The organism is Rhodococcus sp. 05-2254-6, assembly GCF_002258565.1.
In the GTDB taxonomy this organism is placed as follows: Bacteria; Actinomycetota; Actinomycetes; order Mycobacteriales; family Mycobacteriaceae; genus Rhodococcoides.
On record NZ_NOZF01000110.1, the window covers coordinates 1 to 57,671 of the forward strand.

Annotated in this window: 55 protein-coding genes and 1 riboswitch (1 of these 56 running past the window's edge); of the genes, 25 read left to right on the top strand and 30 right to left on the bottom strand. The window is 65.7% G+C overall.

Annotated features, from left to right (window positions below):
• The 5 genes from CH256_RS13585 to sucB form a co-directional block, all read right to left on the bottom strand.
• On the bottom strand, positions 1 to 420 hold a 420-nt coding region (locus CH256_RS13585; RefSeq protein WP_143536577.1), incomplete at its 3' end, for a DUF4191 family protein.
• Between the two features lie 61 nt (positions 421 to 481).
• On the bottom strand, positions 482 to 1,495 hold the full coding sequence (lipA, locus tag CH256_RS13590; RefSeq protein ID WP_179272102.1) for a lipoyl synthase: 1,014 nt from the start codon (positions 1,493 to 1,495) through the stop codon (positions 482 to 484).
• 10 nt (positions 1,496 to 1,505) lie between these two features.
• Positions 1,506 to 2,285, bottom strand: coding sequence for a lipoyl(octanoyl) transferase LipB (gene lipB, locus CH256_RS13595; RefSeq protein WP_094669847.1), 780 nt, complete (start codon positions 2,283 to 2,285; stop codon positions 1,506 to 1,508).
• 21 nt (positions 2,286 to 2,306) lie between these two features.
• Complete coding sequence (locus tag CH256_RS13600; protein WP_068052143.1) at positions 2,307 to 3,197, bottom strand: TIGR01777 family oxidoreductase; 891 nt, start codon at positions 3,195 to 3,197, stop codon at positions 2,307 to 2,309.
• A gap of 149 nt (positions 3,198 to 3,346) precedes the next feature.
• A complete protein-coding gene (sucB, locus tag CH256_RS13605) occupies positions 3,347 to 5,134 on the bottom strand; it encodes a 2-oxoglutarate dehydrogenase, E2 component, dihydrolipoamide succinyltransferase (protein WP_094669848.1) in 1,788 nt (595 codons plus the stop codon).
• A 378-nt stretch (positions 5,135 to 5,512) separates the two neighbouring features.
• Here sucB and CH256_RS13610 point away from each other — a divergent pair, with 378 nt between their 5' ends.
• Positions 5,513 to 5,854 carry an oxidoreductase gene (locus tag CH256_RS13610; protein ID WP_094640404.1) on the top strand — a complete coding sequence of 114 codons (342 nt, stop codon included), beginning with the start codon at positions 5,513 to 5,515 and terminating at the stop codon, positions 5,852 to 5,854.
• Between the two features lie 48 nt (positions 5,855 to 5,902).
• Here CH256_RS13610 and CH256_RS13615 read toward each other — a convergent pair whose 3' ends face one another.
• The gene (locus tag CH256_RS13615; protein WP_094669849.1) at positions 5,903 to 7,426 is read right to left on the bottom strand and encodes a leucyl aminopeptidase; all 1,524 of its coding nucleotides are present in this window, start codon (positions 7,424 to 7,426) and stop codon (positions 5,903 to 5,905) included.
• A gap of 117 nt (positions 7,427 to 7,543) precedes the next feature.
• On the opposite strand from CH256_RS13615, the gene gcvT reads away from it, so the two are divergent.
• The gene (gene gcvT / locus CH256_RS13620; protein WP_094640403.1) at positions 7,544 to 8,644 is read left to right on the top strand and encodes a glycine cleavage system aminomethyltransferase GcvT; all 1,101 of its coding nucleotides are present in this window, start codon (positions 7,544 to 7,546) and stop codon (positions 8,642 to 8,644) included.
• 41 nt (positions 8,645 to 8,685) lie between these two features.
• Positions 8,686 to 9,789, top strand: a complete 1,104-nt coding sequence (locus CH256_RS13625; RefSeq protein WP_094669889.1) for a branched-chain amino acid aminotransferase — start codon at positions 8,686 to 8,688, stop codon at positions 9,787 to 9,789.
• Here the strand turns inward: CH256_RS13625 and CH256_RS13630 are convergent.
• The 4 genes from CH256_RS13630 to CH256_RS13645 are packed head-to-tail and all read right to left on the bottom strand — an operon-like array spanning position 9,786 to position 12,896.
• Positions 9,786 to 10,547 (bottom strand): adenosylcobinamide-GDP ribazoletransferase, encoded by a 762-nt coding sequence (locus CH256_RS13630; protein ID WP_094669850.1) that lies wholly within the window; start codon positions 10,545 to 10,547, stop codon positions 9,786 to 9,788. The genes CH256_RS13625 and CH256_RS13630 overlap by 4 nt on opposite strands.
• Before the next feature lie 2 nt (positions 10,548 to 10,549).
• Positions 10,550 to 11,665, bottom strand: a complete 1,116-nt coding sequence (cobT, locus tag CH256_RS13635; RefSeq protein ID WP_094669851.1) for a nicotinate-nucleotide--dimethylbenzimidazole phosphoribosyltransferase — start codon at positions 11,663 to 11,665, stop codon at positions 10,550 to 10,552.
• Positions 11,662 to 12,231 (bottom strand): bifunctional adenosylcobinamide kinase/adenosylcobinamide-phosphate guanylyltransferase, encoded by a 570-nt coding sequence (gene cobU / locus CH256_RS13640; RefSeq protein ID WP_068052121.1) that lies wholly within the window; start codon positions 12,229 to 12,231, stop codon positions 11,662 to 11,664. Before cobU ends, cobT begins: the two co-directional genes overlap by 4 nt.
• Positions 12,232 to 12,236: 5 nt before the next feature.
• Positions 12,237 to 12,896 (bottom strand): DUF3043 domain-containing protein, encoded by a 660-nt coding sequence (locus CH256_RS13645; RefSeq protein WP_068052118.1) that lies wholly within the window; start codon positions 12,894 to 12,896, stop codon positions 12,237 to 12,239.
• A 100-nt stretch (positions 12,897 to 12,996) separates the two neighbouring features.
• Here CH256_RS13645 and CH256_RS13650 point away from each other — a divergent pair, with 100 nt between their 5' ends.
• From CH256_RS13650 to CH256_RS13660, 3 genes are all read left to right on the top strand, one after another.
• Positions 12,997 to 14,070: a glycerate kinase family protein gene (locus CH256_RS13650; protein WP_094669852.1), complete on the top strand. Its 1,074-nt coding sequence runs from the start codon at positions 12,997 to 12,999 to the stop codon at positions 14,068 to 14,070.
• Between the two features lie 64 nt (positions 14,071 to 14,134).
• Entirely contained in the window at positions 14,135 to 14,500 is a 366-nt protein-coding gene (locus tag CH256_RS13655) for a HesB/IscA family protein (protein ID WP_068052114.1), read from the top strand.
• Positions 14,501 to 14,604: 104 nt separating this feature from the next.
• Complete coding sequence (locus tag CH256_RS13660; RefSeq protein WP_094669853.1) at positions 14,605 to 15,579, top strand: carbohydrate kinase family protein; 975 nt, start codon at positions 14,605 to 14,607, stop codon at positions 15,577 to 15,579.
• Positions 15,580 to 15,673: 94 nt separating this feature from the next.
• On the opposite strand, the gene asnB is transcribed toward CH256_RS13660, so the two are convergent.
• Positions 15,674 to 17,602 carry an asparagine synthase (glutamine-hydrolyzing) gene (gene asnB / locus CH256_RS13665; protein ID WP_094669854.1) on the bottom strand — a complete coding sequence of 643 codons (1,929 nt, stop codon included), beginning with the start codon at positions 17,600 to 17,602 and terminating at the stop codon, positions 15,674 to 15,676.
• 222 nt (positions 17,603 to 17,824) lie between these two features.
• Here asnB and ctaC point away from each other — a divergent pair, with 222 nt between their 5' ends.
• Both ctaC and CH256_RS13675 read left to right on the top strand, forming a co-directional pair.
• Positions 17,825 to 18,904, top strand: a complete 1,080-nt coding sequence (gene ctaC, locus CH256_RS13670; protein ID WP_068052110.1) for an aa3-type cytochrome oxidase subunit II — start codon at positions 17,825 to 17,827, stop codon at positions 18,902 to 18,904.
• Positions 18,905 to 18,922: 18 nt separating this feature from the next.
• Positions 18,923 to 19,339 (top strand): cytochrome c oxidase subunit 4, encoded by a 417-nt coding sequence (locus CH256_RS13675; protein WP_068052104.1) that lies wholly within the window; start codon positions 18,923 to 18,925, stop codon positions 19,337 to 19,339.
• 173 nt (positions 19,340 to 19,512) lie between these two features.
• Here the strand turns inward: CH256_RS13675 and CH256_RS13680 are convergent, their stop codons facing one another.
• The 5 genes from CH256_RS13680 to ctaE form a co-directional block, all read right to left on the bottom strand.
• Positions 19,513 to 19,788 (bottom strand): helix-turn-helix domain-containing protein, encoded by a 276-nt coding sequence (locus tag CH256_RS13680; protein WP_068052101.1) that lies wholly within the window; start codon positions 19,786 to 19,788, stop codon positions 19,513 to 19,515.
• A gap of 240 nt (positions 19,789 to 20,028) precedes the next feature.
• Positions 20,029 to 21,807: a cytochrome bc1 complex cytochrome b subunit gene (gene qcrB / locus CH256_RS13685; RefSeq protein WP_094640138.1), complete on the bottom strand. Its 1,779-nt coding sequence runs from the start codon at positions 21,805 to 21,807 to the stop codon at positions 20,029 to 20,031.
• Positions 21,804 to 23,015: a cytochrome bc1 complex Rieske iron-sulfur subunit gene (gene qcrA / locus CH256_RS13690; RefSeq protein WP_256980917.1), complete on the bottom strand. Its 1,212-nt coding sequence runs from the start codon at positions 23,013 to 23,015 to the stop codon at positions 21,804 to 21,806. Before qcrA ends, qcrB begins: the two co-directional genes overlap by 4 nt.
• The gene (gene qcrC, locus CH256_RS13695; protein ID WP_094640137.1) at positions 23,012 to 23,860 is read right to left on the bottom strand and encodes a cytochrome bc1 complex diheme cytochrome c subunit; all 849 of its coding nucleotides are present in this window, start codon (positions 23,858 to 23,860) and stop codon (positions 23,012 to 23,014) included. Before qcrC ends, qcrA begins: the two co-directional genes overlap by 4 nt.
• 83 nt (positions 23,861 to 23,943) lie before the next feature.
• Entirely contained in the window at positions 23,944 to 24,555 is a 612-nt protein-coding gene (gene ctaE / locus CH256_RS13700) for an aa3-type cytochrome oxidase subunit III (RefSeq protein WP_037192869.1), read from the bottom strand.
• A gap of 151 nt (positions 24,556 to 24,706) precedes the next feature.
• Here ctaE and CH256_RS13705 point away from each other — a divergent pair, with 151 nt between their 5' ends.
• Together CH256_RS13705 and trpD are read left to right on the top strand one after the other, a co-directional pair.
• The gene (locus CH256_RS13705; protein WP_094669855.1) at positions 24,707 to 25,183 is read left to right on the top strand and encodes a hypothetical protein; all 477 of its coding nucleotides are present in this window, start codon (positions 24,707 to 24,709) and stop codon (positions 25,181 to 25,183) included.
• Between the two features lie 51 nt (positions 25,184 to 25,234).
• The gene (trpD, locus tag CH256_RS13710) at positions 25,235 to 26,296 is read left to right on the top strand and encodes an anthranilate phosphoribosyltransferase (RefSeq protein WP_094640136.1); all 1,062 of its coding nucleotides are present in this window, start codon (positions 25,235 to 25,237) and stop codon (positions 26,294 to 26,296) included.
• 12 nt (positions 26,297 to 26,308) lie between these two features.
• Here the strand turns inward: trpD and CH256_RS13715 are convergent, their stop codons facing one another.
• Entirely contained in the window at positions 26,309 to 26,584 is a 276-nt protein-coding gene (locus CH256_RS13715; RefSeq protein WP_068052089.1) for an Lrp/AsnC family transcriptional regulator, read from the bottom strand.
• 54 nt (positions 26,585 to 26,638) lie between these two features.
• Positions 26,639 to 28,438 carry a DEDD exonuclease domain-containing protein gene (locus CH256_RS13720; protein ID WP_094669890.1) on the bottom strand — a complete coding sequence of 600 codons (1,800 nt, stop codon included), beginning with the start codon at positions 28,436 to 28,438 and terminating at the stop codon, positions 26,639 to 26,641.
• A 147-nt stretch (positions 28,439 to 28,585) separates the two neighbouring features.
• Between CH256_RS13720 and CH256_RS13725 the strand changes: the two genes are divergently transcribed.
• From CH256_RS13725 to CH256_RS13745, 5 genes are all read left to right on the top strand, one after another.
• Complete coding sequence (locus tag CH256_RS13725) at positions 28,586 to 28,867, top strand: hypothetical protein (protein WP_068052086.1); 282 nt, start codon at positions 28,586 to 28,588, stop codon at positions 28,865 to 28,867.
• Between the two features lie 115 nt (positions 28,868 to 28,982).
• Positions 28,983 to 29,146, top strand: a riboswitch (cyclic di-AMP (ydaO/yuaA leader).
• A gap of 16 nt (positions 29,147 to 29,162) precedes the next feature.
• On the top strand, positions 29,163 to 29,717 hold the full coding sequence (locus tag CH256_RS13730; protein ID WP_179272103.1) for a C40 family peptidase: 555 nt from the start codon (positions 29,163 to 29,165) through the stop codon (positions 29,715 to 29,717).
• 308 nt (positions 29,718 to 30,025) lie between these two features.
• Positions 30,026 to 31,087 carry a C40 family peptidase gene (locus CH256_RS13735; RefSeq protein WP_373454822.1) on the top strand — a complete coding sequence of 354 codons (1,062 nt, stop codon included), beginning with the start codon at positions 30,026 to 30,028 and terminating at the stop codon, positions 31,085 to 31,087.
• 31 nt (positions 31,088 to 31,118) lie between these two features.
• Positions 31,119 to 32,471 carry a hypothetical protein gene (locus tag CH256_RS13740; protein WP_094669858.1) on the top strand — a complete coding sequence of 451 codons (1,353 nt, stop codon included), beginning with the start codon at positions 31,119 to 31,121 and terminating at the stop codon, positions 32,469 to 32,471.
• 23 nt (positions 32,472 to 32,494) lie between these two features.
• A complete protein-coding gene (locus tag CH256_RS13745; protein ID WP_068052069.1) occupies positions 32,495 to 33,619 on the top strand; it encodes a glycosyltransferase family 4 protein in 1,125 nt (374 codons plus the stop codon).
• Between the two features lie 10 nt (positions 33,620 to 33,629).
• Here CH256_RS13745 and CH256_RS13750 read toward each other — a convergent pair whose 3' ends face one another.
• A complete protein-coding gene (locus CH256_RS13750; RefSeq protein ID WP_094669859.1) occupies positions 33,630 to 35,435 on the bottom strand; it encodes an AMP-dependent synthetase/ligase in 1,806 nt (601 codons plus the stop codon).
• Positions 35,436 to 35,571: 136 nt separating this feature from the next.
• On the opposite strand from CH256_RS13750, the gene CH256_RS13755 reads away from it, so the two are divergent.
• The 6 genes from CH256_RS13755 (at position 35,572) to CH256_RS13780 (ending at position 40,231) form a co-directional block, all read left to right on the top strand.
• Positions 35,572 to 35,964 carry a polyketide cyclase / dehydrase and lipid transport gene (locus CH256_RS13755; RefSeq protein ID WP_082898941.1) on the top strand — a complete coding sequence of 131 codons (393 nt, stop codon included), beginning with the start codon at positions 35,572 to 35,574 and terminating at the stop codon, positions 35,962 to 35,964.
• 133 nt (positions 35,965 to 36,097) lie between these two features.
• Entirely contained in the window at positions 36,098 to 36,532 is a 435-nt protein-coding gene (locus CH256_RS13760; protein ID WP_068052039.1) for an SRPBCC family protein, read from the top strand.
• A gap of 29 nt (positions 36,533 to 36,561) precedes the next feature.
• Positions 36,562 to 37,788, top strand: coding sequence for an ArsA family ATPase (locus CH256_RS13765; RefSeq protein WP_094669860.1), 1,227 nt, complete (start codon positions 36,562 to 36,564; stop codon positions 37,786 to 37,788).
• Positions 37,789 to 37,819: 31 nt separating this feature from the next.
• A complete protein-coding gene (locus CH256_RS13770) occupies positions 37,820 to 38,293 on the top strand; it encodes a hypothetical protein (protein ID WP_094669861.1) in 474 nt (157 codons plus the stop codon).
• 55 nt (positions 38,294 to 38,348) lie between these two features.
• Positions 38,349 to 39,323, top strand: coding sequence for an ROK family protein (locus CH256_RS13775; protein WP_037192841.1), 975 nt, complete (start codon positions 38,349 to 38,351; stop codon positions 39,321 to 39,323).
• A 179-nt stretch (positions 39,324 to 39,502) separates the two neighbouring features.
• Positions 39,503 to 40,231: a lysophospholipid acyltransferase family protein gene (locus CH256_RS13780; protein WP_068052034.1), complete on the top strand. Its 729-nt coding sequence runs from the start codon at positions 39,503 to 39,505 to the stop codon at positions 40,229 to 40,231.
• 22 nt (positions 40,232 to 40,253) lie between these two features.
• On the opposite strand, the gene CH256_RS13785 is transcribed toward CH256_RS13780, so the two are convergent.
• The gene (locus CH256_RS13785; RefSeq protein ID WP_068052031.1) at positions 40,254 to 41,546 is read right to left on the bottom strand and encodes a glycosyltransferase 87 family protein; all 1,293 of its coding nucleotides are present in this window, start codon (positions 41,544 to 41,546) and stop codon (positions 40,254 to 40,256) included.
• Positions 41,547 to 41,627: 81 nt separating this feature from the next.
• Here CH256_RS13785 and CH256_RS13790 point away from each other — a divergent pair, with 81 nt between their 5' ends.
• Both CH256_RS13790 and CH256_RS13795 read left to right on the top strand, forming a co-directional pair.
• Entirely contained in the window at positions 41,628 to 42,119 is a 492-nt protein-coding gene (locus CH256_RS13790; RefSeq protein WP_027497365.1) for a polyadenylate-specific 3'-exoribonuclease AS, read from the top strand.
• 45 nt (positions 42,120 to 42,164) lie between these two features.
• Positions 42,165 to 43,550 (top strand): class II 3-deoxy-7-phosphoheptulonate synthase, encoded by a 1,386-nt coding sequence (locus tag CH256_RS13795; RefSeq protein WP_032394396.1) that lies wholly within the window; start codon positions 42,165 to 42,167, stop codon positions 43,548 to 43,550.
• Here CH256_RS13795 and pknB read toward each other — a convergent pair whose 3' ends face one another.
• Positions 43,551 to 45,533: a Stk1 family PASTA domain-containing Ser/Thr kinase gene (gene pknB / locus CH256_RS13800; RefSeq protein ID WP_094669891.1), complete on the bottom strand. Its 1,983-nt coding sequence runs from the start codon at positions 45,531 to 45,533 to the stop codon at positions 43,551 to 43,553.
• A gap of 185 nt (positions 45,534 to 45,718) precedes the next feature.
• Here pknB and CH256_RS13805 point away from each other — a divergent pair, with 185 nt between their 5' ends.
• Positions 45,719 to 46,090, top strand: a complete 372-nt coding sequence (locus CH256_RS13805) for an Rv2175c family DNA-binding protein (protein WP_068052028.1) — start codon at positions 45,719 to 45,721, stop codon at positions 46,088 to 46,090.
• Here CH256_RS13805 and CH256_RS13810 read toward each other — a convergent pair.
• The 4 genes from CH256_RS13810 to CH256_RS13825 all read right to left on the bottom strand — a co-directional run bounded on the left by CH256_RS13810 (position 46,087) and on the right by CH256_RS13825 (position 51,518).
• On the bottom strand, positions 46,087 to 47,052 hold the full coding sequence (locus CH256_RS13810) for a phytoene/squalene synthase family protein (RefSeq protein WP_068052046.1): 966 nt from the start codon (positions 47,050 to 47,052) through the stop codon (positions 46,087 to 46,089). The genes CH256_RS13805 and CH256_RS13810 overlap by 4 nt on opposite strands.
• Positions 47,053 to 47,063: 11 nt before the next feature.
• A complete protein-coding gene (locus CH256_RS13815; RefSeq protein WP_094640129.1) occupies positions 47,064 to 48,707 on the bottom strand; it encodes an alpha-(1->6)-mannopyranosyltransferase A in 1,644 nt (547 codons plus the stop codon).
• Positions 48,708 to 48,864: 157 nt separating this feature from the next.
• Positions 48,865 to 50,448, bottom strand: coding sequence for a phytoene desaturase family protein (gene crtI, locus CH256_RS13820; protein WP_179272104.1), 1,584 nt, complete (start codon positions 50,446 to 50,448; stop codon positions 48,865 to 48,867).
• An 11-nt stretch (positions 50,449 to 50,459) separates the two neighbouring features.
• Positions 50,460 to 51,518: a polyprenyl synthetase family protein gene (locus tag CH256_RS13825; protein WP_068052016.1), complete on the bottom strand. Its 1,059-nt coding sequence runs from the start codon at positions 51,516 to 51,518 to the stop codon at positions 50,460 to 50,462.
• Between the two features lie 248 nt (positions 51,519 to 51,766).
• Here CH256_RS13825 and metF point away from each other — a divergent pair, with 248 nt between their 5' ends.
• Positions 51,767 to 52,693 carry a methylenetetrahydrofolate reductase [NAD(P)H] gene (gene metF / locus CH256_RS13830; RefSeq protein ID WP_068052013.1) on the top strand — a complete coding sequence of 309 codons (927 nt, stop codon included), beginning with the start codon at positions 51,767 to 51,769 and terminating at the stop codon, positions 52,691 to 52,693.
• A 6-nt stretch (positions 52,694 to 52,699) separates the two neighbouring features.
• Here the strand turns inward: metF and CH256_RS13835 are convergent, their stop codons facing one another.
• The 5 genes in view from CH256_RS13835 to CH256_RS13855 are tightly spaced (at most 27 nt apart) and all read right to left on the bottom strand, a layout consistent with a single transcriptional unit that may run on beyond the window.
• Complete coding sequence (locus tag CH256_RS13835; protein ID WP_231893931.1) at positions 52,700 to 53,869, bottom strand: glycosyltransferase; 1,170 nt, start codon at positions 53,867 to 53,869, stop codon at positions 52,700 to 52,702.
• Entirely contained in the window at positions 53,866 to 54,621 is a 756-nt protein-coding gene (locus tag CH256_RS13840) for an LppM family (lipo)protein (RefSeq protein WP_179272105.1), read from the bottom strand. The genes CH256_RS13835 and CH256_RS13840 overlap by 4 nt, the downstream gene beginning before the upstream one ends.
• A 27-nt stretch (positions 54,622 to 54,648) precedes the next feature.
• A complete protein-coding gene (locus CH256_RS13845) occupies positions 54,649 to 55,491 on the bottom strand; it encodes a carotenoid biosynthesis protein (protein ID WP_094640127.1) in 843 nt (280 codons plus the stop codon).
• Positions 55,488 to 57,095: a phytoene desaturase family protein gene (locus tag CH256_RS13850; protein ID WP_094669863.1), complete on the bottom strand. Its 1,608-nt coding sequence runs from the start codon at positions 57,093 to 57,095 to the stop codon at positions 55,488 to 55,490. Before CH256_RS13850 ends, CH256_RS13845 begins: the two co-directional genes overlap by 4 nt.
• A gap of 4 nt (positions 57,096 to 57,099) precedes the next feature.
• Positions 57,100 to 57,671 carry the 3' portion of a GNAT family N-acetyltransferase gene (locus CH256_RS13855; protein ID WP_094669894.1) on the bottom strand. The gene runs 46 nt beyond the window's last position, so only the last 572 of its 618 coding nucleotides appear in the window; its start codon lies beyond the right edge, outside the window — the gene reads right to left on this strand; the stop codon is at positions 57,100 to 57,102.

Sequence of the window (57,671 nt, forward strand, 5' to 3'; positions counted from 1 at the left end):
ATGCACGGCGTCGAGGTGGGTGGTTCCGGCGATCGCGTTGGTCACCCGCCACGACCCCTGCAGATTGTCCAGGGCCCACGCGGCCGCTCCGGCCTGGCCGTCGGCCTTCTTGTACACCGACTTCTGCACGCGGCGACCGAAGATGATGAACGCAACCAGGACTCCCAGGAGCAGTCCGATGGGGAGAAGGAACCACTGGAAACCGAAGGCCAGGCCGATGAGGAATCCGAGGAGCCCCAGCCCGACCACCGACCCGATCATCAGCGGCAGGAGAACCTTGTCGTCCTTGCGCTGCATCTGAAACGCCTGCCAGAGCTGCTTGCGCCGTTCCCTCGATGCCTGCTTGCGCGCCGCCTTGGCAGCCGCTTTTGCTTCTTTGCTGGGCTTTGCTGCTTTGCCAGCCTTACTGCCGTTCGCCATGCCTCACAGGATACGTCCTGTGCCGACGCTCACTCGCACCGCTCCGGATTGGGAACGACGATCAGCGAGCGGCCAGACGAGCCATCAGCGAGCTGGCCTCCTGAGAGGCCTCGCCACCATCGGTCAGGTGGCTCATGCTCTCGGGCAATTCACGGCCGTGATGCGCCATGGCCTGTGCGTAGAGGCGTCCGGCGCGGTACGAGGAGCGGACCAACGGACCGGCCAGCACACCGGCGAACCCGATCTCGGTGGCGTAATCGGAGTGCTCGACGAACTCTTCCGGCTTGACCCAACGCTCGACCGGGTGGTGGCGCGGCGACGGGCGCAGGTACTGGGTGATGGTCAGGATGTCGCAACCGGCCTCGTGCAGGTCACGAATGGCTTCCTGCACCTCTTCCGGGGTCTCACCCATGCCGAGGATCAGATTCGACTTGGTGACCAGACCGTCGGCGCGGGCCGCGGTGATGACGTCCATCGACCGCTGGTACCGGAAGGCGGGGCGGATGCGCTTGAAGATGCGCGGCACCGTCTCGACGTTGTGCGCCAACACCTCGGGACGGGAGGAGAACACCTCGGCCAGCTGATCCGGCTTGGCGTTGAAATCCGGGATCAACAGCTCGACGCCGGTGTTGGGGTTCAGCTTCTTGATGTACCGCACCGTCTCGGCGTACAGCCACGCGCCGCCGTCCTCGAGATCGTCCCGAGCGACGCCGGTGATCGTGGAGTAGCGCAGACCCATGGCCTGCACGCTCTCCGCCACCCGGCGCGGCTCGTCTCGATCGAGGTCCTCCGGCTTGCCGGTGTCGATCTGACAGAAATCGCAACGGCGGGTGCATTGCTCACCGCCGATGAGGAAGGTCGCTTCGCGATCTTCCCAGCATTCGTAGATATTGGGGCAGCCGGCTTCCTCGCACACCGTGTGCAGACCTTCACGCTTCACAAGACCCTTGAGCTCGGTGTATTCCGGGCCCATCTTCGCTTTGGTCTTGATCCAGTTGGGTTTGCGTTCGATGGGGGTCTCCGCGTTTCGGATCTCGAGGCGGAGCAGCTTGCGTCCTTCTGGGGCCACAGTCACAGAGTCGATGCTACGCGCCGAAGCGGACCGTGGTGAACTGCGGGTTGATCGACGCACTCGTGACGGCCGGATGTTCGATCTCGTGATCCTGCACGGGCATCGACCCGTCCAGCGCGGCCCGAACGGCCTCGGTGACAGCAGCGGTGACCTCGCCGACGGTGACGTCTCGGCCCAGCTCCAGCGACAGCGACGTCACACCCGCATCGGCGATGCCACACGGGACGATCGCATCGAAGCCGGTCATGGCGGCGTTGCAGTTCAGTGAGAATCCGTGCAGCGTCACCCCACGCTGAACGCGTACTCCGATGGCAGCGATCTTGCGTTCGGGAAGCCACGCGCCGTCGCGCATCTCGGCCGCCAACCACACTCCCGATCGACCGTCGACGCGTCCGCAGGCGATGCCGTACCCGGACACGACGAAGATCAGAGCTTCTTCGATCCGGCGCACGTACTTGACGACGTCGATCGGCTGTTCGAGCTTCACGATGGGATAACCCACCAGTTGGCCCGGACCGTGCCAGGTGATCTTGCCGCCACGATCGACCTCGACGACGGGGGTGCCGTCCCGCGGCATGTCTTCCTCGGCAGTGCGCCGCCCTGCCGTGTAGACGGATGGATGCTCGAGCAGCAGCAGCGTGTCGGATCCGACACCGTCCGCCCGGGCACCGGCCAGCTCGCGCTGCAGTGCCCAGGCCTCGGTGTACTCGACGGTGCCCAACTCACGCACCACCATCGGTTCGGAGCTCGCGCGCGCCGACACCACGGCCGACGAAGAGTTCGCATCACTCATGAATCGGAACGGTACGCCGCGTCAGGAGCCGACGGCCACCCGCAGTGCCTCTCCCACGGTGTTGTGCTCGAAGGTGTAGCCCGCGTCCTCCAGAGCCTTCGGAATTGCCCGTGGCCCGGTGAGAATGGCCTCCTCGGCGAATTCTCCGATCACCGCCTTCAGCGCGAAGCCGGGGACGACCCAGGGGGCCGGACGGTGCACCGCGCGCGACATCGCACTGTTGAACTGCGCGTTGGTCACCGGAGTGGGACCGACCATGTTGACCGGGCCACGCAGGGAGTCGTTCTCGATGCCGTGGACGATGGCACCGATCTCGTCCTCGAGAGAAATCCACGGGAAGTACTGGCGGCCACTGCCGAGCCGCCCGCCGAGGGCGAACAGATACAGCGGCCGAAGCTTGCCCAACATGCCGCCGCGCTGCGACAGCACGACACCGCTCCGCAGCATGATAGTGCGAACACCCGCGTCCGACGCCGCAGACGTGGCGTTCTCCCAATCACGACAGACCTCGGCCAGGAACCCCTCACCGACCGGGGCCGTCTCGTCGACCACCCGATCGCCCGTGTCGCCGTAGAAGTTGACGCCACTCGCGTTGATCAGAGTGGGCACACCCGCGTCGGCGGCAGCCCCGGCGAGTACTTCGGTGGGAGCGATGCGGCTGTCCCGCACCAACTGCTTGTACGCACCGGACCATCTCTTGTCACCGATTCCGACACCACAGAGGTTGACGATCGCGTCGGCTCCGTCGAGCGCGGCCGCATCGACGCTTCCGCGCGATGGATCCCACTGTGACTCGTCGGGTCCGGCCGGTGATCTCCTAACCAGGCGGGTGACGTCGTGGCTGCGGCCCCGCAGCGCTGCGACCAGGGCCGTGCCGATCAAACCTGATGAACCTGCAATGACTACGCGCATGTGAACGAAAGCCTCCTTGACGCAAACGGGGCATCATTCGCGAACGAATGATGCCCCGGATGCACGGTTCGTGCCCCTCTTTTCGAGACTCCGATGCGAATGTTTCGCGCTCTCACCAGAATACGTGAGAGTCGCGATTCGTCGGTTGCCTACAGGCCGAGATCGGCCTCGAACGACGCCACTTCGAGACGCTGCTTGATCGTCGTGAGGAAGCGTCCCGCATCGGCTCCGTCCACCAGGCGGTGGTCGTAGGTCAGCGGCAGGTAGCACATCGAGCGAACACCGATCGACTCGTTGCCCGAGTCGTCCTTGACGACGACCGGACGCTTGACGATTGCGCCCGTGCCCAGCATGGCGGCCTGCGGCGGAACCAGGATCGGGGTGTCGAACAATGCACCCTGGCTGCCGATGTTGGTGATCGTGAACGTGCCACCGGACAGCTCGTCGGGCTTGAGCCCACCCGAGCGTGCACGGGTGGCGATGTCGTTGATCGCCCGAGCCAGCCCGGCGAGCGACAGGTCGCCCGCATTGTGGATGACGGGGGAGAGCAGACCCTGCTCGGTGTCCACGGCGATACCGAGGTGGACATCGGCGTGGTACGTGATCTCCTTGGCTTCCTCGTTGATGCTCGCGTTGACGTTGGGGTGCGCCTTCAGAGCTTCGACGACGGCCTTCGCGAAGAACGGCAGGTACGTCAGGTTGACGCCCTCGTTCTCGGCGAACTTCGCCTTCGCCTTCGTCCGCAGACCGGCGATCTTGGTGACGTCCACCTCGAAGGTCTGGGTGAGCTGTGCAGAGGTCTGCAGCGACTCACGCGTCTTCTTCGCGGTGATCTGCCGGATCCGGTTGATCTTCTGCGTGGTGCCACGAAGATGCGCGAGCTCGGGACGAACACCGGCCGTGGCCGGCGCAGCGGGCTTGGCGGCCGCGGCGGGCGCAGCCTCGGCGGCCGGAGCAGCCGGAGCCTTCTTGGCCTCGGCAGCAGCGAGCACATCCTGCTTGCGGATGCGTCCACCGACACCGGTGCCCTTGACCGTCGAGAGGTCGACATCGTTGTCCGACGCCAGCTTCCGAACCAACGGCGTGACGTACGGGCTGGAATCACCCGACGGTGCCGACTCCTTGGCGGGAGCAGCCTTCGGAGTCTCCTGCTTGGGCTCGGCCTTGGGTTCGGGCTTCGGTTCGGCCTTCGGGGCTTCCTGCTTGGGAGCCTCCTTCTTGGGCTCTTCCTTCTTCGGCTCTTCGGCCTTGGGGGCTTCGGGCTCCGGGGTGGCCTCGGGCTCGGGGGCCTTCTCGGCCGGCGATCCCGATCCGATGACGGCGAGCTGGCCACCGACGGCGACCGTGTCGTCTTCCTCGGCGGAGATCTCGAGCAGAGTTCCGGCGACCGGAGACGGGATCTCGGTGTCGACCTTGTCGGTGGAGACCTCGAGCAGTGGTTCGTCGACAGCAACCTCGTCGCCGACGGCCTTGAGCCAACGGGTCACGGTGCCCTCGGTGACGGACTCGCCCAACTCGGGCATCGTCACCGGGGTGCCTGATCCGGACGAGTCGGACGATGCACTCGCTGCGGGTGCCTCCTCCTCGGCCTGTGGCTCGGGCTCGGCTGCGGGAGTGGGCTCCTCGGCAGCCTCCTCGGGTGCCGACTCCTCGGCGGGCGCAGCTTCCTCGGCCGGCGCGTCGGACGAGGGAGCCTCGCCTGCGTCACCGATCTGGGCGAGCTCGCCACCGATCTCGACGGTGTCGTCTTCCTGAGCGACGATCTTGGTCAGAACACCGGCTGCAGGCGACGGGATCTCGGTATCGACCTTGTCCGTGGAGACTTCGAGCAATGGCTCGTCGACTTCGACGGTGTCGCCTTCTTGTTTGAGCCACCTCGTGACAGTTCCCTCGGTGACGCTCTCACCAAGAGCTGGCATCTGGACGGAGAAGGCCATGTCTGTTGACTCCTCGACAGTTGTGTGCGGGTGATGTGGTTCGACGACTCGTGGTCGCAGACCATTGTGCTGGCGGAACAGGGTTCATGGACGAGAGTTGCGTGATTCGGTTCGACGGAGGCGCCGGTGCACAGAACACCGATCGAGCGTGTTCGGCTCGACACAGCGCCCACGTAGACACTCCCTCTCGGCAATTCACTTACTCACTTCACGAGCCTTGGTTCACTATCAAGAGAGCTGAACCCTCTAATGTCATCCTTCCATTGTTATCGCCTCGCCGTTCCCCTAGGGCGCGGAAACACGCCTGGCAAACTGGCGGGTAACAACATTCCGGCACCCGAACCGGTGATTCATCGGCCGTACGAAAAGGATGTTCTCGTGGGATTGTTCGATCGACTCAAACGAAGCGGCGGGTCCGCGAAACGTGGCCCCGAGGGGTCGGTTGCCCAGTACCTGGCCGATTGGACGGCCGCTCGAATCGGTGTCGAGGCCTACGTCGAGCCGAAGACGACGGTGACCCCGCTGACGGTGGTGCTCATCGCGAACGACGGCGAGTGGACCCGTCGGCCGCTGGATGAAAAATATGCACGAAAGATCGGACGCGACCTGAAGATGCCGGTCTACGACGTGCGCAAGACCGGCTACCCCCAGCGCATGCGCGATCACGACGCTCGCCAGAAGATCATCAAGAAGCGCGAACAGCAGCAGCGCGATCTCTGACCGAAATCCGTGCGTGCAGATTTCGATCCGCACGCACGGACTGTGCCATCAGCCGTTCTCGACGATGTCCTCGAGGACCGCGAACATCGTCCGTACGGGAACGCCGGTGCCGCCCTTGCCGGTGTACCCGAAGGGCCCGCCGGTGTTGTACGCCGGTCCCGCGACGTCGATGTGAGCCCATTCGACGCCCTCGGGGACGAACTCCTTCAAGAACAGCGCAGCGGCCAGCATTCCACCGGCGCGGCCGTTGGTGACGTTCGCCAGATCGGCCACCTTGGAATCGAGTTCACGTCGGATCTCTTTCGGCAACGGCATCGGCCACGCGTTCTCGCCGATGGCCTGAGAGATTTCGGCGACGCGGTCGCGGAAGTCCTCGGTGCCCATGACTCCTGGCGTCCGATTGCCGAGCGCGACCACCTGGGCCCCGGTCAGTGTCGCGGTGTCGATGAGGTAATCCGGATCGTCCTCGCAGGCACGCACGATCGCGTCGGCCAACACCAAGCGGCCTTCGGCGTCGGTGTTGATGACCTCCACGGTGATGCCGCCGTACTGGGTCAGTACGTCGCCCGGACGCTGCGCTGTGCCCGACGGCATGTTCTCGGCCATCGGCACCGTCGCGACGACGTCGAGCGGCAGATCGACCTTCGCGGCCAGGATCACCGTCGCGATGACCGCAGCCGCACCGCCCATGTCCGAGGTCATGTTCTCCATGCCCGCAGCGGGTTTGATGGAGATGCCGCCGGTGTCGAAAGTGATGCCCTTGCCCACCAGGGCGACCTTCTTCGCGCCCCGCTTGCCGCCCGAGTGAGTCAGGCGAACCAGTCGGGGCAGGCGTGAAGAACCCTTGCCGACGCCGTAGATGCCGCCGTAGCCGTCCTTCTCCAGTGTCTTGTCGTCGAGGATCTCGACCTTCAGGCCTGCAGCCGTACCCAGCGCCTTCGCCTGCGCCGCGAACTCCTCAGGGTAGAGGTGACTCGGCGGAGTATTGACGAAATCACGTGCTACAGCAACGGATTCGGCGATGGCGATCGAGCGTGCCAGCTCGTTCTTCGCTTCCTTCGAGCGCGTGTCGGGCACGAGCAACTCGACGCGGGCGAGGGGAAGACCGTCCGCCTTCGGGGCCGAGAGCGAGGACTTGAACGCGGTGAACTGATACGCGCCGAGGAAGAACCCCTCCGCGGTCGCACCGAGATCGAGTGCCGACAACGTGGTCGCCACCGTATCGACGCCCTTCAGTGCACGAGCCGCGGTTCCGGCGGACTGCCGGATGCGCTCGCTGTCGATGTCGGCTGCGCTACCGAGGCCGACCGCCAGGACGCTGTCCACGGACAGGCCGGCCGGTGCCGGAATGCGCACCAGTTCATCGGCCTTGCCGGTGGCACCGACGGACTCGAAGGAATCGAGCAGCGCAGCAGCGACGGCGTCGTCGGAGATGTCGTCGGTGATGGCGAGCTCGAGGCCGTCGTCGCTGGTACTCAGCGCGACGACGAGAACGTCGACTTTCTTACCGAGCTTGCCCGCGAGGACCAGGTCGGGTCCGAGAGTGCGGGAAGGCGTCGAGGGTGAAGGCACGTGGCTGCTCCTGTAGGGGTTGACGTGTACGTACCTCGATCCTAATGACGACTCGTCGAGGGACGCAGTCGGTCTGCCGGGCCCGCGACGGCCGCGATGTGAGCTAGCGTGACCGCCATGACCGACACCGAGCTGATCGAGGGACCACTTCACGCCGTGCACACCGAATTGGGTGCGACATTCGCACCTTTCGGCGGCTGGACCATGCCGGTGTCGTACGCCGGGGTCGTCGTCGAACACACGGCAGTGCGAGAGGCCGTGGGTCTGTTCGATGTCGGGCATCTCGGCAAGGCGTCGGTGACCGGACCCGGAGCCGCTGCGTTCGTGAACTCCGTTCTCACCAACGATCTGAACCGAATAGAACCGGGCAAGGCGCAGTACACGCTGTGCTGCACCGAATCCGGCGGCGTCGTCGACGACCTGATCGCATACTACGTCTCGGACGAGGATGTCTTTCTGGTGCCGAACGCGGCGAACACGGCGGCCGTCGTCGCGGCGATGGCCGAGCAGGCACCCGACGGGATTTCGGTGGTGAACCAGCACCGTGAGTTCGGAGTCCTGGCCGTGCAGGGACCGAAATCGACCGAGGTTCTTCAGGAACTGGGCCTGCCGACCGACATGGACTACATGGCGTTCGAGGACGCCACCTGGAATTCGGTTGCGGTGCGAGTCTGCCGAACCGGATACACCGGCGAGCACGGCTACGAACTGGTTCCACCCGCGGGCGACGTGGAACCGCTCTTCCGGGCGCTGATGGCAGCAGTGCGGTCTCGTGGGGGACAGGTGTGCGGGCTCGGAGCGCGCGACACACTGCGCACCGAGATGGGTTACCCGTTGCACGGACACGAACTGGCACTGGACATCTCGCCTCTCGAGGCGCGCTGCGGCTGGGCTATCGGGTGGAAGAAGGATGCGTTCTGGGGCAAGGAAGCCTTGTCCTCGGAGAAGGAGAGCGGACCGGCGCGTGTGCTGCGTGGACTGAGGGCTCTCGATCGCGGTGTCCTGCGCCCGGGCCTTGCCGTCAAGGCATCGGGACAGCAGATCGGAACGACGACGTCCGGCACGTTCTCGCCGTCGCTGAAGATCGGAATCGCCCTCGCCCTGCTCGACGCGGAGGCCGCTCCTGCGGTGGGCTCGGAGGTCGAAGTCGACGTTCGTGGGCGAGCGTTGCGCTGCGAAGTGGTCGCGCCGCCCTTCGTCGCAGTGAAGACCAGGTGACCGCGCGAGAGCTCGGTGGCCGTGACGATAGGATCTCGGGCATGACAGGTGTCTCCGAATTCACGTACGTGCAGCATCCCTCGCCCGCTACGCCCGCCGTGCGCGACGCGGTGCTCGCTGCACCCGGTTTCGGAAAACATTTCACCGATCACATGGTGTACATCGACTACACCCGTGACGGCGGATGGCACGATGCCACGATCGCGCCGTACGGTCCGATCGAGCTCGACCCCGCCGCGATGGTCCTGCACTACGGCCAGGCCATCTTCGAGGGACTCAAGATCTACCGTCAGCCGAACGGCGACCTCTCGACCTTCCGGGTGCACTCCAACGCCGAGCGCTTCCGCTCCTCGGCTCGCCGTCTGGCGATGCCGGAGTTGCCTGACGAGCTGTTCATCGGATCGATCGAGAAGCTGCTCGAACTCGACCACGACTGGGTCCCCGCGGCAGGCGGCGAGGACGCGCTCTACGTCCGGCCGTACATGTTCTCCACCGAAGCCGGACTCGGTGTCCGCCCGGCCGATTCGTACCGCTACATGTTGATCGCCTCTCCCGCAGGTGCGTACTTTCCCAGAGGCGTCAAGCCGGTGAGCGTCTGGCTGTCGACCGAATACGTCCGGGCGGCACCGGGCGGCACCGGAGACGCGAAGTTCGCGGGCAACTACGCCGCATCTCTGCTGGCGCAGGCACAGGCCAGCGACGAAGGATGCGATCAGGTGGTCTGGCTCGATGCCATCGAGCGCCGGTACGTCGAGGAGATGGGCGGGATGAACCTGTTCTTCGTCTTCGGCTCGGGCTCCGACGCACGACTGGTGACGCCGTCGCTGTCCGGGTCACTGCTCCCCGGCATCACTCGTGACTCGCTGCTGGCCCTGGCGACCGACGCAGGCATCCCCGTCGAAGAGCGTCGGATCTCCACCGAGGAGTGGCGAAAGGGGGCCGACTCCGGCGAGATCACCGAGGTGTTCGCTTGCGGCACAGCAGCGGTCATCACACCGGTGGGTAGCGTCAAGTCCACCGAGGGGGCGTTCGAGATCGCAGGCGGCGAGCCCGGCGAGATCACGCTCGCACTGCGCGACACGCTCACCGGCATTCAGCGCGGCACCTTCGCCGATACGCACGGCTGGATGACCAAGCTCCGCTAGCTTCCCAGAAGCAGGCCGACCGCGGCCAGCGCGGTGGTGGTCTCGATTCCGGCTCCGAGCACGTCGCCGGAGAGCCCGCCGAAGCGTCGCACGCAGTGGCGAGTGAGAACCATCGCGAGGGCGAGTACGGCGATGACCACCAGGGGGCCCTGCCACGGGCGGTCGGGATGTGCGAACACCGAGATCGCCACTGCGACAACCACCCACAGCGCTGGTGCCATGTTCGACTGCGTGCCCGCGACGAGAGCGCCGAAACCGTTCGGCGACGACGCGTCCGTACCCCGGCGGCAGGCCAGGACCACCGACACCCGGCTGATCACCGGCAGAACTGCAATGGCCCACCACAGCTGTTGGTGCGCGAGCTGGCCCAGGCTCGCGGCCTGTACTGCCAGAACGAGTGCGATGGTCGCAACTCCGAACGGCCCCGCACTGCCGGACTTCATGACTTCTCGCGCGCGCTCGGGAGGTCCGTAGCAGCCCAGTCCGTCCGCGGTGTCGGCCAAGCCGTCCAGATGCATGCCGCGAGTGAGCAATGCCGAGGCCGCGACGGCGAGCAGTCCGCCGAGGAGAGGCGTCAGGCCCGCCGTGATCGACACCCACAGAACGATCGCGCTGATGCTGCCGAGGGCGATACCGACGACTGGAGCGAGCGCTATCGCGCGCCCGGCGGAGTCCCTGTCGACCTCGTCGGGGCCGCGCACGGGAAGCACCGTCAGCCAGGAGAACGCGAGCACCAGTGAATCGGCTGGGCTGCGCACAGTCAGTGGTCTTCGGCGGTGCTGCGGTCTTCGGCAGTGCTGCGGGCTTCGCTGTCGCCGGTACTGACACCGGAGTCGGCGAAGGTTGCCATCGAATTGAGGGTGCCGACACCCGCACGAACCAGAGGCAACGCCGCCAGCGCTCCCGAACCTTCGCCCAGTCGCATCCCGAGCTCCACGATCGGTTCGAGACGCAAGTGCCGCAACGCAAGTGAATGGGCAGGCTCGGCCGAGCGATGCCCGGCAACCCACCAGTTGCGTGCCCCGGCCGCCGCGTCCTCGGCCACCAATGCGGCCGCGGTCACCACCAGGCCGTCCAGAATCACCGGGGTTCGCCGATGCGCTGCCTGTGCCAGAAAGCCGGCGAGGGCCGCGATGTCGGCACCGCCCGCGACACGCAGCAGATCGGTGGGGTTCTTCGCGACCGGCCGGGCTCGACGCATCGCGTCCCGGATCGCTGCGGTCTTCCTGATCCACCCCGCGTCGTCGATTCCGGTGCCGCGACCGACGGCGGCAACCGGCTCGGTGTCGGTGAGGGTGGCGATCAATACCGTTGCCGGAGTGGTGTTTCCGATACCCATATCGCCTGCGATGAGAAGATCCGCGCCGCCGTCGACCTCTTCGTCGGCGATGGCGGCTCCGGCAGCGATCGCGGCCCGAACCTCGTCCTCGGTGAGTGCATCCTCGCGGTCGATCGATCCACTGGACCGTCGAATCTTGAACGCGGACACCGAAGAATCCGTATCGGTGTCGACCGCGATGTCGACAACCCGAACCGCGGCACCGGCGATGGCCGCGAGTACGTTGACCGCTGCGCCGCCGGCGCGGATGTTCGCGACCATCTGAGCCGTCACCTCGGGAGGGTAGGCAGAGACCCCGTGTGCGGCCACGCCGTGATCGCCGGCGAAGACGACGACACGCACTCGTTCGAGAGACCGCGGCGGGCAGGCGTCCTGGCAGGCGGCGATCCACTCACCGAGCGCCTCGAGGCGACCGAGGCTTCCGGCAGGCTTGGTCAATTCCTGTTGCCGGTCGGCGGCGGCCGATCGAGCCGAGTCCGACGGAGCTGTCACCGGACGAAACGGCGACGCCGAAGCCTCTTCCGAAAGAATTGTCACACTGTGCCTTTCGCGGTGATGAAGTCCGCCGGAGGGTCCTTGAGGGTCAGCGCGAGTCCTGCGACGACCAGCAGAACCCTGTCACATACTGCCGCGAGCCGAGAATTGAGCAATCCCAGCTCGTCTCGGAAGAGGCGACCGGAACGGGATTCGGGCACCACGGACAAGCCGACTTCGGGGCTGACGAGCAGAAGGTGGGACGGGCAGTCCGCGACTGCCCGAACCAGATCGTCGACAGCCGGTGCGATCGTGCCGCGGGGGAGCTCCCAGGCCTGTGCATCGTCGAGCATTCCCGTCAGCCACGTTCCCAGATCGTCGACGACGGTGGTGCCGTCCCACGGCTGCGTCACGACACCGGACAGAGACGTGACGGTTTCGACGGTGGACCAGTGTCTCGGTCTCGACGCACGGTGACGCTCGATACGAAGCTGCCAGTCCTCGTCGGTGGCGTCCCGCCGACCGGTCGCGAGATAGCGAACCGGCTCGAGAACGGCAAGCGATTCCGCGTGCCCGGACTTGCCGGATCTGGCTCCACCGAGCACGAGGGTTCGTCTCGGTTCGCCCACCGACGTCAGACGGCCTCGCCGGCGCTGACTCGCGGCTTGGGTGCGCGCATCTTGCGGATCTGGGACGCACGCACGAAGGCGTACCACCCGATCCTGAAACCGCCGTCGGTGGTCTCGGGGAACCGCACCCGGATCTTGTTGTTGATCATCTTGCCGAGGTAGATGCCCTCGCCGACCATGAAGAGCATCATCACGAACATGCCGAGGGTGACGTACTGCTGCACCTGCGGCTGCAGGAACAGAGCAAAGATCAGGATCAAGGCCAGCGGCATGAACAGGCCGACGAGGTTGCGTCGTGCATCGACGATGTCGCGTACGTATGCACGCACCGGACCCTTGTCGCGGGGGAGCAGATACTTGTCTTCGCCCGCCAGCATCCGTGCGCGTCGTTCGGCTGCGGCGGCACGTCGCTCGTTGGAGGCGGCCTTGCGGTCTTCCTTGCTGCCCTTGTTCGCCTTGCGGCGCTCGCGTGCCTCTTTGCTCGTCAGAGGAGCAGGAGCAACCGGTCCGCGACGCCGAGCTTCGGCATCACGGCGCTTGGGGGTCGGTCGGCCCTTGCCGAGAGACACCGAAGGGGTTGCGTCGCTCCCGGCCGTCGTCGACTCGGATTCGTTCGAGTCGTTTCCGTCCGAATTGTCAGAGTTTCCACGGCGTAGCAGCTTCACGCACTCAGAGTATGGGATGGCCCGTTGCCGACGAACACCGGCCAGGTCAGCGGCGAAACAGCGGATGCCGTTCCGGCGCTGCAGCCCTAGACTTCCGACGATGCGAGTGATGATTGCGCCGGATTCGTTCGGAGACACCTTGACTGCCGCGGCCGCGGCCGACGCCATCGCCAGGGGATGGGCCTCGGTTCGTGAGACCGACGAACTCGAACTCGCGCCCCAATCCGACGGCGGCCCAGGGTTCGTCGAGGTCCTGGCCTCGCGCATCGGCACCGTGCAGACCGCAGACGTGGACGGGCCCCTCGGCAACCCGGTCCGAGCCCACTGGCTGCTCGACGGTACGGCGGCGTACATCGAATCGGCTCAGGCCTGCGGACTGCATCTTCTCGACGGCCCGCCCACTCCACTGTCAGCACTGAAGGCGAGCAGCTACGGCGTCGGTCAGCTGCTCGACGCCGCTCTCGACGCCGGGGCGCGAACGGTGTTCGTCGGGCTCGGCGGAAGCAGCTGCAGCGACGGCGGGCGCGCGATGATTCGTGCGCTGGGCGGACTCGGATCGGCGGTCGCGCGATTGTCGGGCATCGACCTCGTCGCCGCGTCGGACGTGGAGAACCCGCTGCTGGGCGACGCCGGTGCGGCCCGCGTGTTCGGTCCACAGAAAGGTGCCGACGCAGACACCGTCGCTCGGCTGGAGGAGTCGAACACCGATTGGGCTGCAGTGCTCTCTGCCGCCGGCTACGACGTGGCAGACCGACCGGGAGCCGGAGCCGCAGGAGGTCTGGGGGCGGCACTGTTCGCACTCGGCGGCAGGCAGCTACCCGGTGCCGTCGTGGTGGCCGAACGAACCGGGCAGCAGGAACTGCTCGACTCCGTCGACCTGGTGCTGACCGGTGAGGGCAAATTCGACTCGCAATCGCTGCGCGGCAAGCTGGTGACCAGAATCGCTGCCGCGGGCGGCGCGACGGGCATCGACACGATCGTGCTCGCTGGGCAGGTCACGTTGTCGAAGGACGAACTGGAGTCGGCGGGCATCTCGGCTGCGCACTCGATCAGTGAGTTCGCGGGTTCGGTCGCGCTGGCGATGTCGGATGCGGCGAATCAGCTCGAACAGTTGGCCGCGCGCGTCGCGGCCGACGTGGTCGACACCGGTGTGCAAGGGAGGCGGCGAGCGTGAGGAATAGAGCTACCGGGAGTACGGTTGAGTCATTCACGGGTTGTACGACTGATAGGGAGAACCCATGACCGTTTCGAATGAGACCGCAACGACCGAAACCACGGCACACAAGGTCACCATGACGGAGACCGCGTCGACCAAGGCCAAGGCGCTGCTGGATCAAGAAGGCCGTGACGACCTCGCGCTGCGCATCGCCGTGCAGCCGGGTGGTTGCGCAGGACTGCGCTACCAGCTCTTCTTCGACGACCGAAGCCTCGACGGCGACCTCGCGGTCGACTTCAACGGCGTCACCCTCGCAGTGGACCGGATGAGCGCTCCCTACGTGGAGGGTGCATCCATCGACTTCGTGGACACGATCGAGAAGCAGGGCTTCACGATCGACAACCCGAACGCCACGGGATCGTGCGCGTGCGGCGACTCGTTCAACTGAGCTGACTCGTACTCGACTGTGACCGGTACACGCATGCGTGTACCGGTCACAGTCGTGTCTGCCCGTCGACTCCACAGCATCTACGAACCGAAAGGCCTTCCTTCGTGACACTCGCGGTATCCGGCTCGATAGCGACCGACCATCTGATGCGATTCTCCGGACGGTTCGCCGAGCAGATCGTCGCCGATCAGCTCTCGAACATCTCGTTGAGCTTTCTGGTGGACGATCTGGTCATTCGCAAGGGAGGCGTCGGCGGAAACATCGCGTACGCACTCGGAGTTCTCGGCGGCGCGCCTCTGCTCGTCGGGGCCGTGGGACCGGACTTCGCCGAGTACCGGACCTGGCTCGAAGAGCACGGCGTCGACTGCAGTGGTGTGAGCGTGTCCGCTACCGCACACACTGCTCGCTTCGTCTGCACCACGGACGAGGACATGGCGCAGATCGCGTCGTTCTACCCCGGAGCGATGAGCGAGGCCCGAGACATCTCCATCGAGGCACTCGCAGCGCAGCACACGATGGACCTGGTTCTGATCGGTGCCAACGACCCCGACGCGATGACGGCGCACACGGCGCAGTGCCGCGCTGCAGGCATCCCGTTCGCGGCCGACCCGTCGCAGCAGCTCGCTCGACTCGACGCCGCGCAGGCAACCGACTTGATCGACGGTGCCGCGTACCTGTTCACCAACGAGTACGAATGGGCGCTCCTCAAGCAGAAGACCGGCATGTCCGACGCTGACATCGCCGACAAGGTGGATCTGCGCGTCACCACCCTGGGCAAGCGTGGCGTGGACATCGTCGAAAAGGGTGGTGTGCACACCCATGTCGGTGTCGTGCCAGAGACGAGCAAGGTCGATCCGACCGGTGTCGGCGACGGCTTCCGAGCAGGTTTCCTCACCGCCCACATGGCCGGAGCCAGCATCGAACGTGCAGCGCAACTGGGTTCGCTCGTGGCCGTGCTGGTGCTCGAGACCACCGGCACTCAGGAGTGGGATCTCAACCGCGACGACGCGATCAAGCGTCTGACCTCTGCCTACGGTGAAGAAGCGGGCGAGGAAATCGGGGCATTGCTCCCCGCCTGATCGAGGTTGTTCGTTCGCCCACCGGATCAATGTGGCTTTGTTGCACTCCGAGCGACCGAAAGTCGCATTGATCCGGCGGGGACGGTCGGCCAGGTCAGATGTTGACCGGATACTCCGGTTCGGCGATCTGCGGCACGATGCGCTTCTCGACGAAGATGCCGTGCCACACCATGAAGATCAGCAGCGTCCACAGTCGACGGCTGTGATCGGACTTGCCGGCGCGGTGATCGTCGAGCATCGCCACGACGGCGGCCTTGTTGAGCAGGTGATCGGTCTGCGAGTCGGCGATCTGCTGGTGGGCCCAATCGAAGAGTTCCGGTCCGCGCAGCCAATGGCGCAGTGGCACAGGGAATCCCAGCTTGGCGCGATGCAGTACATGACCGGGAACGATTCCCTCCAGCGCCTGACGCAGAGCGTACTTGGTGGTGCTCTTGGTGATCTTCTGGTCGAGCGGGAGCTTCTCGGCGACCTTGTAGACCTCGGAGTCGAGGAACGGAACGCGCAACTCGAGTGAGTTGGCCATGGTGATCTTGTCGGCCTTCACCAGAATGTCGCCGCGCAACCAAGTGAACAGATCCAGATGCTGCATGCGAGCCACCGGATCCCATCCCTGCGACTGCGCGTATATCGGCGCGGTGACGTCCTGATGGGTCCACTCGGATCGGAACTCGCGCAGCACCGACCGCAACTGCGCGTCGTTGAAACTGCGTGCGTTGCCGTAGTACCGCTCTTCGAGAGTCATGGATCCGCGGTTGAGCAGGCTCTTGCCGCGAGTGCCCTCGGGGATTCGCTCGCTCAACGAGCCGGCCGCACGTCGAAGGAATGCGGGAAGCGACTCGAACGGCTTCAACGACAGCGGTTCGCGGTAGATGGTGTAACCGCCGAACAACTCGTCCGCACCTTCGCCGGAGAGCACGACCTTCACGTGCTTGCGGGCTTCCTTGGCGACGAAGTACAGCGGCACCAACGCGGGGTCGGCCACTGGATCGTCCAGATACCAGACGATCTCGGGGATGGACGCCGCGAACTCCTCGGGTCCGACGACCTTCACGATGTGCCGAGCACCGATTGCCGCGGCCGACTCCGCTGCCACGTCCACCTCGGAGTAGCCCTCGCGCTCGAATCCGGTGGTGAACGTGATCAGGTCGGGGTTGTGACGGATCGCCAGAGCTGCGATGGCCGTCGAATCGATTCCGCCCGAGAGAAAGGAGCCGACCGTGACGTCGGCGCGCATATGTTTGGCAACCGAGTCTTCGAGTGCCTCGGCGATTTCCTGGTACCGCGCCTTCTCGCTGCCGGGTGCGAATGGCTGAACCGGGAACTTCGGGGTGAAGTAGCGAGTGACCTTCGGCGGCGTGCCCGGTGACAGCGTGGCGTAGCAACCGGATTCGAGCCGCCGAACGCCTGCGTGCAGGGTTTCGGGCTCGGGGACGTACTGCAGCACCGTGTAGTGCTCGATGGCACGCGGATCGAGATCGGTGCCGACGCCGAGCAGATCCATCAGCTCGAGCACGCTCTTCTTCTCGCTACCGAACGCGGTGCCTCCGGGACCGGTGGCCAGGAACAGTGGCTTGATGCCGAAGGGATCGCGTGCAACGAACATCTCGCGCGTCTCGGTGTCCCAGATGGCGAAGGCGAACATTCCTCGCAGACGCTGCACGGCGGCAGCGCCCCAGTAGTGGAACGCCGCAACGATCGACTCGCTGTCACCTTCGGTGGCGAATTCTGCCCCGTGATCGCGCGCGAGCTCGGCACGCAACTCGAGGTAGTTGTAGATCTCACCGTTGAACACCAGTGCGTACCGGTTCGGCGACTCGGGCGGACCCCACCGCATCGGCTGGTGCGAGTGTTCGATGTCGATGAACGAGAGTCGATTGAAGCCGTATACGACGTCGTCGTCGTGCCAGGTGCCACCGGGCTCGTCCGGGCCACGATGGCGCATGCAGTGAGTCGCCGAGCTCACCAGCTCGACGCCGGCGGCGGTCGTTCCGTGAGATGTCAGTACTCCGAGCAGTCCACACACAGCGTCTGCTACCTCTTCTCGCAGTTGGGGACAATGCCGGGGGCCGGATCTCCGCGTGTCGTCAGCGGGACGGTCGATCAGCAACCGAGTATGCCGCAGACACGCTCGAACCTAGGTAACGACCCAAGGGTGGCTCCGCGTCAGCTTTGGTCTACGCTGCGTAGTACTCGGGCATCTCCATGTGGAAGCCCTTATTCTTCAGTGGTGGGCAATCAGGAAGGCGTGAACGTGGCGCATAGTCGGATCCTTCGGCGAGCGGGGCTGACAGCATTTCTCGGTGTAGCCGCGTTGATGCTGTCGGGCTGTTCCATCAGCAGCGACAACGTACTCAATTTCGGTTTCGCCTCGGGCGTCACCCCGCAGGGGCGACGCATCGGCGACCTGTGGACGTGGTCGGTCATTGCCGCCCTGGTCATGGGCATCATCGTGTGGGTTCTGATCTTCTGGGTGGTGCTGTTCCACCGTAAGAAGAAGAGCTCACCGGAGTTCCCTCGCCAGACGGCCTACAACGTTCCGCTCGAGTTGTTCTACACGGCGGTCCCGTTCGTGATCATCGCCGTCCTGTTCTACTTCACCGTCGTGGTGCAGAACTACGTCGACGAGAAGCAGGCCGATCCCGACGTCCAGGTGGATGTCACGGCTTACCAGTGGAACTGGAAGTTCGGCTACCGCACCATCGACCTCAAGGACGGTGCCGCCAAGTACGAGGGCACCGACGAGGAGGAGCAGGCTGCCGCCGAGGCCGCTGCCACTCCGGGCGAAGGTGCCGAGGGCAGCGAGGACGGCGAGTTCGTTCCGGGACCGATCAACGGAGCATCCACGCAGGATCTGTCGTACCTGCACTACAACAAGATCGAAACGGTCGGCTCGAGCGAAGAGATCCCGGTCCTGGTTCTGCCGACCGGTAAGCGCATCGAATTCGTGCTCGCGTCCTCGGACGTCATCCACGGATTCTGGGTTCCGGAATTCCTGTTCAAGCGTGACGTTCTCCCGAACCCCGAGGAGAACCACTCCGACAACGTCTTCCAGATCAGCGAAATCGAACGCGAAGGCTCCTTTGTCGGACGGTGCACCGAAATGTGCGGCACCTTCCACTCGATGATGAACTTCGAGGTTCGTGCCGTGTCTCCCGAGCGGTTCGAGCAGTACATCGAGCTTCGCAAGCCTCTGTCCGAAGGCGGAGATGCGCTGACCAACGCGCAGGCACTCGAAGCCATCGGCGAAAGCCCCCTCGCAACGAGCACCGCTCCGTTCTCGACCGACCGCACCCTCCGCACAGCCGCTGTCGCTGAAGGCAACTGACCAAGGAAGCATGCTGATATGAAAATCGAAGCCAAGATCTTCGAAATCCTCACTGTCTTCTTTCTCCTGGTCGGCATCGTGTACGCGTTGTTCACGGGCCTGAGCCGCACAGGAGTCGAGTGGGCCGGAGTCACCGCGATCTTCTTGTCGGTCGGTCTGACGTTGATCGTCGGAACCTACTTCCGATTCGTCGCACGACGCCTCGACACCCGACCCGAGGACTTCGACGACGCCGAGGTCAGCGACGGCGCAGGAGACCTGGGCTTCTTCAGCCCCGGTAGCTTCTGGCCGATCGTGCTCGCAGGCGCCGCGTCCATCACCGCCATCGGATTCGCCTTCTTCCAGCCGTGGCTCATCGCCCTCGGCGTGGTGAGCGTCATCGCTGCGGCCGCAGGTTTGGTGTTCGAGTACCACGTCGGTGCCGAGCGCCACTAACTCCATCTGCTGCACCCGAAAAGGGCCCCGGTTGTTCTCACGAGCGACCGGGGCCCTTTTCTGCTGTCCGCATACCGGCCGAACAGGATGGTCCGCTCATGGCGCTGTGAGGTGACACGGAGAGCGAGCGTGTGGAGGTCGAGCGCGCTGCGGTGAACGAGGTGGCACGACCCTCAGGAAACGTCGGCCTCCGAGTGGGACCGAACGGCACGGGGCACCTGATCGGCAAGCGAATCGAGGGAGATGTTCAGCGCGCCGCACAACGCGGCGACGGTGAAGAACGCCGGCGTCGGAATTCGGCCGGTCTCGATCTTGCGCAGAGTTTCGACCGAGATGCCTGCTGTATCGGCGACGTCGGTCATGGTTCGGCCACCGCGGGCATGACGGAGAGCGGAGCCGAGCCTGGCACCGCGGGCGAGTTCGCCGGGGGTGAGTGGAACACGGACCATGACACCGATAGTAATACCGGTCGTCGCGAACCCCGGAGCTGAGACCGGTCGATGTACCTGGGATATGGATGGGTCATCCGACGGTGGGGGAGGGGAGGGCTATCGGATCTCCCGACGACGAGCAGCCGGCCGTGCTGCCTCGGAGGGTGATGCGAAGTGTTCCAGCCCGGATCGTGTTCGCAGACAACAAAAAGGGCGACACCGTTGCCGGTGTCGCCCTTTTCGAGACTCTGTCAGATGTCAGTGTTCTCTGTCGCTATCGCTTCGACCCGAAGCGATAGCGGTGTCCTCATCCGAGTGGAGTCCATGGCCGTTGCCGTTCGAGTGGCCGTTGCCATTGGAGTGGCCATTGCCGTTCGAGTGCCCGTTGCCATTGGCATGGCCGTTGCCGTTCGAGTGGCCGTTGCCGTGGATGCCCGCCTGGTAGTTGCGGAGCATCGTCAGCTGCTCGTGTTCACCCTTGTGAAGGGCATCTTCGAGAGCCTTGCTCTGTGCCACCGGATCCGGACTGAACAGCGATCCCGAGCCGGGCTTTCCGGCCGAGCCGAGCTTGTTCATCTTCTTCGGAACGGCTGCGCCCTGGTAATCGAGGGGAATCGGGTGTCCGTGATCGTCGACCGGTCCGAGCGGCTGGTGGATTTCCACGTACTGGCCGTGCGGGAGTCGCTTGATGATTCCGGTTTCGATGCCGTGCTCGAGAACTGCCCGATCGCTGCGCTGCAGTCCGATGCAGAATCGGTACGCGATGAAGTACGCGAGCGGAGGCATGGTGAGAATTCCGATACGACCGATCCACGTCATCGCGTTGAGCGAGATGTCGAACTTGTAGGCGATGAGGTCGTTGATGCACGAGAGCGTGAGGATCACGTAGAACGTGAGGGCCATCGCGCCGATCGCAGTACGCACCGGAACGTCACGGGGACGCTGAAGCAGGTTGTGATGCGCAGTGTCTCCGGTCAGACGCTTCTCGATCCACGGGTACGCGATCATCACGGTGAAGACGAGACCCATGATCACTGCCACCCAGAACACTGCCGGGATGGTGTAGCGCCCGGCGATGTATATCTCCCAGGCAGGCCACAGTCGTGCCATGCCGTCGGTCCACATCAGGTAGAAGTCGGGCTGCACGCCTGCCGACACTTGCGACGGGTTGTACGGTCCGAGATTCCAGATCGGGTTGATCTGGATGAGTCCGCCCATCGCTGCCAGCACACCGAAGGTGACGGCGAAGAAAGCACCGGACTTGACCGCGAAGACCGGAAGAATACGAACGCCGACGACGTTCTGCTCCGTGCGGCCGGGTCCGGGGAACTGCGTGTGCTTCTGGTACCAGACCAGGGCCAGGTGGGCTGCGATCAGCGCCAGGATGATGGCCGGTAGAAGAAGAACGTGAGCGACGTACAGGCGCGGAATGATGATCGTGCCGGGGAAGTCGCCGTCGAAGATGAGCCAATGCATCCACGTGCCGATGATCGGGATACTCATCGTGATGCCACCGAGAGCGGCGCGGAGGCCGGTGCCGGAAAGCAGATCGTCGGGGAGCGAGTAGCCGAAGAAGCCCTCGAACATCGCCAGGATGAGCAGCAAACAACCGATGACCCAGTTGGCCTCGCGCGGGCGACGGAACGCACCGGTGAAGAAGATGCGCATCATGTGCACGATGATCGAGGCGGCGAACATCAGGGCCGCCCAGTGGTGAATCTGCCGCATGAACAGACCGCCACGAACCTCGAACGTGATGTCGAGAGCGGTGGCGTATGCCCTGGACATCGTCACACCGTTGAGGGGGGTGTACGCACCGTCGTACACGACCTCGCTGAGCGACGGATCGAAGAACAGGGTGAGGAACACGCCCGAGATCAGCAGGATGACGAAGCTGTACAGCGCGATCTCACCGAGCAGGAACGACCAGTGCGTGGGGAAGACCTTGTTGATCTGGCGACGCAATCCCGGCGCCAGGTGGTAACGACTGTCTACGCCGTCGGCCTGCTTGGCGGCGAGGGTTTGCAATGTACTCATGAGTCACGCTCCGGACGACGTTCCCAGAAGGCGGGCCCCAGAGCTTCGGTGAAATCTCCCGAAGCGACGAGGAATCCCTCTTCGTTGACAGTGATGGGAAGTTGGGGCAGCGCACGCGCAGCCGGTCCGAAGATCGGCTTGCCGTACTCGAGCGCGTTGAACTGCGACTGGTGGCAAGGGCACAGAATTCGGTTGGTCTGCTGCTCGTACAACGATGTCGGGCAACCCAGGTGCGTACAGATCTTCGAGTAGGCGAAGTAGTCGCCGTAGTTGAAGCTTTCTTGACCCTTGCGCTTGATGACGGTGCTGGCGGCATCCGGGCGAAGGCGAATGAGCATGACCGAGTTACGAACTCCACGCAGCGAGACGAGCAGATCGTGCTCGCTCTCGCGGTCCGCTTCGCGGAACGGGAAGACGGTCTCCATGGCACCAGCGTCCAAGTCCTCGGGCCGAACGAGAACGACATCTTCCGGTCGCCCGGTGTCTCGTCGGAGGTAGATGGTCTCTCCATCGTAGCGAGGAGTCCAGCCGGATACCCACAACGGCGAATCTTCGCCCTTGGCCCAGGGATTCTTGATCAGTCCACCGAGGGGGAGCAGCGCCATGACGCCGAGCGCGCCACCACCGAAGACGAGCGAACGCTTGATCACCTTGCGGCGACCGATGGTCGACGTGTCGAGCGAATCGCCCAGCTCTGCCACGAGAGTCTTGCGGTCCAGCTCGGACGAGCCGCCGTCGTGACGGTCCTGGATGGAGACCTCTTCGGGGATGAACTTCTTGGTGAACTGCACCGCGCCGATACCGACCGCGAGGATCGCCAGGCCCATCGTGCCGCCGATGAGCGGGGTGTACAGCGAGTAGGCCAGGTAGTTCTCTTCGCCGATACCGGAGTACTGCCACGGCCAGAACAGGTAGATGCCGATGAATGCGACAGCGGCGAGGCCGGCGATCGCGAACCAGATCGCGACGCTGCGCTCGGCACGCTTCTCGGCGCGGGTACCTTCCACAGCCCAACGGTTGCGGCGGAAAGCGACATCGACACCGTCGAGGTTGGTGCCGAGCTCGACCAGTTCGTCGCGGCTCATCGCGGCGAGTTCCTCGTCGGTGTACTTCTTGTCCGCGTTCACGCCGTCGGCACCGGGCGCATCCTTGCGTCCGGATTCGTCGTCGTTGCCCGCGTCCTTACGGCCGGAATCGCCGTCGGTCATGATCTAGCTCCGATCCACAAAGTTGCTCCGACGACGGCGATGATGCCGACCGTCCAGATAGCGATCATCTCGGTACCGGGACCGAAACTTCCGATGCTCCAACCGCCTGCGGGAAGGGTTTCCTGGGCCGACTTGACGTACGCGATGATGTCGGACTTCTCCTCGATCGTCAGCTGACGATCGGAGAACTTCGGCATGTTCTGCGGGCCGGTGACCATCGCGGTGTAGATCTCCTGCTCGTTGGCAGGGCCGAGGGACGGTGCGAACTTGCCCGAGGACAGAGCGCCGCCTTCACCGGTGAAGTTGTGGCAGGAAGCGCAGTTGAGTCGGAACAGTTCACTGCCGCGTCCGATGTCGCCACCGCGCAGGGACTCCTGAGCGATCTCACCGTTCTCGTCGCGGATGACCGTCGGTCCGCCGCCGTTGGCGTTGATGAAGGCACCGAGGGCGTCGATCTGCTTGTCGTTGAACTTCGGCGGCTTGCGCATCGCCTGTGCCTCGTTGCGAACAGCGGGCATACGACCGCTCGACACCTGGAAGTACACGGCTGCTTCGCCGACGCCGATGAGGCTCGGTCCGCGATCCTGAACACCCTGCAGGTTGGCACCGTGGCACGTGACGCAGGACGTGTCGTAGAGCTGCTTGCCCTCGCGGATGAGCGCTGCCGAATCGGTATCGGCAGTCGCGACCTGAGGAGCCGGCGTCAGGGCCGAGGCGAGGAACCCTGCGCTCAGGAGGCCCATCATCAGAACGAGAGCACCGGTGATGCGTCGGCGCGTCCTACGCTGCCGTCTCGTCTTGGAGGCGGCGTTGTCGTCGGATGCTGCTGGGGGAGATGTACTCATCTTCTATCCCTTGTCGTGTCGGGACGGACCGAACGTCGGGGGCTGATTCCGTTCGCTCGTTATCTTTGGTGTGCTGACTGTCACTAGCGGATGAAGTAGATCGTTGCGAAGAGGGCAATCCAGACGATGTCGACGAAGTGCCAGTAGTACGAAACGACGATGGCCGCGGTGGCCTGCGCGGGCGTGAACTTACTGACCAGCGTTCTGGTGATCAGGAAGACGAAGGCGATGAGTCCGCCGATGACGTGCAATCCGTGGAAACCGGTCGTGATGTAGAAGACCGAGCCGTACACGCTGCTCGAGAGCGTCGTGCCCTCGTGCACCATGTGGTAGTACTCGTACGCCTGGCCGGCCACGAAGAACGCGCCCATCACCAGAGTGATGATGTACCAGCGGCGCAGTCCGAAGACGTCACCTCGCTCGGCGGCGAACACACCCAGCTGGCAGGTGAACGACGATGCGATCAGCACCGCGGTCACCGGCACAGCGAGAGCGAGGTTCAGCTCCGTCGGCTCCGGCGGCCAGATTCCATTCGCCTGGGCGCGTGCGACGAAGTACATCGCAAACAGCCCGGCGAAGAACATGAGTTCACTAGACAGCCACACGATCGTGCCGACGCTGACCATATTGGGACGGTTCAGCGAGTGCACGCGTTGGGTGATTGCCGATCCTTGAGTCCCTACAGCGCTCGTCACAAAGAGAAGTATGACCCGTCGTAGTACGGAAGGCATATCCGGGTCCGCTCTTGGCGCGTCGTGTCGGAACGAATCCGCGTACGTCCTTGTTCCCGTGCTGGTCAGAGCCTCTGTACGGGCCGGTAGGGTCCAGTCGTGCAAGGCTGGCCTCATGGCAAAGCGCACCGAAGGTGGATGGTTTCGGAGACTGTTCTCGCGATCGACGGCCGAACGTCTGGACCCCACTCGCGAGGACCTCGTGACGGTGGCGAGTTGCTTCGACGATGCACAGGCATGCTCGGCCGTGCTCGACGAAGCAGCGAGGACCCGACCGCTGTGGACGGAATCGGCGGAGGTGGTGCTACGGCATCATCTCGTATTGCCTTCCGACCAACTGGAGGACGCAGCAGCGGTTGCGGCTCAGGACGACTACGAAGTGGGGCCGGCCGCCGAACTACCGGAGAGCACCGGCTACCGCCCTCGGGTGGAAGGCGGCGTGCCGCTGGTTCTGCAACGTGTTCAGGTACTCGACGCTCTGCACTGCTCGCAGGAGCGTTCTCGCATGGCCGGCCTTGCTCAGCGTCGAGGGGGAGCAGTACTGGGGTGGGACGCACTGCAGCCCGCGCAGCCCGACGCAGCGTCTGGCTAAGCTTCCACCGCACCGAGTGCATCGACGGCAGAAGGGCACGGCAGAACCACCATGACCGCAGCGATCAGCGACGAACAGCCGCGAACCTGGCGTCGAATCCTCGGCGCGTTGACGAACCACACCGACCTGTCCAGCGCCGACACCGGCTGGGTCATGGACGAGATCATGGCCGACAACGCGACAGCCGCGCAGATCGCAGCCTTCGGAGTAGCGCTGAAGATGAAAGGTCCGACGCCGGCGGAGGTCAACGGACTCGCCGAATCGATGTTGGCGCACGCAGTGCTGGTGCACACCGACACCGACGCCGTCGACGTCGTGGGGACCGGAGGAGACGGAGCGGACACCGTCAACATCTCCACCATGGCAGCCGTCGTCGTCGCTGCCAGCGGGATCCGAGTCGTCAAGCACGGCAACCGCGCAGCGTCGTCGAAGAGCGGCACGACCGACGTGCTCGAAGCATTGGGGGTCCGAGTGACCCTCGGGGCCGACGCAGTCGCGTCGAGCGTCGAGCAGGTCGGCATCGGCTTTTGCTTCGCACCGATCCACCACCCCGCACTGCGCTTCGCTGCCGCACCGCGCAAGGAAATCGGAATCCCCACGGTCTTCAACGTGCTGGGGCCACTGACGAACCCCGGGCGCCCGCGCGCAGGCCTGATCGGCTGTGCGTTCGAGAACCTGGTCCCCGTCGTCGCCGACGTGTTCGCCGCCCGGGGCAGCTCGGTGCTCGTGGTCCGCGGTGACGACGGACTGGACGAGATCACACTGTCCACCACCACGACAGTGCACGTGGTGTCCGATGGTTCGGTGACCGTCGAGACGATCGACCCGCTCGACTACGGCATCGCCCGAGCGCCCATAGAAGCTCTCAGAGGTGGAGACGCCGAATTCAATGCAGCAGTGGCGCACCGAGTGTTCGCCGGAGAACAGGGCCCCGTCCGCGACGCCGTACTGCTCAATGCCGCCGCAGCCATGGCAGCGCACCACGGCGTGTCCGACGACCTCCACGCCCGAATCGAAGCCGGATTGGCCACTGCCGCAACAACAATCGATTCCGGTGCAGCAGCACGGCTACTCGCCGACTGGGGTCGATGCACCACCGAACTCGCCGGCTGACGAAGAGCGCGGCTACTCGCCTATCGAGAACCCGGCTTCGACATCGGCACTCGAATAGGACTGGAACGCAATGTGAGTGGTGGTGCTGCGCACCCCCCGCACACGATTGATGTGCTTGGTGATGACCTCTGCGATCGACGCATGATCACGAACTTTCACGATGGCGATCAGATCGACATCACCAGCACACGAATAGACCTCCGACACCCCGTCGACATCCGCAACGGCCTGCGCCGCTTCCGGAATCAAGTCGGCCTCGGCGTCGATCAAGACGATGGCATTGATCATGTGCGCTCCTCAAGCATCTCGAGCTCGGTGTCCGACGCGAGCTACCCCCAGACCCTAGTTGCTGCCGTACCCCGACAGTCGTCCCGCAGGCTCCACTCCTGAGCTGAACAGTCGTTCCGCAGGTCCCACTCCTGAGCTGAACAGTCGTTCCGCAGGCTCCACTCCTGCCCTCGCGGCTTCTCTCGCCGTCCGACACCACGACTCCCACGAACCCGCCGACCGTGCCGGGCTGCAGTACCCACTGCTCGTGCGCACGATCCGGACTCCGTCCGTGCGCAGCCAGGCCGCAATGAGTCCGACTTCCTCCGGGGGCGCGCCGCGCAGCGGGGTCGTATCGGGCACCACCGTTTCGGCCGACGCGGTGATGGCATCGACGACGGGCATCGGATGCACTCCCCGCGGCGCGACGGCAGCGCCGGCCAGCCGGCCGAAGCGCACCACGATCAACTCCCACCCGCCGTCGGCCGTGCGCCTCGCCGCAACCAGTTCGGCAATGGCGGCCACTGCTGCCGATCGGTGCATCCGGCGCAGTGCATCGACGGTGATCGCAATTCTGTCGCGCAGACGGGCAGCCGTCTCGTACAGCTCCTTGTCTGCGAGCTCGGCGACGCGGCGGCGCATGGAGTAGAGAACGGCGTCGTCCTGGCCACACACCAGCGCGAGAAACTGCGTCGGGGCATCGGAGTACTCGTCGGCCGTCAACGGGCCGGACAGTGCCGCTGGGCAGCCTCCGACGTCGGTCGCCGGGCACTGGTCACCGTGTCGAACCGAGCGGGCCAGACGGCGAGTGCACGTACGCAGGCGGCAGAACTCCGCGACGAGCGCCGCGGCCTCTGCGGCGTCACCGCGAACCGAGAACGGTCCGAGACTGTTCGGTGCCGGGGTGCGGACGATCGACAGGCGAGGGAACGCCTCGACGGTCAGGGTGATCCACCACCCTTTCCTGGGGAACTTCGAGCGGCGGTTGTACGGCGGGATGTGCGCCGAGAGCAGACGTAGCTCGCGGACTCCGGCTTCGAGCGCGTGTGCACACTCGACGTGGTCGACGCGGGTGGCCAGTGCGACCATCTCCTTCATCCGGCCTCGGGTCTCCGAGCCGGTGAAGTAGTTGCGCACGCGTCGTTTGAGGTTGTTGGACGTACCGACGTACAGCACCTCGTCGGACGGGCCGCGGAACAGATAGACGCCGGGTGTGCCGGGAAGATGGGCGGCCAGCCCGCGTTTGGCGCGCTGGCCGGCCGACACCGCGGGTAGGTAGTCGACCAACTCGGCGTAGCTGTGGACTCCCTGATTGCCCACGCGTTCGATGAGGCCGTGCAGAACGTCGACCGTGGCCCTGGCGTCGTCGAGCGCACGGTGGGTAGGCCTGGTGCCGGATCGGAACAGAGTCGACAGTGCGGACAGCTTCACCGACGGAGCTTCGTCGCGCGTCAGAACTCGGCGAGCCAGCTTGACCGTGCACAGCACCTGAAACCGTGGCCACGCGATGTCGAGACGGCTCGCGGCGGCCTTGAGGAATCCGGTGTCGAAGCCGGCGTTGTGCGCCACCAGTACCGAACCTCGTGCGAACTCGAGGAAACCGGGCAGAACCCGTTCGATGCGCGGCGCACCGATGAGCATCGCCGATGTGATGCCGGTCAGTTCCACGATGTACGGCGGAATGGACCTGCCCGGGTCGATCAACGTGGCGAACTCGCCGAGAATCTCGCCGCCTCGAACCTTGACTGCCCCGATTTCGGTGATGGCCTCGGTGTCCGCGCTACCGCCGGTGGTCTCGAGGTCGACGACGACGAACGTCGTCTCGTGCAGCGGGGTGTCGAGTTCGTCGAACGTCAGCTGGATGGGCAGGCTCACCGGGACGACGTTAGGGCCGACCTCCGACAAGAACGCTCATCGCGCCGTCGAACGTCGTCGTGTCACGGAACCTGTCGGTGCCCGTCGCTATCTTTCGCTGAGTCGGCCGATTCGGCCGCCGGAAACCGTAAAGAGACAAGGATCACAATGATCATCGATTGCAGTGACTGCCTGGTCCGTGACATCGCCTGCGCGGACTGCGTCGTGACGGTGCTTCTGGGGGCTCCGGGGATGCCGTCCGGGTCGGACGGACGGCGGGTCGGTCCGCCGTCTCGTATCACTCTCGAGCAGGAGGAACTCGGTGCCATGGGGGTGCTCGCCGATGTCGGTCTCGTGCCCACTCTCAAGCTCGTGGTGAACGACGACGACATCGCCGAGGTTCCTTTGTTATCGACTCGTGACACACCGGGGGATCAGCGCGCCGGCTAGCGAGAATCGAGCCGAATTCGCTCTCCTCGGCGAGTTGGGGTCGACACGGGGGTATGCCATTTCGTAACCTTCCTGAGACCTTGCGGAGTCTCGCCAGTCCAAACCGGAGTGGCGTCGCAAGTCACCGCCTAATCGTTCACTCGCGAGAGTGTTCGTACCGGGAACCCGATATCTACTGGGGTGAATCCCGCTGAGCCACCACACGGTGGCCGGTGGGTAGGGCTGCTCTTCCCAGCCCGAACCCGTCAGCTAACTCGGTCGGCGGACGATAGGAAGAAACGGAGCACCATCTTTCGTGGCGTCACAACTTTCCAACCGAACATTGCGGCGAGTCCTCATAGCCGGAGCGCTCACGGCAGGCGTGGTCGTTCTTCCCGCTGCACCCGCAATGGCGGCCCCCCTCACCATTCCCGGCGTCGGAACCTTCGAGATTCCTGACATCCCGGGCCTTCCTCCCCTCAACCTTCCGGGTGTGCCCGCGCCGGGTGCGCCGTTGGCACCGCAGGTCACCCCGGCGGCGAAGGCTGTTCAGGCCGCAGAATCCAAGATCGGAGCACCGTACGTGTACGGCGCTTCGGGTCCGGATTCGTTCGACTGCTCGGGCCTCGTCCAGTGGGCGTACAAGCAGGCCGGCGTCAGCTTGCCTCGTACGAGCTACGACCAGGCCGCCGCAGGCACTCCGGTCTCGCGCGACAGCCTCGCCCCCGGCGACGTCGTCTCGTTCTACGACGGCTCGCACTCGGGCATCTACGTCGGCGACGGCAATGTCGTGCACGCATCCACGTCCGGCGTGCCGGTCAAGGTTGCCCCGCTCGACTCGATGCCGTTCGACGGTGCTCGCCGTTACTGACTCGAGCGATCGATGCTCGTTGTGAACCGACCGACAGGGTCGAGCCGTTCATCGGCTCGGCCCTGTCGGCGTATCCGGACACGGACTGCGCGACACGCCGGTTCGGTGGACAGGGAAGGATCCAGTTCGTAATCTGATCGAGACCTGGTCGATGTTTATTTTGTGACCTGTCACCTCGAACCCCCGTCGATTTCGGACCGTGTTCACGTCCGCGCCCTTAAGAGCATGGGTATGGTTCGTTTTCGGACTACTTTTCCAACCGTTGCCTCGGTCGAGGCAACATCTGTGAGGACGGAGAGTCGCTTTCCGTGGCGATATCGAGATCTACCCGAGCGTTGCGTACGGCCCGAAACTCGGTGGTTGCGCTCGCGCTGACCGCATGCATCGCCGTGGTGCCGACGACGACGGCAACCGCGCAGCCGGGATTCGGTTCGGCATCCGACGCGCAGACCGAACTCGCCGAGCTCTCTCGCCAGTCCGAGCAGACCACCGAATCTCTGCACGATGCTCAGATCGATCTCGACGCCAAGAACCAGCAGCAACTCGACGCTCAGGCCCTCGTCGACCAGAGCCGTGCCGCCGTGGACGCAGCGCAGGCGCAGTTGGAGCAGCTCAAACCGGCCATGGACAAGGTCGCCAACGTCAACTACCAGGGCGCGCGGACCAACCGACTGTTCGCCGTCATGGTCAGCGACTCACCACAGCAGTTGCTCGACCAGATGTCGGCGCTGGACGTGATCTCGGCGGAGACCGCCGACCAGGTCGCCCGATTCAAGCAGGCCAGCTCGGATGCAGAGACGGCCGAGCAGGCCGCGACGACGGCCGCCGAACAGGCACGCGTCGTCGCAGAGCAGGCCAAGGCCGTCAGCGACGATCTCCAGGCCAAGCAGAGTGAGCTGCAGGGACAGATAGCCGAGGTCATGGCCGCCTACAGTGCGCTCTCGTCCTCGGAGCAACTGTCTCTGGCCGGTTCGACCCTGCCCGACGGGTTCGACCCGTCCTCGATTCTGCAGAACCTGACGCCGGGATCGGGAGCCAGTGCGCTGCAGGCCGGCCTCACGCAGATCGGCAAGCCGTACGTCTGGGGCGCAACCGGTCCGGATGGCTTCGACTGCTCCGGGTTGGTCGTGTGGGCTTATAAGCAGGTGGGCAAGACGCTGCCGCGATCGAGTCAGGCGCAGGCGGCGGGCGGAACTCCGGTGGATCAGAAGGATCTGCAGCCCGGTGACGTCGTTCTGTTCTATCCGGACATCTCACACGTCGGAATTTATGCCGGAAACGGCAACGTGCTGCATGCCTCCACATTCGGTGTGCCCGTGAAGGTGCAGTCGATGGCATCGTTCCCGTACTACGGGGCGCGTCGATACTGAGGTCGTGTCTCGACGATCGACGAGTGGCGGCATGAGCACCTCGAACCGACCATCCGGGTTGCACGTCATCCTCCGATCGTCATGGCGGCGCTGGCTTGTCGTCGTGGTCGTCGTGGTGGTCGCCGTCTCGGTCGTCCTGATTCACCGATTCGACGGCCCGCCCACGGCCGGGACCGCCGAGGTCACCGTCGGCCAGGACCCGCCGACCTACGATCAGCAGCGCCGCGCCGATGTGACCGTCCTCCTCGACCAGTGGGCGCGCGCGGTTCGTTCCGGTGATCTCGACGCACTGCGCGATGTGATGGATCCGCAGGCCGACCCCGGCTTCGTCGAAGCGCAGCTGCGCCGGGCAGCAGTGGTACCCGGCGTCCCCTTCGCGGAGTTCGGCTACGACCTGGGCGACGAGCCCGAGACCCCGGTGCCGCCGTCGATCGCAGCGGCGCTCGATTCCACCGATGTCTGGGCACCCGCGGTGTATCTGCGATACGCGATCACCGGCCCGGACGCATCGCCGACGCGTCGGCCGGTCTCACTCGTCGTCGCCGAGCGGGACGGTCGATGGCGGTTGGTCGACGACGCGGATCTGACCGAGTATCGACGCCAGACCTGGCGTGGGCCGTGGGACTTCGGCCCTCTCACCGTGCGTTCGGTGGCCACTGCAGCCGGGACATCTGTGGTCATGGGTCATCCGGACCGCGATCGGTTCGTGGAGAACCTGGCGGCCGAACTTCCGTCGGCAATCGCGGCCGTCACCGACTTCTGGGGAGACGACTGGGCGCGCGACGGGCTGGTTTTCGTCGCATCCTCGGCGGAGGAGTTCGCCGAACTGACGGGGTCCGATCCGTCCACCGACGTGGCTGCGGTGACGGTGTCCGACGCGGTGGCGGCCGACGGCTCCCGTCCGACGGGTCAGCGGGTGGTGTTCGGTCCCGACGCCGCGTCGAGGTTGACGCCGTTCACCGTGCGCTCGGTTCTGCGGCACGAGTTGACACATGTGGCGGCGAGGGCGAGGACGTCCGACGGTACGGAGTTGTGGGTGTCGGAGGGGTTCGCCGACTATTCCGGGTATCGAGGGTCCGGTGCCGAGTTCGCGCAACTCGCACCCACTCTCGCGGCGATCGTGGCGGCGGGTGGGCCGCCGACGGTGCTGCCGAAGAACGAGGACTTCGGTGCCGGTGGTGCCCGGTCGAGTGTGGCCTACGAATCGGCCTGGTCGGTGTTCGCATTCGTGGCCGACCGGTTCGGGGAGTCGACCCTGCGTTCCCTGTACGAAGCGCTCGCGTCCGAGAGCCCCACCGATTCTGCATTCGAGTCCGTGCTGGGACTCGACCGGGCACAGTTCGTGTCCTCGTGGGGTGACTGGGTGGCTCGCCAGGCCCGCTGAGACGGGGCGCTACGGTTGACGCCATGCGTCGTACCCTGCTCGTGACGAACGACTTTCCTCCTCGCCCGGGTGGTATTCAGTCCTACTTGCACAGCTTCGCCTCGCAGCTGCCGGCCGACGAGCTGGTGGTCTACGCCCCGCGCTGGCGCGGCGACTCGCACGAGAAGTTCGATGCCAGGCAGCCTTTCGAGGTGATCCGGCATCCGACGACCCTGATGTTGCCGACTCCGCTCGTCGCGCGTCGTGCGGCTCGAATCCTGAAGTCCCGAGGCTGCGATTCGGTGTGGTTCGGTGCGTCGGCTCCGTTGGCAGTGATGTCGTCGTACCTGCGCAAGGCCGGGGCCGATCGCATCGTGGCGAGCACACACGGTCACGAGGTCGGATGGTCGATGGTGCCGGGCGGGCGGGCGACCCTGCGCACGATCGGCGAGAACACCGATGTGGTGACCTACGTCAGCAAGTACACCCGGGGGCGATTCAGCTCGGCGTTCGGGCGGACCGCCGCCCTCGAACATCTGCCGCCCGGTGTCGATACCGATCGCTTCGTGCCCGACGACGCAGCGCGAGCGGAACTTCGTGCCCGCTACGGCCTCGGTGATCGCCCCACCGTTCTGTGCCTGTCCCGGCTGGTTCCGCGCAAGGGTCAGGATGTCCTGATCCGGGCGCTCCCGGGGATCCGCCGGGCCGTCGACGGAGCGGTTCTGGTGATCGTCGGCGGCGGGCCGTACGAGAAGACTCTGCGCGAGCTCGTCCGATCCACCGGCATGGAGCAACACGTGGTGTTCACCGGTACCGTGCCGTCGGCGGAGCTCGCCGCCCACCACACGATCGCCGACGTGTTCGCGATGCCGAGCCGAACCCGAGGTGCCGGTCTCGATGTCGAAGGTCTCGGCATCGTCTACCTCGAGGCGTCTTCCTGCGGTGTACCCGTAGTCGCCGGCATGTCCGGGGGTGCGCCGGAAGCGGTGCAGCACAACAAGACCGGCCTCGTCGTCGACGGCACGTCCGTCTCGGACACCACCGACGCGATCGTGCGAATCCTGTCCGATCGCACGCTGGCGACGCAGATGGGCAACGCCGGCCGCGCCTGGGTGGACGCGGAATGGCGCTGGGACGTGCTGACCGAGAAGCTGCGTTCGTTGATCTAGGCAGTACGGCTCAACGGGAGTAGATCGACTCGATCTCGTCGGAGTACGACTTGGTGATGACGTTGCGCTTGAGCTTCATCGTGGGAGTGAGCTCGCCGTTCTCCTCCGAGAAGTCGTGGGGGAGAAGTCGATACTTCTTGATGGACTCCGCATGCGAGACGGACTTGTTCGCGTCGGCGACGGCGGCGTCGATCTCCGCGACGAGTTCGGGGTCCGTCTGCAGATCCGCCGCGGTGGCGTCGGCGGCCTTGCCGTGTGCGGACTTCCAGCGATCGAACGCGTCCGGATCGAGGGTGATGAGCGCGCCGATGAAGGGCTTCTGATCGCCCACGACGACGGCCTGGCTGATCAGTGCACCCGCCCGCAGGTGGTCTTCCAACCCGGCGGGTGAGACGTTCTTGCCGCCTGCGGTGACGATCAGTTCTTTCTTGCGTCCCGAGATCGTGATGTAGCCGTCGTCGTCCACGGAACCGAGATCACCGGTGCGGAACCAGCCTTCGTCCAGCGACTCGGCGGTGGCGGTCTCGTTGCGCCAGTAGCCGTCGAACACCACCGGTCCGCGGAGTTGGATCTCTCCGTCCTCGGCGATGCGCACGGTGTTGCCGGGCAGTGGACGCCCGACGCTGCCCACGCGTTGGAATCCGATGGTGTTGACCGCGAACGCCGCCGTGGTTTCGGTCAGTCCGTAGCCCTCGTAGATCGTCACACCGATGCCCCGGTAGAAGTGGCCGAGCCGGGAACCGAGGGGCGCTCCGCCGGAGATCGCGAGTTCGCACTTGCCGCCGAGCGCTGCTCGCAGTTTGCCGTACACCAACTTGTCGAACACGGTGTGCTTGGCGCGCAACACGATTCCCGGACCTCCGGTATCCTGCGCTTCACTCCATGCCACTGCGCATTCGGTGGCGAGGTCGAAAATCTTTCCCTTGCCGTCGGCGTGCGCCTTCTGCTTGGCGGTGTTGAAGACCTTCTCGAACACTCGCGGAACCGACAGGATGAAGTCCGGTTGGAACGTGCCGAACGTCGCGACGAGATTGGGGATGTCGCTGGTGTGGCCGATGGTGACCCCGGCGTCGAACGACGCGATGGACACTGCGCGTGCCAGGACGTGCGCGAGCGGAAGGAACATCAGCGTGCTGCGGCCCTGTGTCATCAGCGATTTCAGCGACGTCTCACGAATCCCGAGTGACTCGGCGAGCAGATTGGCGTGGGTCAGCTGGACGCCCTTGGGCCGACCGGTGGTTCCCGAGGTGTAGATCAGGGTTGCCGGGTCGGACGAGACGAGTTTCGAAACCCGTAGGTGCACCTCGTCTTCGGCGACTTCGGCACCACCGTCGAGCAGTGCCTGCACTGCGTCGGTGCCCGCCGAGTTCGCGATGACGAACGTCTGTCGGACCGACGGGGCTGCTGCCACAACGGACTTCGTCTCCTGCACATGCGCGTCGTTCTCGAGAATCAGCAGGACCGGCTCGGCGTCTTCGAGGATCCATTCGACCTGACCGGCCGAGGACGTCTCGTAGATCGGCACCGTCACACCGCCCGCGGCCCAGATCGCGTAGTCCACTACCGACCACTCGAATCGCGTCGACGACATCAGTGCGACCCGATCGCCCTGCTCGATGCCTGCGGCGATCAGACCCCGTGCCACCCCCACCACCAGGCGCTCGAACTCGGCGGCGGTGACGTCGATCCATTGTCCGTTCACTGTGCGTCGGAACACCACCGCGTCGGGCGAGGTGCGGGCGCGAGCGAAGACGGTATCGACAGCCGAGTCGGTGTCCGCGATGGCGTATTTGGCGGCGACGGTGAACTCGCGCACGGGATTACCTCCGGATAGAACTTGGGGAGAACGAAAGTCGATAGCTCGGCTTCACAGATACTCTAGACCCGGGCTCCCGGCGTCGAAATACGCCTCGACGCGCACGGCCCCCGACCCGATGTGTGAAGCTCTGTCGATGAGCAGTATTCAAGTTGCGGATCAGACATTCGTGGCCGCCCCCGGCGTGCGGGTGGCGCAGGCGTTCGCGTCGCCTGCGCGGTGGCGTCGATGGTGGCCGGATCTGAACCTGACGATCACCGAGGACCGGGGTGAGAAGGGGATCCGCTGGGCAGTGCGCGGCGGTGTGGTCGGAACGATGGAGCTGTGGCTCGAGCCCGCGCTGGACGGGGTGATCGTCCATTACTTCCTGCACGCCGAACCCGCCGCGGACGCCGACGTGGCAGCGCACCAGCATGCCCGGCGGGTGGCCGGACGTGCGATGACGTTCGAGCTCAAGCGAGAGCTCGAGGCCGGTCGGTCTGCAGGTGAAGCACCCCACCACGTAGCGTCGACTTCAGCTCGCGAATGAACCGCGCGGTACGGTCGGCCGGTTCGCATTGTGCGTCCGCGGATCGATCGTGTGAGATAGGCCTGCGCGAGTTCTGCGGCACCGAAGCGAACCGAGCTGATCGAAGTACCCGAGAGGAAGCGGACCAGTAGTCATGGCGGAGAAAACCCAGAGGTCGATCGTCGTCGAAGCTCCATCGAGCCGGGTCATGGACGTCATCGCCGATTTCGACGCGTACCCCACGTGGGTGTCGGCCGCGAAATCCGTCGAGGTCCTCGAGGTCGGTGCGGACGGCCGCGGCAAGCGGGTCAAGTTCGTGCTCGACGCCGGGATGGTGAAAGACACCTACGAGCTCGAATACGACTGGGCAGCCGACGGCAATTCGGTCTCCTGGAACCTCGTATCGGGCGAAATGCAGAAATCGCAGAACGGCTCGTACACGTTGAAGGAGACCGGCAGCGGCACCGACGTGACGTACGAGCTCACCGTGGATCTGAACATTCCGATGATCGGTCTGTTCAAGCGCAAGGCAGAAAAGGTCATCACCGACACTGCACTCAAGGAATTGAAGAAGCGGGTCGAAGGCTGAGCGAAGCTCGCACCGAAGCCCGCACCACGGTGTTGCTGTTCCTCGGCAAAGGTGGTGCGGGTAAGACGACGCTGGCGGCTGCGTCGGGGCTACGACTCGCCCAGGCCGGCGAACGGGTTCTGATCGCGTCCGTCGACCAGGCTCACTCGCTCGCCGATGCATTCAAGGGGGACGCCGAGGTCGAGGATGCGTCCGGTGTTCGTTCGATCGCACCCGGCCTCGACATCCTCGAGATCGATACGTTGAGGCTGCTCGAAGCCCGGTACCGGGGATTGGGCTCACTGTTGGCCGTGGCGTCCGCGGGACACGAGCACGGGGTGAGCTTCGGGGCGATCGAACCGGAGGAGCTGCTCGGTCTCCCGGGACTAGAAGAGCTGCTCGGCATGCACGAGATCGGCCGTCTTGCCGACGAGAATCGCTGGGACACAGTGATAGTCGACCTTCCCGCATCGGCGGATGCCTTACGTACCCTGCAGTTGCCCGACACCGTCGCCGCATACGTCGAGCGGATCTGGCCTCTGCACGCTCGGATGGTCGCCGGCACCGGTTCCGATGTGCGGCTCACTCTCGTGGTGGCGATGATCGAGCGAATCCTCGCGCAGATCGACTCCGTCCGGTCCCTGATCACCGACGCCGACCGTACCGGGGCGACCGTGGTCGTCACCGCCGAACAGCTCTCGATCGTCGACGCGGAACGAACTCTGTCGGCAGCTGCTCTGCTCGGAATCAGAATCGATCGTGTGCTGGTCAACAGAATCCTGCCGAAGCTCAACGCATCGTCGGTCGGTCTGGTGGGCGCTCATCCGGCCGTGTTCTGGTTCGAGAGGTGGCGGGCGGCGCAGCTCGACGCGGTCGCCGAGCTGCGCCGACGCATCGGTACCGTGCCGATCGTGGAGGTGGAGCAGGCTCCCGGTGAACCGGTAGGGTTGGGGCCCTTGCAAGATGTGGCCGATCGCCTCGAACCGGACTCCCTCGAACGGCGCGCGCCGGGCTGGGGTGAGCAGCCTTCGGTCGTGCTCGAGTCGGGTGGCGGACTCGAATCCGTGTACGCGATGAGAATGCTGCTGCCGGTGGTGGATTCGACGACCTTGGGCCTGGGGCGAGTGGAGGACGACTTGATAGTGAGTGCCGACGGGAGGCGACGGCGCATCAGATTGGCGTCGGTGCTGCGTCGGTGCGTGGCCGACTCCGCCGAACTCGACGGACCGTGCCTGGTGGTGCGTTTTCGTCCGAACCCCGACGTGTGGCCGCTGTGACTCCGCCAACCCCGACGGCCGGGGTGTCGCGATGACCTCGGACCACTCCGAGCTTGGGGCGGACCTGCTGGCCCTGGCCGAGACCGTGCTGACGCGACTCGAGCCGATCCTGCGTCGCGTCGCCGAGACGCAGCAGGATCGTGACCGCCAGGGATGCAGTTGGTGTCCGGTTTGCGCTCTCGCGGCACTGGTGCGCGGGGAGCGCCACGATCTCGTCGAGCTCGTGGCCTCCGAGAGCGCCGTGGTGATCGCGCTGTTGCGTCAGTTGCTGGCCGATCACACGACCTCCGGGGCGACGCACTCCGCAGCGCAGGCTCCGCCGACCTCGCCGCCACCGGGGACTGCGCCCGAGCCCGGGTCCGGTAGTGCCGGTGTCCCCTCGGACCCCGCGGAGGTCGCGGACGTGTCGATCGACACGAAACTTCAGGGCGATCGTCCCGCTTCGTTCGTTCCGATTACCGTTCGAGTGAAGAATTCGCGTTCGGACGAGCAGGAGCGTCCGTGATCGGAGCGACTCGGGTGCAGCCCGCGCGGGGGACGGGCGAGGAAGGCATGAACGAATGAAGCGCCACCACCAGCGACTGACGGTAGGAATCGACGTGGGCGGGACGAGCCTGCGCGCGTCCGTCGTCGACGAGGACGGGCAAGTCCTCGATTCGACGGCCGCTCCCACTCCGCACACTGCGCGTGCGCTCGAACGCGGTCTCGATCGGGCCGTGCAGGAGCTGGCCGGGCGACACGACATCGCGGCCGTCGGGCTCGCCGTCGCCGGGTTCATCGACTCCGATCGCACGACGGTTCTCTTCGCCCCACATCTGCCGTGGGTGAACACCCCTGTGGCGACCGAGATGAGCATGCGCATCGGTCTGCCGGTGTTGCTCGAGCACGACGCCAATTCTGCGGCGTGGGCCGAGTATCGCTTCGGTGCGGCGTCCGGGGGGCGCAACGTGGTGATGGTGGCCATCGGCACCGGAATCGGCGCGGCCCTGTTGATCGACGGCAGGATCTATCGGGGTAGCCACGGTGTCGCACCGGAACTCGGTCACATCCAGGTCGTGCCGGACGGCCGTGCGTGCCCCTGCGGCAAGCGCGGTTGTTGGGAGCGGTACTGCAGCGGCACCGCTCTGGTGGACACCGCAGTCGAGTTGCTGGCGGCGGACCCGGCGTCCTCGACGACGCTGGCACGTGAGGTGTTCCTCGACCCGGGTTCGTTGACCGGCCGCCGAATCGCCAGTGCCGCGCACGAGGGTGACTCGATCGCCCGCCGCACGATGGAGGACTTCGCGCAGTGGCTCGGCGTCGGGCTCTCGATGGTCAGCGACGTGTACGACCCCGATCTGATCGTGCTGGCCGGTGGAGTGGCGACGTCGTCGAGTCAGTTCCTCGCTCGCGCGACCGACAAGTACGCGGAGCTGGTGACCGGTGCGGGGCATCGCCCCCTGGCGCGTATTCGCAGTACTCAACTCGGTGAGGCAGCAGGCATGATCGGGGCCGCGGAGTTGGCCCGGGCGCAGTTCGTCACCGGCGTTCGCTGACGGTTCTTCGACTGCTTTCTGTGACCTCGGTCCTGGTGTCGGCGATGATGTGGCTGGTGTCATAAACCGTGGGTACAGTTCACTACGCGGCACGGTTCGAGGACGCACGGCCGCAGTCGATTCGCTTCAGGGCGAGGCGGCACCAAACGATTTCCCGACCATCATCAGGGAGCATGTCAATGTGGTACTGGCTGGTTAAGTACATTTTCGTCGGCCCCCTTCTCATCGCCCTGGGTCGGCCCACGATCGAGGGTGCGGAGAACATCCCGACGGAGGGGCCGGTCATTCTGGCCAGCAACCACAAGGCCGTTCTCGATTCTTTCTACCTTCCGCTCAAGACGCCTCGACGCATCACCTTCCTCGCCAAGAGCGAGTACTTCACCGGACCGGGACTCAAGGGCAAGTTCCAGAAATGGTTCTTCACCGCCGTCGGGCAGGTGCCGATCGATCGCACCGGAGCCGACGCGGCACAGGACGCACTCAACGCAGGCGTGCGTGTGATCGAAGCAGGCAAGGTTCTCGGTATCTACCCCGAGGGCACTCGGTCACCCGACGCGCGTTTGTACAAGGGCAAGACCGGGATGGCGCGTCTGGCACTGCAGACCGGAGTTCAGGTGATTCCGGTCGCGATGATCGGTACCGAGAAGATGAACCCGATCGGTTCGCGCGTGTGGCGTCCGGCGAAGGTCACCATCCGGATCGGCAAGCCCATCGACTTCTCGCGCTTCGAGGGCATGGCAGGCAACCGTTTCGTCGAGCGTGCGGTGACCGACGAAGTGATGTACGACCTGATGTTGCTCTCCGGTCAGGAGTACGTGGACGTGTACGCCGCATCGCTGAAGAAGGCTGCACCCGAGGCGGAGTCGGGTCCGACCGCGCAGCGCATCCCGGATTCCAAGGCGAGCTGAATCTGCTCGGCCCGCTCCGTGATCAGACTGCGGAGCGGGTGTCGACTGTCGTATCGGCCCGGTCGGTCCAGCCGACCGCGGCCACCGCGATGATCGACGCGAGCGCCCACCACACGTATCCCGAGGCCGCGAACTGATCCACGAGCGGCCAACCGAGACCGCTCCAACGGCCCTCGCCGAGCTTCCAGTGCGGCGGGTAGACCATCAACGCCAGCCCGACGGCCACCAGAGTTGCCAACAGCGCACTGCGGCGTCGGTAGCCGAGGACGGCGAGCACCACGGTGAACGGGATGGCCCACACCCAGTGGTGTGACCAGGAGACCGGCGACACCAGCAGACCGAACATGGCGTTGATCGTCAGGGCGAGAGCAGTCTCGCCCGCGGCGAACGCCTTTCGCATCGCTATCGCCGCGATGGCAAGGACCACCACCGACAACGCGAGCCACAGGATCGACCGAGGCAGTTCGTCCAGCCCGAGCCGCGCGAGCACTCCGGTGATCGACTGGTTGGGCGGGTAGGCCGGACCGCCGATTCGGTCGGAATCGACGATCGTCTCGGTCCAGTACTTCACCGAGTCCGACCACGTCAGCGCGAAACCGACCGCGGTGAACACCGCAAAGCTCAGGACCGAAACCACAGCGGCTCGAAAGTCCTTGCGCAACAAGAAGAACAATACGAACACTGCGGGGGTGAGCTTGACGGCAGCCACGAGTCCGATCAGCACACCTCGGGGCCACGGCGTCTTCTTCGGCAGGCAGTCCAGTGCAACGAACGCCATCAGCACGATGTTGATCTGCCCGTAGTTCAGCGTCGAGGTGACCGGCTCGAGAAGCAGCACGGCCACGGCGAAGACTGCTCCGGCAGTCCACCACACGAGCGTGCGAGGACGCAGTCCGAGCGAGGTGAGGGTCGCCACCACGGTCACCAGCAGCAAGAGCATGGACAGCACGGTGACCGCGATCGAGGCGGCGTACAGCGACACCGACGACAGCGGGCTGAAGATCGCCGCGGCGATCGGGGGATAGGTGAACGGCAGCGTCGTACCGGTCGCGATCGGCGGCAGTTGACCGTAGAGATCCCCGCCCTCGGCGAACACCTGACCGCCGAGTCGATACACGTCCAGATCGAGTCGGTAGTGCTCGCCGAGCTCACGCAACCCCGGAAAGCCGTTGAGATGGAACAGCACGCCGACGAGAGCACCGATCAGGACGAGAACCCTGCTCGACGCCACCGCCCAACTCGGCCACCGGCGTCGCGTCGGCGCCGCCGGCTCCGATGCTTCGGCGACCGGACGGTTGGTGTCGGGCGGAGTCACTGGCGTTGCCTTTCAGGGCTGTTCGGATCGGGGCTACCGGCACGTGGGGGGACGTGTCGGGGACGCGCTAGGGTGAGCCGCGTGCGCTACTTCTACGACACAGAGTTCATCGAGGATGGTCGCACAATCGAGTTGGTGTCGATCGGTGTGGTGTCGGAGGACGGTCGCGAGTTCTATGCGGTGTCCTCCGAGTTCGACCCCGAGCGCGCCGGCCGCTGGGTTCGACGCAACGTGCTTCCCAAGCTGCCACCGTACTCGTCGCCGCTGTGGATGAGCCGGTCCCGAATCCGAGACGAACTGCTCGAATTTCTCGTTCCGCACTACGGTGCCGAGGTCGAACTGTGGGCGTGGGTGGCGGCGTACGACCACGTGGCCCTCTGCCAGCTGTGGGGCTCGATGACCGAATTGCCGCGTTCGTTGCCGCGGTTCACTCGTGAGCTGCGCCAACATTGGGAGGATCGCGGCAGTCCCGAGCTGCCGTCGGTTCCCGACGATGCTCACGACGCCCTGGCCGACGCGCGGCACAATCTGGCGAAGTTCCAGGCAATCGAGGAGTACTCGTACCGCGGGTGAACACCCGTTGTCCTGCGGCTTCGGCGGTGCGAATATCCTGTAGCGGTGAACTGGACTGTCGACGTACCCATCGATCGCTTGCCCGACCTGCCGCCGTTGTCGCCGACGCTGCGCTCTCGATTGGACGATGCGTTGGCCAAGCCGGCTGCGCAGCAACCGCAGTGGGATCCCGAGCATGCTGCCGACATGCGCAAGGTGCTCGAGAGCGTGCCACCGATCACCGTCGCCGGTGAGGTGGAGGCGTTGTCGGACAAGCTCGCGGCCGTCGCCCGAGGCGAGGCCTTCCTGCTGCAGGGTGGCGATTGCGCCGAGACGTTCGTCGACAACACCGAGCCGCACATCAAGGGCAACATCCGCACGCTGCTGCAGATGGCTGTGGTGCTCACCTACGGCGCGAGCATGCCGGTGGTCAAGGTCGCCCGTATCGCCGGTCAGTACGCCAAGCCGCGGTCGTCGAACATCGACGCGCTCGGTCTGCAGTCCTACCGCGGCGACATGATCAACTCGCTCGTCGCCGACGAGAGCGTCCGCGGCCACGATCCGTCACGACTGGTGCGCGCGTACGCCAATGCCAGCGCGGCGATGAACCTGGTCCGCGCACTCACCGGTGCAGGGATGGCGGATCTGCACAAGGTGCACGACTGGAACCGCGAGTTCGTCGCCCAGTCGCCCGCCGGTGCGCGCTACGAGGCGCTCGCGGGGGAGATCGATCGCGGCCTGCGCTTCATGGATGCCTGCGGCGTCTCCGACCCGAACCTGCACACCGCGCAGATCTTCGCCAGCCACGAAGCGCTCGTTCTCGACTACGAGCGTGCGATGCTGCGCCTGGACAACACCGACGATCACCCCAAGCTGTACGACCTGTCCGCGCACTTCCTGTGGATCGGCGACCGCACCCGCCAGCTCGACGGGGCGCACATCGCGCTGGCCGAGCTGATCTCCAACCCGATCGGTCTTAAGATCGGGCCCACGACCACGCCCGAGATGGCCGTCGAGTACGTCGAGCGCCTCGACCCGACCAACAAGCCGGGACGTCTGACGCTGATCTCACGCATGGGCAACGGCAAGGTTCGCGACATCCTGCCCGCCATCATCGAGAAGGTTCAGGCCACCGGCCACCAGGTCATCTGGCAGTGCGATCCGATGCACGGCAACACTCACGAGGCCTCGACCGGCTACAAGACGCGCCACTTCGACCGCATCGTCGACGAGGTCCAGGGATTCTTCGAGGTGCACAACGGCCTCGGAACGCATCCGGGCGGAATTCACGTCGAACTGACCGGCGACAACGTCACCGAGTGCCTCGGCGGTGCCCAGGACATCTCGGACCTGGACCTCGCCGGCCGGTACGAGACCGCCTGCGACCCGCGTCTGAACACGCAGCAGAGCATCGAACTGGCATTCCTGGTCGCCGAGATGCTCCGCGACTGATCAGGGTAGCGAGACGACCATGACCTCGGAGCCCGGTTCCACCCGAGAACCGGCTCCGGGGCTCTGGGTGATGATCAGCGACCCGTCGGTGTCCACCACCTGACGGACGTCGATCGTCAGGCCCAACGTCTCGACAGCGGTCCGGGCCGAGCCGACCGAGCGACCCAGCAGCGACGGCACGGTGACGGCGTTGGACACCTCGAGCGCAGCGGTGGTCCCGGATCGCACCGTCTGCCCGGCCTCCGGCGTCGTCCCTATCGCCCTGCCGCCGTCGGTGTCCTCGTCGAAGGTCTCCCGAACCTCGCCGACGGTGATGCCCACCGATTCCAGCGTTGTCCTGGCCTGGTCGACGCTCTGCCCGCGTACGTCGGGTACCTCGACCGGCGGTGCCCCCTTGCTGCGCAGCACCGTGACCGAGCTTCCCGTGGTCAGTACGGTGCCGGGCGGCGGGTCCAGGGCTGCGACGCCGCCGATCGGAGCGGACGTGCTGAAGGCCTCGCCGCCGTCGACGGGCGTGAACGTTCGGTCTCGCAGTTGCTGCTCCATGTCGTCGACGGATGCGCTCGTGTCGATCGAGGGAACGGTGGGGCGTCCCAGTGACACCAACAGAGACACCGTGTCGCCCTTGGCGATTCGCGATCCGCCGGTGGGGTCGGTGCCGATGAGAAGGTCGGTGTCCACCGAGTCGGAGTAGGTTCCGCGCACCGCGGCTTCGAGACCGGCGGCTTCCACGGCACTGGTGGCACCGGTGGTGTCGAGCCCGTCCACCATCGGGACTGCGGTGTAGCGACCCGAGCCCATCCACCATCCGCCGAAGCCGACCAACACCGCGAGCAGGGCGACGACGAGGAGCCAGATGACGATCGCTCGGCGCGAGCGCTGGCGGTCGGCGTCGAAATCGGGGAACTCGTAGTGCCGCCTGCCGGTCGGGGGTGGTCCGGCGGGCGGCACCTCGGCGATGTCCTGGCCGTGGTCGATGCCCCGCGCTGTGGGCGAGGTGACCACCCTGGTGTGCTGCACCCCGTGTTGCGGAGGTGGCGGCGGCGAAGTGTCCACGACCTGGGTGCGAGCGGACGGCGGACGGTTGCCCGCGACCGTTGTCGGTGCTCCGGCTGCGGCCGAGCTCAGGTGCTCGGCCGAGCGCTTGGGTGCCGGCACTCGGTACTCGGGCAGCGCCAGCGCCGACGCGGCCGCGCGCAGGGCCCGGGCCATGTCGTCGGCATTGCGGTACCGATTTTCCGGGGCGCGGACGGTGGCACGCTGGACCACCTCGTCGAACTGCGGGGGGACGCCTGCGATGAGGGTGGAGGGGAGCGGTACGTCGTTGTCGATGCGCTGGTAGGCGATGGACAGCGAGGTGTCGCCGGTGAACGGCGTGCGTCCGGTCAGCAGCTCGAACAACACGACACCGACGCCGTAGACATCGCTGCTAGCGGACGCGGAACCGGTGGTGACCTGCTCGGGAGACAGGTACGCGGCGGTGCCCAGAATCACACTGCTCGACGTCACGGTGGAGGCCGCTATGGCTCGGACGAGTCCGAAGTCCGCGATCTTCACGTCACCGTCGTCGCTGATCAGGATGTTCTCGGGCTTGATGTCGCGGTGCACCAGACCGGCTCGGTGGGCTACGGCGAGGGCGTCGAGGACCGGCCGGATGACGGCCGCTGCAGCATGCGGAGGCATCGGTCCACGCTCGCGCAGCAGCTCACGCAGAGTTCCGCCCTCGACGAGTTCCATGACGAGGAAGGCGTGTTCGCCGTCTCGACCGTGGTCGTAGACGGCGACGAGGCCCGGGTGACTGAGCCTGGCCACTGCCCGTGCCTCGAACTCGAAGCGCTGGACGAACTGTGGGTCCTCGGCGAACTTCGGGTCCATGATCTTCACCGCCACGGGGCGGTCGAGCCTGGTGTCGAGTCCGCGGTAGACCGTCGACATACCGCCGCGCGCGATCGGTGCGTCTATTCGGTATCGACGATCGAGCATCGAACCCGGTATCACCGAACCTCCCCTCGTCGTCCACTGGTCTTCCGGCGTTCGACGCCGGATGCTGAAGTCGATCGTATCGGTGCAGGAGATGCCGACCGACGATCGTGGCTCGTGTGTTCGTCCTGCTGGGCCGACTGTCACGCTTTTGATGTCTGGATGCCGGACCCGTTAACGTTACCTGCGTGAGTGCCATTCCCTATGCCGACGATGTGCTCGATCCGTCGGTGTCCGTGCTGCAGTTCGCCGACGTCGCGAAGATTCTCGACGTTCCCAAGACCCGCGTCGAGCAGCTGATTCGAGATCGGCAGCTGCTGGCGCTGAAGCGTTCGCGTGTGCCCGGTGTTCCCGAGCAGTTCCTCGACACCGACAAGGGCACCATCGTCAAGGGCCTGCCGGGTCTGCTGGCCGTGCTGCACGACGGCGGTTACGAGGACGAGGAAATCCTGCGGTGGCTGTTCACCGAGGACGAGAGCTTGCCCGGTGCACCCGTCGCTGCTCTGCACGGCGACCTGATGCGCGAAGTGATCAGGCGAGCTCAGGCAATGGCCTTCTAGCGAATCGTTGCGCGCTTGAAGCCGGTGACGGCGAACTGCGGAAGCGCGATGCGAGCTCGGGTCCACTGCGGCACCGTCGCGCGTTGCGAGAGCACGCGGTAGCCCTGTGACTCGACCTCTGCGAGTATGCGGCCGTACAGGATCGATGCCGTGCGCATCGACGGTCGCACTCGCGGATCCAGCATCTCGATACCCGCGTCGGACGTGCGGTAGATCGAGCGGGTGACGGCGATCAGGTGCGCGAGGGCCCTGGTCACCCTGGCGTCGACATTTCCCGTGGTGCGGCACCACCGGAGCAGTTCTTCGTCGACACCGAACGCAGCGAGTTCGTCGGTGGGTAGGTAGATGCGGTCGCGATCGAGGTCCTCACCCATGTCTCGGATGAAGTTGGTGAGCTGGAACGCCTCGCCGAGGGCTGCGGCGGGAGGCTCGGCCTCCGACCGCTCGACGACGGTTCCCAGGATCGGCAACATCTGCAGTCCGATGACCGCAGCGGAGCCGTACATGTACTCGCGCAGCTGCTCCATCGTCCGGTAGCGCGAGACGAACATCGGACTCCCCGGAATGTCCATCCGCATCGAGTGCATGAACGCGTAGAAATAGTCGTGCGGAATGTCGTAGCGCCCCACGGTGTCGCACAACGCGCTCAACACTCGATCGGACACGCTCTCGGACAACGGTTTTCCGGCCAAGGCGTCGCGCACCCGGGACTCGATCACGTCGAGTTCGACGATGCGTCTGGCATTGAGTTCGTCAGATCCCACGGAGATGTCGGTGCCCTCGAGGTCCACGATGTCGTCGACCATCCGGGCGAACCCGTACAACGCATGCACGCCTGCGCGCTTGTCGGTGGGGAGCAGGCGAGTGGCGAGGAAATACGTCTTGCCGTGCTGGGCGTTGAGTTCGCGACAGATGCGGTATGCCTCGTGCAGCTCCGGATCGATCCCGTCCAGTTCTTTCATCACGCGAGCCTTCATGACGTGGATTCGTCTCCGGTCGGTTCCGTTGCTGGGGTCTTGGGTGCGTTCGGCACGGCACGGTGTTGCCTGGATCGGTCCGATCGTAGACGCAGCGGATCGACGCGCGTCAGAGACAGAGCTGCGACGACCGCGGCGAAGACCGCCAGTGCGACGTGTCCGAGGGTGTAGAGGCCGATCGATCCGTCGGGTTGGAAGACGAGCATGAGCCACGTCGACAGACCCGTCAGGATCATCAGGGTGGTGCGCGAGAGTGCGAAGCCTGCGGCGACAGCCAGTGGCCACGAGTAGTACCAGGGCAGGGCCGCGGGGGAGAGGACGACGGTGGCGACCAGGGCGATCAGAATGCCCTTGACCGCGTCGCGTTCGGATCTGCGGCCCAACCACCAGGCGACCGCTAGCACGACGACCAGCGCGATGGCGCACAGCAGGCGGGTGACGTCGAGAACGGGTCCGAGGCGTAGATCGAGGAACCACGACGTGCTGACGGTCACCAGGTGAGCCAGGATCGTGGGAAGCGAGAGCCAGTTGATGATCTTGGCCGATCCGGAAAGCGCGGTCAGCCAACCGATTCCGACTCCGGCGATCACCGACGCCACGGCGAACACAGCAACGAAGACGGCGGCTCCGATGCCCGCGGTCTTGACGAACGCCAGGGCGGGCGGCATCGGGGTTCGCCCCTCGGCCCGCGCCTTCTCTCGCAGATGGAGCATCCAGATCCACACCAGGAAGGGCAGCGCCAGGCCTGCTGTGGCCTTGATCGCCACCGCGATCGCGACCAGTGCGATGCCGCCCACGTGTCGGTGTTCGAGCGTCAGCACGATCCCTGCGGTCATCAGGCCCACCATGAGCAACTCGTTGTGCACTCCGCCGATCAGGTGGATCAGGACGAGAGGGTTGAGGACGGCGAGCCACACCGCGGTGGTCGCGCGGCCGCCGAGGTGTTTCGCCAGCCGCGGAACCGCCCACATCATCAGTGCCAGGCCGGGCAGCATCGTCAGGCGCAGCAGCATGGTCCCGGCGATGACGTTGTCGCCGGTCAGGCTGGTGATTCCGCGACCGAGCAGCAGGAACAGCGGGCCGTACGGGGCGGTGGTGGTGGTCCAGACGTTGCTGACGTTGTCCAGCAGAACTCCTGGATTGGCAACGGGGCCAACGGCATACGGGTCGAATCCGTCGCGGAGCAGAGCGCCCTGGGCCAGGTAGGAGTACGCATCGCGGCTGAACATCGGCACCGACAGCAGTAGCGGAGCGGTCCATGCCGGGACGATCCAGCGCAGTTCGCCCACCGTGGTGCGGCCGTGCAGGGTTGCGCGCCCGAGCCGAACCCACGCGGTGATCATCAGCAGTACGCCGACCCAGACGATGATGGTGGAGAGTACGAATCCGTGACCGAATCGCAGCCACGACAGGTGCATCTCCTCGAGCAACGGATCGCGTCGGCGCACACTGCCCGCGCCGAACCCGCCGAACACGATGCAGACGGCACCGACCACACCGAGTATCGCTGCCTTGCCCTCGGGACTGCGCAGGAAATTGCCGGTTGCGGTCAGTCTGGACGGTCGTCGCGCAGCCGAGGGTGGGGTGCCGCCGTCCGACGATCGATCCTCGGAGGTGGAGTGCGACGAGATCGAAGACATTGCCGCCTGCTCCTCCTCTGCAACGAGTTGTGGGTCGAGATGTGTACGTCGGCCGATGGTTCTCGCCGATCACCGAACGATCATGGTCGCAGCAATGAGCGCGACCGGCAAACGATCGCGCTCAGCTTAGTTGGTCGACGCAGTGAATCGAACGAACCTACCGGCCCGTGCGCCCTGTCACCCGCTGCGCGGCGAGCTTTCCCGACACCAGAACCGTGGGGACGCCCACTCCAGGAGTCGTGCCCGAGCCGGCGAGAACCACGTTGTCGAGCCCGGCGACCATGTTCTTGCGTCGGAACGGTCCGGTCTGCCTGAACACGTGGGCGGACGAGAACGGAGAACCCTCGATCATGCCCTTCTGCGCCCAGGTCTCGGGTGTGTCGATGTGGTCGAGCGTGAATCCGTCGAGCAGACCCTTGTATCCGCGAGCCTCCAGAGTCGTCAGGACCTCGTTCAGATACGGCTGCGCCAGCTCGCCCCACGGCAGTGGAGCGCTGTCGAGATTGGGGCACGGTGCGAGGATCGACACCGGTTCGCTGCGTACTCCGCCGCGCACCACTTCGAGATCGGGATCGCTCACCGACGGTCGGGTGATCAGCAGGGACGGATCGGCCATCAACGATCCCTTGCCCGATCGCGCGGTGATGCGGCGGAAGGTCTCGGCCCATTCGTCGCCGAAGTCGATGGTGTGGTGAGCGCGGGCGGGCCACGTCTCCGTCAGCTCGACGGGAACGGTTCCGTGCGCGACGACCGCCGACGGTGAGACCACGCCGTATCCGTTCCGTCGGCCCTTCTTCGACACCGACGCCCTGTCGAGGAGTCGATCGACGACGGGCAGGTCTGCGGTGAGAACGAGTGCGTCGCAGGCGATTCGACCACCGGCTGCGGTGATCACGGAGTCGGCCCGACCCCGGTCGACGGTGATGTCGACGATCTCGGTGCCGAGTTCGAGCGTGCCGCCTGCGGTGACGAACGCGTCGGCCATGGCCTTGGCGATGGCCGCCATCCCTCCCTCGGGGAAGAACACTCCGAGGGAGGTGTCCATGTGCGCGATGGCTCCGTAGACCGCCAGGGCCTTCTGGGGTGCCATGCCTGCGTAGAGCGCCTGGAACGTGAAGACGCGGCGTAGGCGGGTGTCCTTCAGGAACTTGTCGACGCGGGGCCCGAGGCGGCCGAAGCCGCCCAGTTTCGTGAGTGTCGCGGTGTCGGAGATCGCAGCTTTCGATCCCACGAGGTCGAGCGGTGAATCGAAGTTCGAGTCGATGAAGCGGTCGAACTCGGCGTCGAAGATGTCGGCGAGCCAGCGTCGCAGTTCGCGGTATCCCTGCGCCTCGGCGGGGCCGCAGGTGCGTTCCACCTCGGCCGCCATGGCCTCGGGATCGGAGTAGACGTCGATGGACGTGCCGTCGGCGTAGCGCGTGTGATAGGACGGCGACAGGGCCGTCAGCCGAATCGGCGGCGTGGTCGACTCGAAGTCGGCGCCCACGGCGGCGAGTGCCTCGAGCACCAGGTTCGGCATCGTCAACACGCTTGCACCGTTGTCGATGTCGTAGAGGTGCGATCCGTCGGTGTCCGACACCGGGTACACCCCGACGCGGCCGCCCACGGTCTCGTCACACTCGACGAGCGTGACTTTTCTGCCCGCTCCCAGTAGGTGCAGACCGGCGGCGAGGCCTGACAATCCGGCTCCCACGACGACGACGGAGTCGGTGGTGCCGGAGACCGTGCGGATCGAAGACATGGCGCTCTCTTTCAGTACTGCCGTTGGATGGCGGCGGTTGCCATGGCGCGCAGGTGCGCGGCAGCGACCGGTTCGATCGAACTGTTGTCGAGGGCTGCGACGGCCCGGGTCCCGAGGTCGTCGATCTGTTTCTCGACCGCGTCCACTGCGCCGAGTTCGACGAGAATGGACCGGATGTCGGCCACTTCGTCGGCGTCGAGTTCGGTCCCGAGGCTGGCCCTGATCGTGGCTGCGTGATCCGGCCTCGTCTCGTCCGCCTTCTGCAGTGCCAGCGCGATCAGGACGGTGCGTTTGCCCTCGGTGATGTCGTCGCCGGACGGTTTGCCGGTCACCTCGGGATCGCCGAACACTCCGAGGAGGTCGTCGCGCAGCTGGAACGCGATTCCGATGTCCGCACCGAAGTTGCGGTAGGCCGAGATCAGGTTCTCGTCGGCATCGGCGAGGACCGCCCCGAGATGAAGCGGCCGCTCGACTGTGTACGCGGCGGTCTTGTAGCGGTTGACGCGCATTGCCGCCGCAACGCTCTCGTCGGTGCCTGCCTCGGCTTCGATGTCGAGCAACTGACCGCCGAGAACCTCCGTGCGCATCGCCGACCACACCGGCTGGACTCGCCGCGCGGCATCGGCGTCGATACCCGACTCGCGCAGTAGATCGTCGGCCCAGCACAGAGCGAGATCGCCGACCAGTATCGCTGCCGATTCACCGAAATGGTCCGCACAGCCGGTCCAGCCCGCGTCCCGGTGCCGTTGGGCGAAGCCGACGTGCACGGTCGGGAAACCGCGTCGCGTGCTGGACGAGTCGATGATGTCGTCGTGGATCAGAGCGCAGGCCTGGATCAGTTCGAGCGCCGAACACGCCCGCAGCACTGCCTCGGCGCGGGCACCGGTGGATTCTCCGCCTGCACCGAGCCACGCAGTCCAGGCGAACGCGGGGCGCATGCGTTTGCCGCCGCGAAGCACGAACGCCTCGAGATCGGCCACGGCATCGGGGTAGCCGCCGCCGACGGTGTCCACGACACCTCGGCGCGAGGCGAAGAACTCGGCGAGAGTCGCGTCGACTGCCGAACGCATCGCCTTCGGGTCGTTCGCGGCGACGGGGGCGTCGGCTACGGGTGAAGAAAAGTCTCCGGACAGGACGATCCTCCAAGGTTGCTGTGAATTGCGTGGATTCCGGTTCCCACAGTAATAGCCGCGCACACCCTGGGTTGACGTGCAGAGAACATCTCTCGTCCGGGAGGCCTCACAGGCGTCGGTGGGGCGCAACCTATGATCTTCGGGTGAGCGAAGAATCCGTCAGGGGGCGGTCGAGTCGAGGATTCGTGACGAGAACACCGTCCATCGTCGACCGGCTACGGACAGAACCCGAGGCCAGGATCCCGTTCTCGGTGGAGTTCTCGCCTCCACGAGACGCGGCGGCCGAAGCCAGGCTGTGGCGAGCGGTTCGTGAGTTCGAACAACTTCAGCCCGCATTCGTGTCGATGACCTACGGCGCAGGCGGCTCGACCCGCGATCGAACGGTGCGCGTCACCGGGCAGATCGCCGAGGAGACCACCCTCCTCCCTGTGGCGCATCTCACTGCCGTCTCGCACAGTGTGGACGAGCTGCGATCGATGGTCGGGTCGTACGCGGACCGCGGCATCACCAACATTCTCGTACTGCGAGGAGATCCCCCCGGAGATCCACTCGGCGACTGGGAGAAGCATCCGGACGGAGTCGAGTACGCCGAGGAGCTGGTCCGGTTGGTACGTGATCTCGGCGACTTCCACGTCGGCGTGGCGTCGTTCCCCGAAGGTCACCACCGCGCCGCCGACCTCGAGCAGGACACCCGGTGCCTGGTCGGCAAGTTGCGGGCGGGTGCCGAGTACTCGATCACTCAGATGTTCTTCGATGTGGACGACTACCTGCGCCTGCGGGACCGCGTGAGTGCGTTCGACGCCGAGCAGGGTGCCAAGCCGATCATTCCCGAGATCATGCCCATCACCTCACTTCGTTCGGTTCGGCGGATGCTCGAGCTCTCGGGCACAACGCTTCCGTCGCACCTGGACGAGAAGTTCACTCGCGCAGCAGGATCCGGTCCCGAAGAGGACCGCGCCGCCGTCCGAGAGGTGGGCATCGAACTCGCCACGAACATCGGTGAGCGCCTGATCTCCGAGGGCGCGCCCGGATTGCACTTCATCACCCTGAACTTCGCGCGCGCGACGCGTGAGGTGTTGAGCAATCTGGGGCTCGCGGCCGCACGAGTGTGAGACGGGTCAGGGCTCGCGGCGCGGCATCGGACGCGACTTCCACGACAGCGAGCCACGACGCCTGCGCACGTGGGATTCCGCGACGAGGCCGACGAACGCGAGAATCGACACCGGGTGCAGCGCAGCATCGACTGCGTCGACCACCCCGAACCGCGATCCCACCTCGCTCCGCCGGGTGGACATCCGAGACACCGTTCCGGCGAGATACCCGGCGAGGCCGAGGCGACGTGTGACACCCGAGGACGTGAGCGCGGTGATCGGGGGCAGTACGTACACTGCCGTCAGTGCCAGGGCCGCCGCAGCCGAACCGGCCGGTCCACCGAACTCGCTCCACAACCACCGGCTGTAGCCGGACCGCAACTCCGCGGCCGATCGGTACATCCGGCATCGGACGAACCCCGCACCCGACGCCACCGCCGTCGAGAATCCCCGTCGACGGAGAGCGCGTGCCAGATCCAGGTCCTCGGTTGCGCTCGCCGCCACGCAGCTGTGGCCCCCGATGGCGCGATAGGCGGCGGCGTCGAAGGCCATGAACTGCCCGCAGGCGACCGCCATCGACGGTGCGAGAGTGGCGTTGCCCAGAGGTACCGGAAGCGTGGACATCCACGACCAGGCGAGCAGCGGCTGGACGAGTCGCTCGACGGTGCTCTCGGCAAGTTGCTCCGGCCACGGGCACAGCAGGGAGGCGCCGCGCCGTCGCAGTACCCGGGCCGCTGCCGCCACCGCCTCCGGTTCGAGTCGCACATCGGCATCGACGAACACGATCAGCGACGTCATCGGGTCGTCCTCGTCGGCCAGTCTGGCGAGCTCGGCGCACGCTGCGGCCTTGCCGGTCCAGCCGGCCGGGGGAGCGACACCGGAGGTCACGACGCGAATCCTCGGGTCACCGTCCGCAGCCGCACGGGCAGCGGACGCCGTTCCGTCGGTCGAATCGTCGTCGAGGACGATCACGCGCAGGTTTGTGCACGATCGTTGCCGCGTGAGGTCGCCGATCAGCGCAGGCAGCGTCGCAACCTCGTTGCGGGCGGGAATGCAGACGACGACGCGCTCGGTGACGTCGTGGTCCGGGGAGCGCAGGCTCGGCATGAACCGAGAGTTGAACACGGAGACCGCGGCCGACGCTGTCGCGAGGACGCTTGCCGTCGCCGTCGTGCGCGCGAGCAGGCGGGCTCTCACACAGACGTTCTGTCGGTGGAGCTTCCGGAGTCGGTGTTGCGCGACCCGCGGCCCCGCAACGGTGGGTTGCGCGACACCCATGCCATGGCCCCGACGATGGCCGCGACGCCGACGGTCACGCCGCCCACGATGCCGGCCCAGCCGGCGAAGCTGCGGGTGTTGGGATCGGGATAGTTGACCTCGGCGCGCAGCGAGGTGACCTCGCCCGCAGGCAACTTCCACGAGATCGAGTTGTCGCTCTCGCGGGTGCCGTTGGTGGTGCCGATGCGGGCCGGGAACGCGATGGTGAACTGTACGTCCGAGCCCTGCACCGGAACGGAGGAAAGATCGGCGTTGCCTGCCAGAGTGACGGTGTCACCCGAGCGCTGCAGCGTCAGCTGGAACGATCCGGCCGCGTTCTGGAAGATCGAGCCGAGGGTCTGCACGTCGCCGAACGACAGATCGTCGAAGATGGCCTGCGACCCGACGTATCCGTCCTGGTTGTACGGCTCGACGCGAACCTTGTCCTCGATCGAGGAGGGCACCACCAGTTCCGGGCCGGTGTCGAAGTCCGATGTCGGCACGCTGGCAGCCACGATCTGACCCGCGACGCGGTCGTTCGCCGACACGCCCATCGTGACCTGCACACGCAGGCAACCGGCCAGCATCGGCGCGACCAGCAGCGCCAGCGCGACCACCGAGAGAACGCGGCGGCGGTGGGTTCGATGAGATGTTCGCGATGTCGACTGCACAGCGACATCGTGCCAGGACATCGAGGTGATGTCAGTCGGCAGGGGTTGTCAGCGAGGCGTGTCGGTACCGGAGCGATCGACGGCCGCACGCGGTCCGGCCCCGAGTGGTCGGTCGCGACGGGCAATCCACACCAGGGGGATGCCGACGAGGCCCATGACGACGAACCCGTACACCGCCGAGTATCGGAGTTCCGGACCGTCGAGGAACACCGCGTGCGCGAGCGCCGACCCCAGCCACGTCCACAGGAACAACCCGATGGGCACCGCGTCGTCGGATGGCTGTGGGCGACCGACGGCGCGGTCGAGCGATTCCATCACCGCGGCCATCAGGGTGGCCACCACCAGCCAGCCGAGGTAGTTGGTGAGCGGAATCGACGGCACCCCGGGCAGCCCGGCGGAACCGGCAGTCCAGGTCCACTGTCCGTCGGTGACCATCTGCGGATCGAGATACAGGTCCCAACCGACCATCCCCACCGCGACCGCCACGATTCGGAGTGCGGTGGCGCGTACCTGCGTCGTATCGAGACGGCGAACGACGAAGGTCACGGCACACCAGATCGGATAGAACCCGGCCGTCCACGCCAGGGGAACCACGACAGGCACCTCGAACAGGCTCGGGCCCAAGCGATTCTGCGCGTAGAAGTATTCGCCGAACGGGATGCCGGTGGCCGTGCCGACGAGTTCGGACGCGAACCCGGTACCTGCGGTCACGACGACGAGAATGGTGGCCCATACGATGCCGCGATTGAGTGCCGCGTGCAGGATCGACGCGAGCGCGAGCAGGGCCACCACCGCCACCGTCACCACGTCTCTGGTCGATCCCGACACCAAGGGGTAGAGGATCTGGCAGCCCACGGCAGCGGCAGCCACGACGATCGGCGCAACCTTCATAGCCGTTTCCTTCCGAAGAACGTGCGACGGCGGGCGGCGCGGGCGTCGGCGATCGCGATCCGCGCCGCCGAACGACCACTGGCCGCTGTGACCCCTCCGCCGGGATGGGTCGATGCGCCGGTGAGATAGAGCCCGTCTGCACCGGGGACCCGATGTCCGGCCAGTTGAGGATGCGGTCGCCACATCATCATCTGGTCCAGCGACATGTCCAGATGCATGATGTTGCCTCCGACCAGACCGAGCTCCCGCTCGATGTCGGGTGGCGACTGAACGAACCGATCCAGCACCGATCCTGCGAAACCGGGTGCGTATCGGTCCAGTTCGGCCACGATCCGATCCGCCTCGAACTCGGCCAACGAGCGCTCGCCGGGAACATCCGATCGCCACTGTCTGCCGTCGGCGAGGGTGTGGGGATGCCACTGCGACCACAGAGAGATCTGGTGCTGTCCCGGCGGCGCGATGGTGGGATCGAGCGCGCTGAAGGACATCCCCAGCACAGCCGGGGTGGGCGGCAGATCGCCTGCCAGCGCGTGCCCGTGTGCCAACCGCAGTTGGCTGCGGTCGCGTACCAGCAGCGCCAGACCGTGGGTGCCTTCCTCGATCCGGTCCGCGCTCGGGAACGTCGGAAGGGCGTCGGTGGCCAGTCTGACCGCGGTACCGATCCCGGGCCCCACCCGAATGGTGCTGCGCCACCGCGCGAGCTGCGCCGAGTCGTGGCCGCCGGCTGCCAGCAGGTCGAGGGTGGTCACGATGTGGCAACCGGCCACGACGATGCGGCTGTCGATCTCCCGTCCCGACGCGGTCCTGGTGGTCCAGCCGTGTGGGCGGCGTACGAGCGAGGTCACGGCGTCGCCGAGCGTCAGTTCGGCGCCGTCGCGCTGTAGCCGAGCGATCATCGCCTCGGTCAGCGCGCCGCTACCGCCGACGGCGCGGCCCGGCGGAAGGGTGTGCATGAGGGCAGCGAAGCCGACCATCGGTGCGGTACCCGGCTCGGACATCGGCGGACCCGACTGTGCGCCGAACCACGCGAGTGCGGCCTTGAGTCGTTCGCTCGAGAACATCTCGTCCAGCAGGGAATCGCCGGTGGCCAGGAATTCCCGCGAGAGCATGCTGCCGCCGTCGGGCGCGCCGAGGCCCCAGAAGGATCGGAGCAGTTTCGCCCCGGTTGGTGGTCCGCCGAACGCACGCATGGTGCGTTCGCTGCGGGGACCCCAGACGGAGACGAAGGTGCGGTAGGCGCGTGCGTCGGCTGTGCCGCAGGCAGCGGCGATGGAGTCGCAGGTTCGGTCGAGATCGCGGTGGAAGACGATGCCGCGTTCGTCGGTGCCGACGGCCCCAGGCGCGAACGCCCAGGGATCGCAGTCGATATAGCGCAGACCGAAGTCGGCGAGTCCGAGCTCCTCGATGATGCCGGTGTGACGAATCATGATGTGCGCCGACGAACCACGGTCCACACGGTGGCCGGGAAAGCGTTCCACCGTCGACACCGCGCCACCGGCAACGGAGTCGCGCTCGAGAACCTCGACCGACATGCCGGCGTCGGTCAGGTAACAGGCAGAGGTCAGGGCATTGTGGCCGGAGCCCACCACCACAGCATCGATCACACCCTCAGGCTACTGGCCCGTCGAGAGGCAACCGGCGGCCCAGGACTGCGAAGGGGCGTCGGTCACCGGCGAACGTGAAGTCGCGTAGTACGTCCGCGAAGCCGAGCCGCCGGTACAGCCGCCAGGCTCGATTGTCCTCCTCCGATACCTCGGGTGTGGACAACATCACGTTCTGCGCGGAAACGCCGTCGAGCAGACGGCTGCACAGCCGTCCGCCGAGGCCGTGCCCCTGAGCGCTCGGCAGGACGTGCAACTCGGTGAGCTCGAAGTAGTCGTCGAGCGTGGCCTCGACGTTCTGTGGGGAATGCCCCTTGCGTCGCAAACCGTCGCGAACCTGTTGATGCCACCACTGGTGCGCGGCACCGTCGTAGCCGTATGCCACGGCGACCAGGGAATCGGGTTGTGTCGGGTCGGTGTTCGGGAGCAGTGCACCGACTGCTCGCCAGCCCGGCCGGTGCAGATGTTCGCTCCACATCGGTGCTCTGCTCTGTTCGGTTCCACGCGGATAGCCCATGGCCTCGACGTAGATGGACAGTGCCTCGAACAGCCGCTGGCGGAATTCCGGGGGCGTCAGAT

Bases quoted from the DNA above. Each gene is read 5' to 3' on its own strand.
- lipB (WP_094669847.1), bottom strand. From the start codon at position 2,285: ATGAGTGATGCGAACTCTTCGTCGGCCGTGGTGTCGGCGCGCGCGAGC.
- CH256_RS13600 (WP_068052143.1), bottom strand. From the start codon at position 3,197: ATGCGCGTAGTCATTGCAGGTTCATCAGGTTTGATCGGCACGGCCCTG.
- sucB (WP_094669848.1), bottom strand. From the start codon at position 5,134: ATGGCCTTCTCCGTCCAGATGCCAGCTCTTGGTGAGAGCGTCACCGAG.
- gcvT (WP_094640403.1), top strand. From the start codon at position 7,544: ATGACCGACACCGAGCTGATCGAGGGACCACTTCACGCCGTGCACACC.
- CH256_RS13625 (WP_094669889.1), top strand. From the start codon at position 8,686: ATGACAGGTGTCTCCGAATTCACGTACGTGCAGCATCCCTCGCCCGCT.
- CH256_RS13650 (WP_094669852.1), top strand. From the start codon at position 12,997: ATGCGAGTGATGATTGCGCCGGATTCGTTCGGAGACACCTTGACTGCC.
- CH256_RS13655 (WP_068052114.1), top strand. From the start codon at position 14,135: ATGACCGTTTCGAATGAGACCGCAACGACCGAAACCACGGCACACAAG.
- CH256_RS13675 (WP_068052104.1), top strand. From the start codon at position 18,923: ATGAAAATCGAAGCCAAGATCTTCGAAATCCTCACTGTCTTCTTTCTC.
- CH256_RS13680 (WP_068052101.1), bottom strand. From the start codon at position 19,788: ATGGTCCGTGTTCCACTCACCCCCGGCGAACTCGCCCGCGGTGCCAGG.
- qcrB (WP_094640138.1), bottom strand. From the start codon at position 21,807: ATGAGTACATTGCAAACCCTCGCCGCCAAGCAGGCCGACGGCGTAGAC.
- qcrA (WP_256980917.1), bottom strand. From the start codon at position 23,015: ATGACCGACGGCGATTCCGGCCGTAAGGACGCGGGCAACGACGACGAA.
- qcrC (WP_094640137.1), bottom strand. From the start codon at position 23,860: ATGAGTACATCTCCCCCAGCAGCATCCGACGACAACGCCGCCTCCAAG.
- CH256_RS13705 (WP_094669855.1), top strand. From the start codon at position 24,707: ATGGCAAAGCGCACCGAAGGTGGATGGTTTCGGAGACTGTTCTCGCGA.
- trpD (WP_094640136.1), top strand. From the start codon at position 25,235: ATGACCGCAGCGATCAGCGACGAACAGCCGCGAACCTGGCGTCGAATC.
- CH256_RS13715 (WP_068052089.1), bottom strand. From the start codon at position 26,584: ATGATCAATGCCATCGTCTTGATCGACGCCGAGGCCGACTTGATTCCG.
- CH256_RS13725 (WP_068052086.1), top strand. From the start codon at position 28,586: ATGATCATCGATTGCAGTGACTGCCTGGTCCGTGACATCGCCTGCGCG.
- CH256_RS13740 (WP_094669858.1), top strand. From the start codon at position 31,119: ATGAGCACCTCGAACCGACCATCCGGGTTGCACGTCATCCTCCGATCG.
- CH256_RS13745 (WP_068052069.1), top strand. From the start codon at position 32,495: ATGCGTCGTACCCTGCTCGTGACGAACGACTTTCCTCCTCGCCCGGGT.
- CH256_RS13755 (WP_082898941.1), top strand. From the start codon at position 35,572: ATGAGCAGTATTCAAGTTGCGGATCAGACATTCGTGGCCGCCCCCGGC.
- CH256_RS13760 (WP_068052039.1), top strand. From the start codon at position 36,098: ATGGCGGAGAAAACCCAGAGGTCGATCGTCGTCGAAGCTCCATCGAGC.
- CH256_RS13770 (WP_094669861.1), top strand. From the start codon at position 37,820: ATGACCTCGGACCACTCCGAGCTTGGGGCGGACCTGCTGGCCCTGGCC.
- CH256_RS13775 (WP_037192841.1), top strand. From the start codon at position 38,349: ATGAAGCGCCACCACCAGCGACTGACGGTAGGAATCGACGTGGGCGGG.
- CH256_RS13780 (WP_068052034.1), top strand. From the start codon at position 39,503: ATGTGGTACTGGCTGGTTAAGTACATTTTCGTCGGCCCCCTTCTCATC.
- pknB (WP_094669891.1), bottom strand. From the start codon at position 45,533: ATGCTCGATCGTCGATACCGAATAGACGCACCGATCGCGCGCGGCGGT.
- CH256_RS13810 (WP_068052046.1), bottom strand. From the start codon at position 47,052: ATGAAAGAACTGGACGGGATCGATCCGGAGCTGCACGAGGCATACCGC.
- CH256_RS13815 (WP_094640129.1), bottom strand. From the start codon at position 48,707: ATGTCTTCGATCTCGTCGCACTCCACCTCCGAGGATCGATCGTCGGAC.
- crtI (WP_179272104.1), bottom strand. From the start codon at position 50,448: ATGTCTTCGATCCGCACGGTCTCCGGCACCACCGACTCCGTCGTCGTC.
- CH256_RS13825 (WP_068052016.1), bottom strand. From the start codon at position 51,518: ATGCGTTCGGCAGTCGACGCGACTCTCGCCGAGTTCTTCGCCTCGCGC.
- CH256_RS13840 (WP_179272105.1), bottom strand. From the start codon at position 54,621: ATGTCCTGGCACGATGTCGCTGTGCAGTCGACATCGCGAACATCTCAT.
- CH256_RS13845 (WP_094640127.1), bottom strand. From the start codon at position 55,491: ATGAAGGTTGCGCCGATCGTCGTGGCTGCCGCTGCCGTGGGCTGCCAG.